Source organism: Octadecabacter sp. SW4 (assembly GCF_008065155.1).
Taxonomy (GTDB): Bacteria; Pseudomonadota; Alphaproteobacteria; order Rhodobacterales; family Rhodobacteraceae; genus SW4.
The window spans coordinates 3,253,331-3,311,001 of record NZ_CP042819.1 but is presented as its reverse complement, the minus strand read 5'-3'; the positions used below and the strand labels follow the sequence as shown (position 1 = coordinate 3,311,001).

Sequence of the window (57,671 nt, the reverse complement as noted above, 5' to 3'; positions counted from 1 at the left end):
GCCCGCGCCGGACACCGACCCCGACGGCAGCGAATACGCGCGGCTGAATAACCAGTTCGTTGTGCCCGTTATCGAGGAGGGGCGCGTTGCCGCACTGGTTGTTCTTTCGCTCAGTGTCGAGGTGCCTGTGGGCGGCAAAGAGTTTGTGTTCACCCAGGAACCCAAATTGCGCGATGTATTCTTGCAGGTGCTTTTCGACCACGCCAATATCGGTGGCTTTGAGGGCGCATTTACCAGCTCGCGCAACATGGGATTGCTACGCACTGCGCTTCGGGATTCGGCGATCGGCGCTGTTGGTGATCGTGTTCTTGATGTGATGATTGTCGATATCGTTCGGCAAGACGTGCAGTAGCTAGCTGTCGCGCGACGCCTTTAGGCGGCGCAGCTCCACCTCTCGATCACATAGGGCGCTGGTCGCTTGATGTTTGCCAAAGGCGGTGGCGAGCGATGCGCGCAAACTGTCCTGCGCGGCGCGCATTTTCGCGAGTTCAAGGTTCAACGCCTTGCGCCGCTCCTCGGCCCACATCTGCCAGCGCAGATCGGCACCTGCACGTTGGGCAGGATCTGGTTCGGATTCCGTTGCCTGCGCCGCTTTGCCGGGTGCCTTCAATGCCGCAAGCTGATCTTGCAGGGCCGAAATCTCGCGATTGCATTGCGCCATTCTGGCCTGCTCGGCCCGAAGTGCAGCATCGGTCAGGCGCAAAAGATCGCGCAGCTGTCCGACGTGCCTGGCCATCACCGACGCACTTTCTGCCGGATACGTTCAGCAAACCGGATCGCTGCGGCAACAGCGCGATAGTGGTCAACTCCGATTTCATCGCCGATATTCACGCTGGCATGCAGCGCGCGTGCTGTCGGCGGATCGGAATGGATTGGCACTGCATTTTCATTTGCAACCGCGCGGATGCGGGCCGCGATCTCATCAACGCCTTTCGCCACACAAACAGGCGCGCCACCGCTGGCGCGATCCCATTTCAGCGCCACCGCAAAGTGGGTCGGGTTGACGATCACCACATCGGCACCGGGCACGTCAGCAAGCATTTGCGACATCGCGAGCTCAATGCCCTTTTGACGCCGCTGCTGTTTCATCGCCGGGTCGCCTTCTGTTCCTTTCATTTCGTCCATGAGTTCCTTGCGCGACATCCGGTGTTTGCGCGTGTGTTCAGCCTGTTGCCACACGTAATCAACGGCGCCAAGAGCCGTGGCGACGATCAAGACAATGAACAGAAGGCCGATAACAAGTCGCAACAGTTCAGTCGTCACAAGCCCTGGCGTGAGATACATGGACCCCAAAATACGCGGCATCTGATACGTGAGATAAATACCAAGGATAACGCAGTAGAGCCCCAGTTTCGCGAAGCTTTTGAAAAATTCGAAGAAACCCGCGCGTCCGAATTTGTTTTTGAACCCCGATATCAGAGAGATGCGCGACATTTTTGGTTCTACCTTGGTCGGGGCGACGACAAATGCGCGCTGCGCGAGGACCGCCAAAAGCGCCAGTGCGGCCGGGACCCCGAACCAGGGAAGAAGCTTCGTCGCAACGGCAATCATAATGCCACCGGTCATTGGTGCGCCCGAACCTGCGAAAACATCGGTCGAAAACGTGTCGGCGTTGCCGAGGAGTGCGGCCAGCGCTTCGCCGAGGCCCAGCAATGACGTTGCCCCAAAAGCCATAGCCGTGAGAAGAAAGCCGCCATAACCGGCCGCTGTGATCAGGTCGGTTGATTTGGGCACTTCGCCCTTCTTGCGCGCATCATCAAGCTTCTTTTGCGATGGATCGTGTTGCTTGTCGTCGTCGCCCTGCTCGCTCATCTAAGGCGCTCCAAACGGATTCAGCATGAAGCTGCCAAAGGCCTCGACCCAGATTGAGAGAAGAATCGGGGCCGACACAAACAAGAGGATCAAGCCACCAGCCGTAATCGCTGGCGCGCCCACGAAGGAGACCATCAGCTGTGGCATCGCCCGGTTGATGACGCCCAGCGTGACATTGTAGATAAGTGACGCAATCACAAAAGGAGCGGCAAGCGTGAAGGCCAGTGCAAAGGCGCGGCCAACCTCGGTCACGCCCGCGTCTGAAACAACCGCAGGGGATGGAAACTGGCCTGCCGGGATCAGCTCGTAGCTATAGATCATGTATTCCGCGAGCCGGACATGCAGCCCAAGCAGCGCCGCCAACGCCAGCCCCGCAACCAATAGCATGTTCCCGATCGCGGGCAGAGGATCGACGCCCGCGCTGCCCCCGAATAGCTGCGACAGCGAGGTTGACTGTGCGGCTATCGTCCCGGCAATTTGCAGCGCAAGCACAAACAACCGCAACATCAGCCCCATAAACAATCCGGTCGCCGCCTCGGGCAAAATGATCGCCATTGTTGCAGCCAGCCCTGCGGGTTGGGATGGCAAAACCGTGAGAGCGGGCGAGACAACCAGAACGAACGCGATTGTGAGGCCAAGCCGCACCCGCATCGGCACCGATTGTTCGCCAAACGCGGGCAGCAGCGCCATCATTGCGCCGACCCGCACAAACACGACAAATCCTGCCCAGAGTGCCGCCTGCCCGATGGGCGCGATGTCCGCCAGGGCTTCGATCATGCGGGGACAAGTCCGACCAACGCGGGGCGCGCATCAACGCCGATTTCTTCGAATGACAACACCGGATTTGGGATGCCCTTGGCCGTCATGACCGTGCGCAGAAACCGCCGCCGTCGCATCGACGTAACCATCGCCGGATAGGCGCCGGTTTCGCCAGCCTGCGCAATCTTTTCAGCAATCGCCGTGGCGAGGCGATTAAAATCTTCGGGCGGCAAGGCGACATCGCCCACGCCCTTTTCGGACTTGATTTGATAGGTCGCAAATGTGTCCTCCCATTCGGGAGCCAGTTGAACCAGCGGAATGGTCCCGTCTGCCCGACGCATTTCGGCGACCAGTTGAAAACCAAGCCGCTGACGCACATGTTCGGCGATCCCTTCGGCGCTGGGATAGATCTGTCGCCCCTCGGCAGCGGCCTCGATGATCAAGGGAAGATTGCGGATCGACACGCGTTCCTCAAGCAGCAGACGTAGGACCGACAACAGCACGTCAACCGGCACCTTGTCGGGCATCAGTTCACCCAGCATTTTCCGGTTCGCCTCGCTGCGCGCCGCGTCACTCAGGTTGGTCATTTCATCAAGCAGGCGCCGCAAAGCCTTGAGCGTCATCAGACGCGGAAAATTGCGTTTGATAATCTCGAGCAGATGGGTCGCCAGGACTTCGGTCGGTGAAACCGTGGTCAGACCCGAGAGCGCCGCCGTTTCCTGATCCTCGGGTGCGATCCAGCGCGCCGGGGCGCCGTAAACCGGCTCGCTTACATCTTCGCCAAGGACCGGCGGCGCGGCAGGACCAGATAAAAGCGCAAGCATTTTTTCGGGCCGCAGGCTATCGCGCACCTGTTCAACGCCAAGCACTTTGACAACGTATTGTCCGGGCGCAAGGGCCGCATTATCGGTCAGCCGGATTTCCGGAAGCAGCACGCCAAATTCCGTTGCCACGTGGTTGCGCATATTCGCGATGCGCGCGTCCAGCCCTGTGCCCGGATCAAGAACCATATCAACAAGATCTGGTGCAAATTCGAGATGGATATCATCAAGGTCCAGCATGTCACCCATCGATGCGGCGGCAGGCGTCGCAGCAGTTTCATCACCCGATTTCACGCTCGCTTCGGCTTCGCGTTTCACTTTGCGCGCCATCACATAAGCGCACGTGCCAAGTGTCAGCGCCCCAAGAACAAACGGAATGAAGGGCAAGCCGGGCACCAGCGCAAAAAGCGCCATCAACACGGCCACTGTTGTCAACGCCGCAGGATGACGCCCAAGCTGCCCGACAATCGCGAGGTCTGTCGCGCCCTTTGCCCCGCCACGCGCCAGTAGCAATGCCGAGGCGATCGAGATAATAACGGCTGGGATTTGACTGACGAGACCATCGCCGACCGTCAGGATCGCATATGTTTCGAAGGCGGTTCCAAGAGGCATGTCGTGCAGGCTCACCCCGATCACGAGACCCATAACAAGATTAAGGCCGGTAATCAGAAGGCCGGCAACCGCATCGCCTTTGACAAACTTTGAAGCGCCGTCAAGCGATCCGAAAAACGTTGTTTCCGCCTGTTCGGTTTCGCGGCGCAGCTTGGCTTCGGCGTGGTCGATTGCGCCTGCGCTCATGTCGGCGTCGATGGCCAGTTGTTTGCCCGGCATCGCATCAAGGGCAAAGCGCGCGCCGACTTCGGCCATGCGGGTCGCACCCTTGTTGATCACCACAAAGTTCACGATCAGCAAGACGCAAAAAACCACCACGCCCAATATGACGCTTCCGCTCATCACGAAGTTTGCAAACCCTTCGATGACGTCCCCGGCAGCCGAGGTGCCCGTATGCCCTTGGCCGATGATGAGTTTGGTTGACGAAACGTTGAGCGACAATCGCAGCATCAAAGAGGCAAGAAGAACGGTTGGAAAAGCGGAAAAATCCAACGGACGCTCGATGAACAAGGTGACCGTGAACATCAAAATTGCCAGTGCAAAGGACGCGGCCAGCCCGATGTCGAGAACCGCAGCCGGAACCGGCAAGATCATCATGACGATGATTGCCATCAGCGCCAGCGCGAGCAGAACGGTCGGGCGGAATATACCTCCCAATGTCAGGCCCTGCATGCGGCTGCCCAGCGAGAGATTGCGTGAATATTTCTGTTACCGTGGGCGGGTAACTGCAGGCCGAAACGGGGATTCATGGTCAAGCGCTTTCTGCAGCTTCAATGCGGTCAGCCTAATCGGCGATGGTTTACAAACCGTAACCACGCAAGCGCCCTAATTCATCGGCTGCGCCAAATCGCCCTGTTCAATTGGAAATCTGTCAAGCAAGTCCTGCACGAGCGCGCGTGTCTCGCCCGAATTCAGCAAAAGCTGTTCGCGCTGCGCCAAAGGGGAGTCGGGGACAGGCGGTTCGGTTTCGCCAAGCATGCGTCGGGATACGTCACGCAAAAGCGGGTCTGAATCATCCGAAAGGCGCGCCCAGGCCCCGGCGCGCCATGCAAGATCCGTGTCAGGCTCATCCTCTTGCGCGGCACCCTGGTGGGCGGCCAGTGCACCGCCCAGATCACCGCGTGCAATCAAGGCGTCGGCGCGCAAACGCGATGCGCGGGGGTCGGTCATACCGGCGATTTCCTGCAAGGCGTCCTCGGGTTTTTCAAGCGCTATGTAGGCCGATGCGCGCAGGTAGCGGCGCTCGCGCATCGCGTCACGGCTTGCGTCAGCCAAAAGCAACTGTGCCGCGCGGTCTGGAAACCCCAGCGCAAGCAGGCGCGCGGCGGCTGCGTTTTCAGTTTGCGCGTCAACATCGGGTATCATATCCTCGAAAGCAAACGCCAAAAAGGCGGCATCCGACATGGTCGAGACCGCGCGCATGGTTAGATCGCTTTGCAGCGCCACCTGTGTTTCGCGGTCCACGTCAGGTGATATTTCATCGATCACCGCAAGTGCTGGAAGGATCATTCCACTGTGGCCAAGTGCGCGCGCATGGGCAACCCCAAGGTCCACGGCGATGTCGCTGTTGCGAAGTTCGAAACGTAGGGCGGCGATCAACTCCAGTGTCGCTTGATCAAAACCTTGATTTTGTTCGATCGTGAGGTCGATAAGTTCCATAAGACCCTTTGGTGTAACGCGCCCGCTCGCACCTGTGGCATCGCGCAGCCGCGCAATTGCCGCATCATCGTCGCCATCGCGCTGCGCAATATCGGCTGCCACGAGGGTCGTATCCGCATCATTGCCTGTGATTGCCTGTTCAGACGCCTGCAAGATCATGGCAGCCGAGTCGGCGTCATCAATATCAAGAAACCGCGCGGCAAGTGTTGTTCCAAGGTGCCCGCGCAGCCCCTCTGGCAACGACCGATGCGCCAGCAGCACCGAATTGCGATCAATACCGACAGGTTTGTCGGCCAGGCTTTCTACGGCCAAAGCCGCCCAAAGCGCACCCGAACCATCACACCCAAGCTGTGCGCTGAGCAGCCCGTTCGGCACCGTCCCGCCATCAACGACAACGGCCATTTCCGCGAGAACCTCGCGCGACTTCGAGCGTATTCCATCAAGCGCCAATGCTTGTAACGCTTCTCGGCCAAAGCCGTAGTAAATGTAGCTGCGCGCCAGGTCTTCGGGGGCGTTGGGCGGAACGCGGTCGAATTCCTCGGTCAGTGCCGTGCGTTGCGCGCCGATATCCAGGTTGAAAACCCCGGTCGCGGACCATGCGGTGAGGTCGAATACCTCGGCCCCCAAACAGGTTTCGCCCTGATCTGACAATGGCGTGGTCGTGATATGCGGAAATGCCTGATCAAAGGAGGTGCGCATGCTGATACCGGGTTGTCCGTCGGTCGGCACGGCATCTACGTTGGAATCGGGCGTGACCACTGGTTCTGTCACCCCGACTTCATCCATTTCGGGTTCGGATGTTGGCACCGACCTCGTTTGGGGTTGTGGCGCGATTTCGATAACACCCTGGGACGAAGCCCGCGCGAGGCTTTCGAGCAAGGCGCGTTCGGTCGCGGTGATATCGACCGAGGGCGTTTCCTTGGGGGCAAGCGGCACTGCAGGTGGGCTGATTGATCCGGCAAGCAGAGGGAGAGCGACAGGCGTCGGCGCATCTTCTGACGGGCGAGGTCGTGGCGCGTCCGGCGCGACCTCAAATTCGGAATCGGCGGGCGCGATACCATCGACAACGTCGATCACCACACGGTCCGGCCGCCACAAGAACGCATCTGCGTAGCAGTTGGTGCAAGATATCACGATCGCGAGCGCAGCACCGTCTTGCATGGTTTGCAGATCGGCGATGCGGGTTCGCGGGATGCGATCAAATACCTGCGCAATATCAAACTGCTGCTGCCCATTCACGATACTGAAAACATAGCGGTCCGGTCTTCGGCGCAGCGTCCACTCCGCGTCAACGGGAATGGGCAGGACAAGCCGTGTGAATGTTTCGTGTTCACCGCTGCGCACACTGTCGTCCTGAGCGACAAGCGCACCACCCCACAGAATAAGAATGACGTAAAGCCAGTGTCGCACCATCAGGCCGCCTCTTGTTTGGTGGATTTCAGCGCATCTTCAAGGTCGGTAAAGCTGGGGCGGCAAGAAGCGGGTGTGTTCTGGCGACCGACTTCAATGCAGATGTTGGGCGCATGCTGATGGAGGTTCGCGACCAGCACCTCGCGGATGAGCTGTTGAAAATGACCGTCTTCTTCGATCACGGTCTTGACCCGCGCCGCGAAGGGGCCAACCAACCCATAGGCCAGAAACACGCCAAGGAACGTTCCAACAAGAGCGCCGCCAATCATTTTACCAAGAATTTCAGGAGGTTGATCAATCGAGCCCATCGTTTTAATCACACCCAAAACAGCCGCGACGATCCCCAGCGCGGGAAGGCCATCGGCGATTTGTTGCAAGGCATGTGTCGAGTGGAGCGAATGATGCAGCGTTGCCTCAATGCGTTTCTCCAGCACCTCTTCAACTTGATGCGGGTCGTCATAATTCATCGTGGCGGACCGCAAGGTATCGCAAATCAAAGCGACCGATTCCCGGTCACCTTGAATCTTGGGGTATTTTGAAAAGATGCTGCTGTTATCAGGCGCTTCGATGTGTTCCTCGAGCCCGACGGGATTAGCGCGCGCGAGGCGGATCAGTTCAAACAGCAAACACAGCAGATCGCGATAATCATCAGGTTTCCACTTGGGGCCTTTGAACACTTTGCCGACGTCTTTCATCGTATGTTTGATCGCGGACATATCGTTGGACAAAACAAATGCCCCGACCGCGGCACCGCCGATCATGATCATCTCGAAGGGGAGGGCTTGGAGGATGATCCCCATCTTGCCACCGGCAAGCATGTAGCCGCCAAAGACGGTCACAAAAATCACAATGATACCGATCAACCCAACCATGGTATTCCTCTCTCAAGTCTTGGTGCCACTGTGGCACGGCACTGGTTAAGGCTTTGTCATTGCCAGCTATCGAGTCGGGACTTCGGCATTGCGACCGGCTATCACAACGCTGATCGAATAAGCCGTAGCGGGTTCAAGGCCGGTCAGGATGGCGGCGGCCGCATCGGGCCGCATGCGTGATAGAAAACCCGAAGCAAATTCTGGCGCCATTTCCTCGAAGAGCGCGGCGGCATCGCGCGGCTTCATATTCTCGTAGACAGCTGTCAGGCGACCGATATCATCCTCTGCAGCAGTGGATGCCGCAGCGAGGGTTGCAGCAAGCGTTGCCTCGGCTTCTTCAAGTTCGGCAAGGCGGCTGGTGATTTCCTGCTCAGCAACAGCGAGAGCCTGAAGCCGATCGGCGAATTGCGTTTCGCGGCGGGCGACACGCTCCTCGCGGGCGGCAAGGGCCGCAATCAATGAATCACTCGCAACGCATTGATCGCCAGCGACTTGAGCGGCGTCCTGCACGATGGATTCAGGGGCAACTTGGGCATTAGCAAAGGTTTGCTCTGCTTCGCCGCCCAGCCGCAGAACACCGGACGCAATGAAAAGCCCGAACACAACATAGAGCGGGCCACGGGCGCGGCGGCGCGGGGTCTGCGGTCTTGCCATTACGCATCCTCCAGCTTGGGCTGGCGCCGTTCAAAGAAGGGGCTGATCGGGGCCTGCCTTTGCGGTTCCGGCGGGAGATCATGGAGTGACGCAACCAGCAGTTCGATCCGCTTTGCCGCATCATCAGCCTTGCCGGTTTGTGCCGCCAAAGTCTGCGCCGACTCGCCCGCGCTTTTCTGGGCCATGACCAGGGCCTTGGTCAGGTCATCCACCTGCGCAGAAAGCACAGCCACAGCACCGCCGACCCCTGTTTCAAGATCTGTAAAGCGCCGCAAACGACGTGCAAGAACATAGCAGTAAAGCGCGGCACCAAGCGCGCCGGCTGCAAGAAGAATATCAGCGATCATTGCCATCGGTAAGCCTTTCTAGCTTAAAACAAATTCCATAATGAGAAGGTCGCGCACTCGACCCTCGCCTGCGACGACCTGCACGCGGCGCAACATTTGCGCGCGCAACCGCATCAACGCGTTGGGATCATCAAAATCGGCGACTTCGACGGCGCGCAAGTAACCGTTCAACACGTCGACGATGCGCGGTTTGATCGCTTCCACATCAGCGGCATATTCCGGGGCCACTTCGATTTGCGCGACAAAGCGCAGATATTGTCGCCCCGAACGATTCGGGAGCGAAATCAGCAGCGGCTCAAGCGGAACGAAGGCCACCGGCGGCAGGGGTTCAAGTGGGTCGGGCGCTTGCGCCATGTCGGTCGTGGGACCGCCCCCGATCAACCCCATTTGCACGGCCATAAAGCCGCCACCGCCACCCAGCAAGGCAAACACCAGCCCCAAAACAAGAGGCATCTTCGATCTCTTTTTCGGTGCGTCTTCGTCGCTTTCGGGGTCGGGTGCAGTTGCGTCGCTCACAGCCGTTGCTCCTTGTTTCTGTCCACCCTGCATATCCCGATAACAGCTAACCGATTGTTAAGGCTGATCGGTCAAAGTCAGAGCAACCGGGCAGAAGTCCCGCCTTGATTTGGAGAATCCATTGGAAAACCTGCCCGCCGTCTGGACATCACTTTCACCTCGCCGCCGTATCGCGGTGATTGGTGCAACGCTTGTGGTTTTTGTTGCCGTTCTGATGCTGGGACGCGGCGCGAGCACGCGGGATATGGCGTTGCTTTATTCCGGGCTGGAAAGCAGTGCGGCGGGTGACGTGATTGCCTCGCTTGAACAATCAGGTGCCGCCTATGAGGTGCGGGGCGGGGCAATTTTCGTCGAATCAGCACGCCGTGATCAATTGCGCATGACACTTGCCAGTGAAGGGCTGCCCGCCAATAGCGCACGGGGTTATGAACTGCTCGACAACATGTCGGGCTTTGGCACGACGTCACAGATGTTTGACGCGGCCTACCTGCGTGCCAAGGAGGGAGAGCTGGCGCGCACAATCGTCGCTTCGGCCCATATCCGCACTGCGCGCGTCCACATATCCACGCCGTCAGGGCGGCCGTTCGCGCGCGATGTTTCACCAACTGCGGCGGTCACGGTCACGACCATTGCCGGTGTTCTTTCTGCACAGCAAGCGAATGCCTTGCGCTATCTGGTGGCATCGGCCGTATCGGGATTGACCCCTGATAATGTGGCCGTGATTGATGGCGACGGTGGCCTTGTGACGGGTTCGGATGATCCCGCCAGCATGGTGAGCGGCGATGAACGTGGTCAGCAGTTGCGCGAAAGTGTCGAACGGCTTTTGGCGGCGCGTGTCGGTTACGGCAATTCTGTGGTCGAGGTGAGCGTCGAAACCGTCACCGAAAGCGAATCCATTCTGGAACGCACGTTCGATCCTGACAGCCGCGTGGCAATCAGCACCGAAGTTGAGGAACGCATCACCGCCTCTGAGGACAGCCGCGGTGGTGATGTGACCGTGGCCTCAAATCTGCCCGAAGGTGACGGCGCTGGAACCGGCGGCGCATCTAAAAACGAGGACGCCGAGAACCGGACAATTACCAACTACGAAGTATCAGAAGTGCAGCGGGAAATTCTGCGCACCCCTGGTGCGATCCGCCGTATTACGGTGGCCGTTCTGGTCAATGACGAAACGGTCGAGAACGCGGCAGGCGAACCCGTCACCACCCCACGCACCGAGGAGGAAATGGCGGCCCTGCGCGATCTGGTCGCGTCAGCCGTTGGCTACGACGAGGCCCGGGGCGACGAGATTACGATCCGGTCGCTGGCCTTCCAGCCGGTTCCGGTACTTGGGACCGAAGCGCCGACCGTCGCGCCCACCACCCCATTGAACCTGATGACGTTGATTCAGGTCGGCGTTCTTGCGTTTGTTGCGCTTGTTCTTGGGCTGTTTGTCGTGCGTCCTATCCTTGCATCAGGGCGCAGCGCACCCGCAGCCTTGCCAAGCCCTGAACCGATAGCGCTTGAAACGCGTGCGCAACCCGCCCCTGAGCAGACCGCCCCCGCGATGATCGAGGGGGCCGTCGCAGATGGGGCGCCCCCCGCGATCGCCGGCCCTGTCGGCGACCAGGCCGATGGTGATCCCGTTACACGGTTACGCAAGATGATCGAAGATCGGCAGGATGAAACTCTGCAAATTCTCCAATCTTGGGTCGACGAGCCTGACGAGGCGCGCGCCTAAATGAAAATGCACGCACCACAGTTTCAGGATTTCGAAGCGGTCAATCCCGCCGCGGATCAAACCGATTTGCGTTCCGCTGACTTTGACGTCGGCTTCGAGGAAGGCGTGGTCGAAGGTCGCCGCCTTGCGGTCGAGGAGGACGCCTTGATGACAGCTGCCGCGGCACAATCACTTGTGGACATGCAATTCGGTTACGCAGAGGCGCGCGCGCATTTCGTCGCTCTCCTCGAGCCCTTGTTCAACGAAATGGTGACGAGCCTTCTGCCGGAAATCGCGCAGGAGTCACTGCCCGCGACGGTCGCCGCCGCCCTTCAATCTGTCGCGCTTCGCGATGTGTCGGCACTGGTCGAAGTCGCAGTGCACCCAGACAACGTTGCCGCGCTATCGCGTTTGATCGCGCGTGAAAGCGGCCCACCGATCCAGATAAAAGCTGCGCCGGATCTGGCGTTGACACAGGCGCAACTCTGCACGCCGACGGGCGGCGGGACACACCTGGATATCAATCATGTTGTCACCGAGATGTCGGCCGCATTGGCCGCATTGTTTGACCCCGAAAACCAAAGGATTGCCTAAATGACAAACGCGAACGCCGAAGGCCACCCACTGCACGATGTCCCGATTGAAATTACCATCTCGGTCGGGCGGGCCCGCCCGATGGTGCGGGATCTTCTCGCGTTGCAGGAAAATGCCGTTCTTGCTTTGGACAGGCGGGTCGATGATCCCGTGGAGCTTTATATCGGTGACCGGCTGATTGCACGTGGCGAATTGCAGGAGCTTGAAGGCGGCGAGGCGGGCCAGCTGGCCGTTCGCTTGACCGAAGTTGCCAATACCACCGGCGAGTCCGGCTAGATGCGTTTTCAGCACACGAGATCCGCCCTTTTTACGTCGATCTGCGCTGCATTATTGCTTGTTGCGGCACCTGCGCAGGCGCAAGAGGTCGCGATTTCCCTTGGCGGTGACGGTTCTCTGACCGCCAGGTCTCTTCAGCTAATCGCATTGATCACGATCCTGAGCATCGTGCCCGGCCTTGCCATCATGGTGACCTGCTTCCCGTTTATCGTCACCGTCTTGTCCATCCTGCGCCAGGCAATCGGCCTGCAACAAGCACCACCAAACATGCTGATTGTCAGCCTTGCCCTGTTCCTCACCTACTTCGTAATGGAGCCGGTCTTTGTTGCCGCGTGGTCGGCGGGCATCGAGCCTCTACTCAATGAAACGATCGGAGTCGAAGAAGCGTTCGCCGAAACGATGGGGCCATTTCGGTTCTTTATGGCTGGTCGCATTGCACCCGATACATTTGCTGCGCTTGCCGAATTGCGCCCCGACCTGATTTCAACCAACCTGACACCAGAGGCACCGCTTTCGGTTCTGGTTCCCTCCTTTCTTTTGAGCGAGGTCGAGCGAGCATTCCAGGTCGGGTTTCTTATCTTTTTACCTTTCCTGATCATCGACCTTGTCGTTGCCGCGATCTTGATGTCGATGGGGATGATGATGGTGCCGCCGGCGATCGTTTCGCTACCATTCAAGCTGGCGTTCTTTGTTGTCGCCGATGGCTGGGCGTTAATCGCGGGAAGTCTGGTGCGCAGCTACTACTGACAAAAACCACGGGGTCAAGCTTTCGCACCCGTTTCGTTGCAAGTATCCACCGCGCGTCGCCCAAGCAGCGGCGCCGCCTTCTCTGCCCAGGCTCATTAGCGAACGATGAATTCAGCGTGTAGCGCGCCCGCGGCCTTGATGCTTTTCAAGATGTCGATCATGTCGCGTGGTGACACGCCAAGTGCGTTCAACCCTGCTACCACCTCGGACAGCGACGTCCCCTCGCGCACTTCGGCCAGACCAATGCCCGGTTCTTCTTGGATCGCGGCATTCGTGCGCGGCACGACAACTGTTTCACCTGGCGCAAAGGGATTGGGTTGTGCAACCAACGGCGCCTCTTGAATGCGCAGCGTCAGATTTCCCTGGCTGACAGCCACGCGGCTAATGCGCACATCCTCGCCCATCACGATGGTACCGGATCGTTGATCCACAACAACCCTCGCGCGGCGTTCTGGTTCAACAAGGATATTCTCGATCCGACCAATGGCATGCGCCGGTGACGCCATGCGTGTGGCGGCGATATCCAACTGGACCGTGCCTGCATCAAGCATCACCGCGACGCCGCGGCCAAAATTACGATTGATCGCGACCTCGATCCGGCCAGCAGTCGTAAAATCCGGTGTCCGCAATGCAAGCCGGATCGTGCTGAGCCCGCTGAAATCAAATGCAACCTCGCGCTCGACTGTTGCGCCAGACGGGATCACCCCCGAGGTTGGCACGCCTTGAGTCACGGTCGCTGCATTCCCCTGCGCCGTCGCGCCCCCGGCGATGATTGTGCCTTGGGCAACGGCATAGATTTCGCCGTCAGCGGCATTCAGCGGCGTCATCACAAGCGTCCCGCCCAACAGACTGTTTGCATCCCCGATCGCGGATACCGTGATGTCAATTGGTGCGCCCGCACGCGCAAATGGCGGCAGGCTTGCCGTTACCAAAACGGCAGCAACGTTTTTGGGCCGGAACTGTTCACCAGTTACATTTACGCCCAGACGTTCAAGTATGTTGGTCATGATTTCTTCGGTAAACGGTGAATTGCGCAGCCCGTCGCCTGTCCCGTTCAAGCCCACAACAAGGCCATACCCAACAAGATCGTTGGATCGCACACCGTCAAACTCCACTAGATCCTTGATCCGGATGGGCGCCGCATGTGCCGCTCCGATAAAAAGTGAAAGGGCGAGGGTCAGAAAGGCGAGGGTTTTATTCAACGTAGATACTCCGCAAGGGACAACCGCGACAGCCGGGCCGTCACCGTGTAGTGGGTTTCAAGTTGCAGCTGGACTTCTTCCAACTGGGCAGCCGTTTCAAACGGATCTGCCGAGGTCATGTCGTTTCGGATCAGGCCAAGCGTGGTTTCGCGCGCGGCATGTCTGGTTGCCGTGTCCTGCACGCGACCTTCAATGCCCCCAAGCCGTGCCTGAAGCTGTGTCAGGCTTGTTGCGCTGGCCATCAGGCGCAGGCCGCTTTCCTGCAAAAGCTCGGTTTGGGCGGCAGCGTCACCAGGCAAGGCGCCCTCGGCGACGACAGCGGCCAATGCAACCGCTTTGAACATGTCGCGAAACGCAGGATCATCTGCCTTGGCATCAAGCGCAACCACTGTGCCTTGATCAATGCGGCGCGTTTGGGCCGGGCCGGTGTCACCCAGATATCCGACCGTCTCGAAGCCACCCGCGGGGGTATCAAACCAGGTATCAATCGCTGCAATAACATCAGCCGATGTCGTGGCCCCCGCGGTCACGGTTGCCAGTTCCGCCATGATCGTCTCTGCCGAGGCAAGTGCCGGGCCGTCAACCGCCGCGCCGGCAAACAGTGACTGGTCGGAAAAGCGCAGGTTCAAGGTTGACACGACCGTGTCCATCGCATCGCGCGCGGCGCGCGCTGCTGCTTCGTTTTGGTTAACCGCCCCTTCGGCGGTTATCGTCAGCATCTGGGCAGCAAGTTGCGATCGCGTTTCCTCGGTCCGGGCGATCGTGGTTTGCATCAATGACAGCGATTGCGCCGTCTGGGTTGTAACCCGCCCATACCCAGACAAAAGCGTAAGCTGTCGATCCACATCGGAAAGTCGCGTTTGATCAGCACCGAGACGTTTCACCAGGTCCGATGACTGGCCCGTGGACAGTTCCTGCACGAGCGTCCCAAGACGGGTCTTGAGCGCCATGTTGTTGCGCAAAGACAGGAAAACTTGCGACTTGTCGCCAACTGAATTCATCGACATATCAAAGCTCCATCAGTGTTTGGATCATCGATTCAACGGTCTGCACAACTTTGGCGTTCGCCGCGTAGGCTTGCTCGATCTGCAAAAGCATCTGCATCTCATAGTCCGAGTCGACGCCGTTGCTCAGCTCCGCTTGGCGCAGGGTATCCCATCGGCCTGATGCAAAGCTCAGCTCGCTATCGGCAGAAAGGCGGGCCGTGCCGATTTGCGACATCAAATTCGCCGCATGCCCCGAAGCCGAGGCCGTTTGTCCGCCTGCGGACGTGCTGCGGATGTCAGCCAACGCATCGCTCCAGGCGTTAATCTGCTGGCTGTTGCCTACTGGCCCCATTGCAAGGGCACCGACACCGTCACGTATCTGCGACAGCGCGCCGCCCTGCGCGGGGTCAACCGATGCGTTCAACTTTATCCGACCGGCAAGTCCGACTGTGTTTGACGGATCAAATGCGGCACCATTATCCGTGAGCAGCCCGGCATCACCGGGGCCAATCGTGGGGTCAACTGCGGGATCCTGAAACCGCTCAACCAGATCGCGCGCAATGGCATCCAGGCCGATCTGCGCATTGGTCAATGTCTGATCGCGCATCGCAAAGGTGGCGCCAAGCGACCCGCCGGCAAGTTTGCCAACGCCATCTGCGGGCGCAAAAGGTGCGCCATCAAGCGTCAACCCGGACAACCCACCTGAATCCAGCGTCATCTCGGCGGTTATGAAATTCGTCGCCGCGAACCCAAACTGCTTTGGAGGGCCGTCGATCAGGGTTTCACCGCTTGTTGTCATCAAAGCGACTTGCCCGCCTTGGCGATCAACTTCGCGGATCGGAACGATCTCGGCGATCTTGTCGATGACTTGTTGGCGCTGATCCATAAGGGCCGACGGATCATTGCCCGTATTGTAGGACATCGTGATATCGGCGTTCAGCTGCGCGACCTGCCGGAGCGATGTATTGAGCGTTTCAACCTGCTGCGAAATCGACTTGTCCGCATCCTGACGCAAGTTCTGAATGCCGTCGGATGCGGTATTCAACGATCCGGCGAGTTGGTTGAACCGGTCAACAACCGACTGAAGGTGCTGATCCGAAGACGGCGAAGCCGAAGCGTCGATCAGCGCCTGTTCCAAACCTGAAACGCGGTTGGCAAGGGAATCGGGAGCGCCCGCCGTGCCAATCAATCCTTCGAGCCGCGACATGAAATCGGTTGTTTGCGTAAGGCCAGACAGGCTTGCATCGGCAAGTCGGCGATCCGCCAGTATTCCGCGATCAACCGTGCGCGTGATGCCGTCGACATTCACGCCCGCACCACGCCCGCCAACCGTTGCCGCCGACAGGTCGAGGCTGCGGCGGCCATAGCCATCGGTCAACGCATTGGCAAGGTTGGAGGACACAACCTCGGCCATGCGTGATGCGGCGGTAAGGCCGCTCAGAGCGTTGGAAAGTGAATGCGAGATGCTCATATCACGAGCCTTTCAGGGCTGCCTTAACGTTTGATGTTGGTCGTTTCCTGCAACATTTCGTCGACGGTCTGGATCACCTTGGCGTTCGACGAATAGGCGCGTTGCGTTTGGATCAGTTGGGTCAGTTCACCGGCAACATCCGTTGCTGATTCCTCGCGGGCGAAACTGACAACATCACCGGTGGGCCCATCACCCGCGTCCCACAAAAAGAACGGGCCGCTATCTGGTGTCACGGTGTAACTTTGATGGTCCTGGGTCATCATCCCGTTTGGATTGGGCACATCGACAAGGGGAACTTGATAGATCGTGCGAGACATGCCGTTATCGAAATAGGCGTGGACAAAGCCGTTCGGATCAACCTCGACCGAGGTCATATTCCCGACAGGAGACCCGTTCTTGGAAATCGTCACCGGCGCAAAGGCATCAGACAATTGTGTCAGGCCACCCGGATCGCCCAATGTGCCAATTTCGATATTCACCGGGCCACCGGCGACATTCACCTCGATCGAGCCGGTGGTAGGATCATAGGCGCCGCCACTGACATCCGTGACCGACAAAAGCCGCCCGCCTGTCGTGCGATCATCATCAAAGGTCAGTGTATATTCTCCGACGACCGCACCGCCGCCAGCGCTGTCTGTCAGGATCATCGTCCATTCATTTGTCGCGGGGTCACCGGGCAAGGGAACGCTTGGGACAAATTCAATCGACAGGCTTTCGGATTTGCCAAGATTGTCGAAATATTCGACCGACAGGTTTTGATTGATCGCGTCAGCACCATCTTCGGTCTCGGTGGCAGGCAGGTTCACGGCAAGTTTCATTTCAGTCGTCGCGTTGCCCGAAAACTGGTTGGTATTGATGCGGATCGGTTCCAGCGCACCGACAGTATCGCGCGGATAGGTTGGGATGGCGCCATCAGAATCGGCAGGCCACCCCATCAGCACAAGTCCGCTGGCCGACGTCAAATACCCTTCGGAATCGGGGCGGAACGATCCTGTTGTCGCCAGCTTCATCGGGTACTCGCCGTTGTCGACACCGATGGCGGACCCATTGGTCACCGGTAGCATCCCGCGCCCCCGCACCGCCAGATCGGTCGGGTTCGATGTCGACACAAGGGGGCCGCGTTCATCAATCAGGCGTTGTGTCGTGACCCGCACGCCGCCCGCAGAATAGGTGCCTGTTCCGCTTTCGATCACCATCGATTGGAAATCAGCGGTCGCACGTTTATAGCCGTAGGTCGAGGAGTTCGCGATATTGTCGGAGATCGTCGCAAGCTTGCTCGCGTTCGCGGCGAGTCCTGCCACGCTGGCATTCAAGGAAGAAGAAATCGTCATATGCTTGGCCTTTCTGCATCAAGGGCTGACGGAGGTATCCCGACAGACTTAGGGCACGTCCACTTAACAGCGGCCTAACGTCTAAAATGCGAACGATATTCAGGTGGGATCGCGAAGCAGGATAATTTCAATCCGATCATTGCGCAGGGCAAACGGGTCTGAAACCACGGGCGATCTGTCACCGTGACCCGTGACGCGCGTGAAGCGATCCGCCTCAAGGCCACCTGATTCCAGCAGCGCCCGAATACCTGCGGCACGTGCCATCGACATATCCCACACCGGGTTGTCCAGCAGCACGATCGGGCGGGCTTGCAAGTATCCCTCAACGGCGATGTTGTTTTCAACAAGCGAGAATACCCGCGCAAACATTTGCGTCAGTTCGCTGGTGACCGCAGTGGGCATGGATGTTCCCGCAAGAAACAACGGTGCATCCTCCAGCGCGAATATTTCGATGACGAGACCTTCGTCCGTGAGGCGCGTTATCACGTGGCGCAACGCTTGATCTGAAATCAGACTCTCACCGCCGCGCCCGACCAGCAACTCCTCGATCTCGCGCAGGGCGGCGACTTGTGCGGCCTCTTGTGCGGCGGCTTCGGCTTCTCCCTCAGACATCATTTCGCCGGGAACGACCATCGCAGCGCCCGTGCCGTCTTGCACCAGCGTCTGATCGGTAAAAATGTTGGTGCCACCAAACATCCCTTCACCCCCGCCGGAAATCCGGTTGATCGGCAACGTCGGCGAGAAGTAGTCGGCAATGCCTTTGCGTTGCTGTTCCGTCGTCGCATTCAAGAGCCACATCAGCATGAAAAAGGCCATCATCGCGGTCACGAAATCCGCATAGGCAACCTTCCAGGCGCCGCCGTGGTGTCCATCACCGCCGACGACTTTCTTACGCTTGATGATTATCGGCGCATTGGATTTCGCACCCATCACGTCCACCACATTTATTTTCACCCATTCCTTGGCTAGCAGGGCGGGTGTAAAGGCGGACTTAACAATTCAAATGCGGTCTATTTATCGGGTTTGGCGTAGATTTCGTCAGGGCCACAAAACTCGGCCAGCTCGTACCCGGCCGCGCGCATGATCTTGGCGATCTCATGTGTGCCGGTATTGTTTTCAATCGCCCAAGCGCCAACATTGTGATCCTCGAACGGAAAGGACTCGAGGACGGAAATTTCACCGCCTTCGATGTCCAAAGACACAAAATCAGGGTGTATTAGACCCGAATCTTGCAAAATTCGGCTAAGCGTTCTGGTCTCGAGCCTGATGGTATTTTCCTTGTGGCGCTTGTCCGCCCGCACCTGATCAAGAAGGGCGGGGTCATAGCTGTCTGCAAGGCCGCTCATCTGGGTAAAGCCCTGGGCGATTTCGATGAACTCAGCCTCTCCTTCGGTCGCAGCCACCGCCACGCCAAGGCATTCACACCGGCGCACCAGGCGGGCCTTTTTCAGCTGCGCGGGAACGGGCTCGACCATCACACCGGTCCAGCCGCGCCAGACCTCGAGGAAAAAGGTGTTCGATCCGGTAGTGCCATCATAACCGCCAATGTCGACAAATGTGCCGCCACGCTTCTGGCCCATGATCCGGTCGATCACAGCATCCTGCCCCGCCTGCGAGGAATAGGCATAGAGCGGCGACAGCATTTGCTGGATTTCGTGCAGTTGACGCACCATCGGGGCGCGGCGGCGGGTCTTTTCAACCCTGAGCGCCTTCACGAGGGTCGCACGTGCCTCGGCCAACTTGGCGCGAGAGGTGGTGATCAGGTCGTCGGTCATGACGGTTCCCCTGCCCGATGGTCGACATATGATTTTTCTTCGACAAGGGCGGACCCAAGCAGCAGGTTGATCCGCTTTTTCACATCCGCGCGCCTGTCGTTCGTCACATAGACAGCGCGGGCCAAGCGGATAAAGGTGTCACCAAATTCATTGGCCGCTTCGCAGATGCGAATGTCATCCTCGATCACCCATAAGGCGGCGTTGATCTGATAAAGCTCCTCCCAACGCGCGGCCAGATCGGTGCTGGCGGGTAAATGACGGTCGGCGATGGCTTGCAGCACGTCCTTTTCGTGGCGCACATTGGCGAGTTTTCCTGCATCTGTGATTTTTTCCGATTTGAGGCGCAAGATCGTCAGCTTGTCGATCAATTCACCCGGGGCGGTGGGCACAAGGATATCATCCACGTTTCTGTTCTTTCTTCCATTTGGTCACGCGTTTGCGCAAATCGGTCTCTACCAAGGCGAAAACACTGTCCCAGTCCAAAGGTTCGGGTTGCCGATAAAGCTGCATTTCGGGGTACCAGTCGGTCGTATCACCGCTGTGTCGGAACACCCAAAACGGATCCCAATGCAACAGAACCCATGTCGGCACGCCAAGAGAACCAGCGATATGCGCCGTGGCCGTATCAGACGTAATGATCAGGTCCATCTGCTGCATCGTTGCGGCACAATCGGCAAAATCGCGATCGGTGCTGGCGGTATCCTGGATCAGCAGACTGGTGCCATCGGCGACAAAGGCCTCCAGAAACGGCCCCTTGTAAAGCGAAAACAGCTGCACGTCGGGCACGTCAACCAGCGGATGAAACTGACGGTGGCTGAACGACCGGAAACTGTTGCCCTTGTATGTCGCTGAACCGGACCAGACGACGCCGATCTTGAATTTTTCCTTATGAGGCTTGGCGATTGCCTTGGCCCGGGTCACAGAATCGGCGGGGATATTCAAACGGGTTGGCGCTGGAATTGCGCCGCTGTCGTCAGCGCCAAACACCAACAGGGGCATATCCATCAGGTTGATCCAGCAATCGACCTGTTCCGTCTTGGGGAGTTTTGTGCCGACCCAATCTGCCCCATCCAACCCGTCAAACAGACGGGCAAGGGGGCGTTCGGCCAAAAACAAAACCCGCGCACAATGTTGGCGCAAGGCTGGCAGGAAGCGGGTGAACAAGACTGCGTCACCAAACCCCTGTTCGGGCAGAACAACCACCGTTTTGCCTGTCAGATCGCCGCCATCCCATTGCGGCAAATCAAGCTGGCGCGGTGTCATTTCTTCGGATTGCCAGCGCACACCGTAGGTGCGAAAGGCCGCGCCGTAGCGCCCCTCGCCCAACTCGGCAAAGGCGCGCTGAAGCGTGATTTCGCTATCGTCGGGATGGTCGGCTTCGGCAGCTTTCAGATAGTCAATTGCGTCACTATATCGGCCCAAACCACGCAAACAGCGCCCGATCATCGCGCGCTGTGATTTGTCTTGCGGCGCGCGCTGCAATATCTCTTCACGCAGTGCGATGGACCGATCATAGAGCCCCAGGTCCGACAGGATATTCGCCAGATTGTTCCGCAGGCCCGGCGCATCTGGCATTAACGCATAGGCGCGTTCCTGCGCGCGCAGGGCAAGGGTGTGCTGTTGTTGACTGCGCAACAGCGCACCCACATTCGACCAAATGCCGCCATCACCAGGGCAAAGCGCAAGATAACGCGCGTAAAACGCGCGCGCCTCGGCGATCTTGCCCGCACGATGTGCCGCGCTCGCCTGATTGCGCAGTGCGTCAATTTCAGTCGGTTTCATCGCACTGCTAGCCCTTATTCTTGCGCGGAACCGGCTTGATCAATGTCTCGGGGCGGCGCTGTTCGGCGGCTTCGAACAGGGAAAATGTCTGATTCACATAATTCACGGCGCCCGAAATCAGCTCCATATAATCGTTCAATTCAGGTGTGACTTCGGCCTCGACCATCGCAACGCTGCGTTCCTGCGGCGTGGTTTCAAAGCCGACATAAAACAGCGGGTCACCACGATTGATTTTCAGCGGTTTGTCGTGATCGTGCCATTCAAACGCCCACATAAGCGGACGTGGCCAAACATTGATCGGAAAGCGCCCACCAAAGATCGTGCCGGGAAAAGGCTCGCGCTGGTAATGCATGAAGGGCGCGACCTGACTGGCATAAACCGGTTCATCGGCGATAAATACATATGGAAGGGACAGTTGGATCGTCGGAATACCCGGATAACGCCACTCGGTCTCGCTGGTCAGGTGCAGCTTCTCACCCAGCTTGTTGGCGCGAATCCCGCTTTTGGTGCCTGCTAGGTTCTTCAAAACGCCGCGCCCGTCCTTGTCACGTTCGAACCCGATATGCAGGTCAAACGGGCAACGCACCATGAAATAGCGGCTTTCCATATTGATCACCGCAGGGCAGCGCGACGCGGATTTCGCATGGGTGCGGTTCATATCAGCCGAGCGCACACGTTCAGGCGGATAATAGACGATGCCACCTTTCTGGGTGTTCAGGAACCAACCAACGGTCACGGGGCCAGAGCCGCCCTTGCCTTCGCGCGTGTCTTGAAACGATACTGAAAGCTGCATCTGCAAACCCTTTTTCAAATGTTGAAACAGTTGAATCGTAATTGGCGGTCCAAGTCAAAATCCCATGTGAGGAATCGCGGTATTTTCCTGGTCGGTGGCCCGATTTCGCGTGATTTGGTTTGAATGCCCCCGCGCCCTGTGGCTTTGTGACCTCGACCAAGGAGAAGATGATGACCTTCAAGCCCGCCAAATGGCCTCGCAAACTTCGTTCGCAAGAATGGTTCGGGGGCACGTCAAAGGATGCGATTTATCATCGAGGGTGGATGAAGAATCAGGGATTTCCAGCGGATCTGTTCGATGGGCGACCTGTGATCGGCATCTGCAATACCTGGTCGGAAACGACGCCGTGCAACGCCCATTTGCGCGATCTGGCGGAACGGGTGAAGAACGGTGTTTGGGAAGCGGGCGGTTTTCCGTTGGAATTTCCGGTGTTTTCCCCTTCCGAGGTCACGTTGCGCCCCACGGCGATGCTGTTTCGCAACCTTTGCGCAATGGATGTCGAAGAAGCGCTGCGCGGCAAGTGCATCGACGGTGTCGTGCTGTTGGCGGGCTGTGACAAGACAACACCGGCACTGCTGATGGGCGCGGCATCGGTCGATTTGCCCGCCATTGTGGTCAGCGGTGGGCCGATGCTGAACGGGCATTTCCGCGGCGAACGTGTCGGCTCAGGCACCCACATTCGCAAATTCAACGAGGCCGTGAAAGCCGGCGAAATGACCCCCGAGGAATTTGTCGAGGCCGAGGCATCAATGTCGCGCTCGCCCGGGTCGTGCAACACGATGGGAACCGCCAGCACGATGGCATCTATGGCCGAGGCTTTGGGTATGGCGCTGTCCGGAAACGCCGCGATTCCCGCCGTGGATAGCCGCCGCCGCGTTATGTCGCAAATCACGGGACGGCGAATTGTGCAGATGGTCAAGGACGATCTGAAACCGTCCGACATCATGACCAAGGCGGCCTTTGAAAACGCCATTCGGACAAACGCCGCGATTGGGGGCTCGACCAATGCCGTGATCCACCTTTTGGCCATTGCAGGCCGTGTTAGTGTCGATCTCTCACTTGATGATTGGGATCATTGCGGGCGCGATGTGCCGACAATCGTGAACCTTTTGCCATCCGGGAAACACCTGATGGAGGAGTTCTTTTTCGCTGGCGGCCTGCCCGTCGTGATCAGGCGGCTGGGCGAGGATGGCTTGCTGAACAAGGATGCGCTGACCGTAAGTGGCGGGTCCATCTGGGACGAGGTCAAGGACGTTCAGAACTGGAACGACGATGTGATCCTGCCGCGCGACAAGGCGCTGACGAAATCCGGCGGAATCGCGGTGCTGCGGGGCAACCTTGCGCCCAATGGCGCGGTGCTGAAACCCTCGGCTGCATCGCCCGAACTCATGGTGCATCGCGGGCGCGCCGTCGTGTTCGAGGATATCGAGGATTACAAAGCGCGCGTGGATCGTGATGATCTGAACATCGACGAAACCTGCGTGATGGTGCTAAAAAATTGCGGCCCACGCGGCTATCCCGGCATGGCCGAGGTGGGCGATATGGCCCTGCCCGCCAAGCTTCTCAGGCGCGGGATCACTGATATGGTGCGGATAAGTGACGCGCGGATGTCCGGCACGGCCTATGGCACAGTCGTTTTGCATACCTCGCCCGAGGCCGCCGCCGGTGGCCCGCTTGCGGTGGTGCAGAGCGGTGATTTCATCGAACTGGACGTCGGTGCCCGCCGCATCCATCTGGATATCAGCGACGCTGAACTTGCCGCGCGTCTGGCCAAGTGGGAACCGGCCGTGCCGCGCCCTGACGGCGGCTATGTTCAACTGTATCATGATCGCGTGACGGGCGCGGAAACAGGGGCCGACTTTGACTTTCTCGTTGGGTGCCGCGGCAACGCTGTCGCCCGGGAGTCGCACTGATGAAAATCGCACTGATTGGAATTGGCAAGATCGCGCGGGACCAGCATGTGCCCGCGATTGCAAACAGCGCTGACTGGAATCTTGCCGCAACAGTAAGCCGTACAGGCACTGTCGATGATGTGCCTGCCTACACCAACATAGACACTATGCTGGCAGAAAACCCCGAAATTCGGGCTGTCAGCCTGTGCCTGCCACCAGTCCCCCGGTTCGCCTATGCGAAGGCGGCATTGCTGGCGGGGCGCCATGTGATGCTGGAAAAACCGCCCGGTGCCACGCTGGCCGAAGTTCATGCGTTGGCGGCACTTGCCCAGACACAGGGCAGCACGTTGTTCACCACATGGCACAGTCGGATGGCGCAGGGTGTTGCGCAAGCCAAGGCCCTTTTGGCGGGCAAGAGCGTCATCAAGGGTCACATCACGTGGAAGGAAGACGTGCGCCGCTGGCATCCCGGTCAGGATTGGGTTTTTGCCGCAGGTGGGATGGGAGTCTTTGATCCGGGTATCAATGCGCTTTCGATTCTTACCGAAATTCTGCCTGCGCCCGTTCATTTGCAAGACGCCCGGCTTGATGTGCCGGAAAACTGCCAAACGCCGATAGCGGCGCAGTTGACCTTTTCGAATGGAATCACCGCCGATTTTGATTGGCGGCAGGAAGGCCCGCAAAACTGGGACATGTGGATCGAAACGGCAGAAAACCGTGTCGAATTGTCCGAAGGTGGCAGCAAGATCAACGTGGACGGCAGGGATATCACCGGTGAGGCGGCCGGCGCTTCGTTGCTGGGCGAATACCCCGCGCTTTATGCGCGCATGGCCGATCTTGTGCGCACCGGTGCCAGCGACATCGATCTGTCGCCGATGGTTCACGTCGCAGACGCGATGACCTTGGGCAAACGGGTGTCGCTACCGGCCTTTCACCTGTAGTTTCTTGGCTTGCCCGCCCGCCTCGATTTGGGCCCTATGGCGCAACACTTAGCAAAGGGCAACACATGGCCATTCTCTTGGGCGTTGACACCGGCGGCACATACACAGACGCGGTCCTGCTGGATGAAGGTAGCGATACCGTCCTTGCATCCGCCAAATCCCTGACAACCCGCCCTGACCTTGCGTTGGGCGTCGGGCGTGCAATCGACACTGTTCTTGCCCAATCCGGTGCTTTGCCAAACCAGATCGCGATGGTGTCCCTGTCGACAACACTTGCCACGAATGCGCTTGTCGAAGGGCAGGGTGGGCGCGTTGCACTGGTGTTCATCGGGTTTGATCAGGCCGAGTTGTCCCGCGCAGGGCTGACCGAGGCTTTGGTCGGCGATCCGGTGATCTTGCTTGCGGGCGGGCATAGCCATGCGGGCAACGAAGCCGCGCCGCTTGACCTTGATACGCTTACCGCAGGTCTCACTGATCTTCCCGAGGGTCTGACCGGTTTCGCCGTCGCCGCCAGTTTTGCGACGCGGAACCCCGCCCACGAAATTGCCGCGCGCGATCTGATCCGAGAGATCACCGGCAAGCCTGTGACCTGTAGCCACGAACTTTCCTCGGCCCTTGGTGGGCCCAAACGTGCGCTTACAGCTGTGTTGAATGCCCGTCTGATCGGCATGATTGATCGTTTGATTGGCGCTTGCGAGGGGCATTTGACCAAAATCGGCATCACCGCCCGCCTGATGGTTGTGCGCGGCGACGGGGCGCTTGTTTCTGCCGAGCTGGCGCGCGAGCGCCCGATTGAAACGATCCTGAGCGGGCCTGCGGCCAGCATCGCGGGCGCAAGTTGGCTAACTGGTGAAACAGATGCACTGGTCAGCGATATTGGCGGCACAACCACCGATATTTGCCTGCTGCGCGACGGCAAGCCCAAGATTGATCCACAGGGTGCGCGCGTTGGCCCCTTCCGCACAATGGTCGAGGCCGTCGCGATGCGCACCTGGGGTCTTGGCGGCGATAGCGACGTGCAGGTGCAGGACGGGCTGTCGGGCGGTTTGCGATTGGGGCCGCGCCGTCTTTGCCCTGTGTCATTGCTGGCGCAGCAGCATCCAGGGTTGGTCCATGACGCGCTTGACCGCGCCTTGACGCAAGACGCACCCCCCGAGGAAGCGGGGCGGTTTGTCATACCCCATTGGGAGGCTGCGCCCGAAGGCCTCGACAAGCGCGAATCACGCGTCATGGAACGGTTGGCGAATGGCCCGGTGCGTTTGCAAGATGCGGTGCAAACGCGCGTAGAGGGGCCGGCATTGGCGCGATTGGTGAAACGTGGTGCGGTGATGATTGCTGGCATCACCCCATCAGACGCGGCGCATGTGCTGGGCCAGCTTGACGCCTGGGACAAATTGGCAGCGCATAAGGCGCTGACGCTGTTCGCGCGCCGCCGAATGGGCGGCGGCGACCGAATTGCCAAAGGGGCCGACGACCTTGCGCGAATGATCATTGATCAACTGACACGACAAACGGCCCAATACCTGCTTGAAGCCGCCTTTGCCGAAGATGATTTTGACTGGGGTGATCAGCCTATGGGCAATCTTGCGCGCCATCCGTTGATGCAGGCGGGTCTGGCAAGGCACCAAGGCGTAGTGCGGATCAATGCCGGGTTGAATGTGCCGGTGATTGGCCTTGGTGCATCGGCGCAGAATTATTATGGCGCGGTTGGAACGGCGCTACATACGCCAACGATTCTACCGGCGCATGGCGGTGTGGCGAATGCCATCGGCGCGGTCGTCGGGCAGGTATCCATGCACGAAAGCGGCACCGTCACGAGCGCAGGCGAGGGTGTGTTTGTTGCACACCTACCCGATGGGCCCAAGCGGTTTGGCGAGGCCGAGGCGGCGATGAGCGCCTTGACCCAAGCGCTTGAGGATATCGCCTGCGACAAGGCGCGCGCAGCTGGCGTTGAGGAAATTCGCCTGACCTTTGATCGCGAGGTCAAGGCCGCCGAGATCGAAGGTAAGACGATGTTTGTCGAAGCGACAATCAAGGTTGCGGCACAGGGCCGGCCCCGTATTGCGCTGAATTAGGGTCTATTCGGCCGCATTTCGGCGCGGCAAGACCCAATCGGGCCGCACAAAGTGGCAGGTATACCCATTGGGCAGACGCTCAAGGTAATCCTGATGCTCGGGTTCGGCCTCCCAGAAATCGCGGGCGGGCTCTACTTCGGTCACAACCTTGCCGGGCCAAAGGCCGCTGGCATCCACATCGGCGATGGTGTCCAACGCTACGTCGCGCTGTGCGTCATCAACGTAATAGATCGCCGAGCGATAAGACATGCCGCGATCATTGCCTTGGCGGTTGGGCGTCGTCGGGTCGTGGATCTGGAAAAAGAACTCCAGCAACCGCCGGTATGTCATCACGTCGGGGTCAAAGATCACCTCGATCCCTTCGGCGTGGGTGCCGTGATTGCGATAGGTGGCGTTCGCGACATCGCCGCCCGTATAGCCCACACGGGTCGAAATCACACCGGGCATCTTGCGGATCAGGTCCTGCATGCCCCAGAAACATCCGCCCGCCAGAACTGCGCGTTCACTCATGCTACGTCCTCCACTTGGTCGATGAATTTGCCATAGCCTTCGGCTTCCATATCGTCACGATGGACGAAGCGCAGACTGGCGCCGTTGATGCAATAGCGCAGCCCGCCGCGATCCGTAGGGCCATCGGGAAAGACGTGGCCCAGGTGGCTGTCGCCATGCGTGCTGCGCACTTCGGTGCGGATCATCCCGTGGGTCATGTCGCGCAATTCGTTGATATGATCATCCATGATCGGCTTGGTAAAGCTGGGCCAGCCGCAGCCGCTTTCGTATTTGTCGGATGATGCAAACAGCGGCTCACCGGATACGATATCGACGTAAATCCCCGGCTCCTTGTTATCCAGATAAGGGCCAGTGCCGGCGCGTTCGGTCCCGCTTTGCTGCGTCACGCGGTATTGTTCGGGTGTCAGGGTGGCGATCACGTCAGGGTCTTTGCGATAGGTGGTCATGGCGTCCCTTTCATTGTTCTGATGCAGGATATGGGGTTAGCGCACGCAATTGCCAGTGATGTTGCAGGGCCCTCAAATCAGGGTGATCGGCTGCAACATCTTACGCCGTCTCACATTCGCGTCACCCCGATTGCGTCAAAACCTTCCATCAGCCAAAACGTTTCTACAAAGGGAGGGCATCATGCTTGACGCTGCTGCACGCAAAATCATTGACCCGCCGCTGAACACACTGGGCCGCGGTCTTGCAGCGCGAGGCGTGTCGGCTGATGCAGTGACGATTGCCGGGCTTGGCCTCGGGCTGATTGCCGCGCTTTTGATCGTGTTCGGGGCTTTTTCGGCGGCGCTGGTTTTTCTGCTCGCCTCGCGCGTGGCTGACGGGCTTGATGGTGCCGTCGCCCGCGCAACGCAAAAGACGGACTTTGGCGGTTACCTCGATATCGCTGCGGATTTTCTGTTTTACGGCGCGATTCCGCTGGCGTTCGTGTTATATGATGCGGGGGCAAATGGTGCCGCCGGGGCATTCCTGCTGACCAGTTTCTACTTTAATGGCACAAGCTTTCTTGGCTATGCGATCCTGGCCGAGAAGGCGCAGATGCAGACCTCGACGCAGGGCAAAAAATCGCTCTATTACTCCAACGGCATTCTGGAAGGGACCGAAACGATCATCTTCTTTGTGCTGCTGTGCCTCTTTCCCGCATACTTTGCCGTGATGGCCTGGATTTTCGGCGCGCTGTGCTTTGTCACTGCGGGCTTGCGTATCCATGCGGCGCGGCAACTCTTTACCACCTGAAAGGCCACCCTATGAAACATCTCGCCCTAATCGCCGCACTTGTGGCACCCCTGCCCGCGCTGGCCAATCCCGACCCCGCCGATTGGGACGCCGTGATGGCCGAAGCTGCAGGTCAAACCGTTTACTGGAACGCGTGGGGCGGGTCGACCACCACCAACGATTTCATTGCCTGGGTCGGCGAACGTGTTGCCGAAGACTATGGCGTGACCCTCGAACACGTCAAACTGACCGATACCGCCGATGCCGTGACACGAGTCCTCAGCGAAAAGCAGGCGGGCGTCGATAATGATGGCGCGATTGACATGATCTGGATCAACGGCGCGAATTTCGCTGCGATGAAAGACGCTGATCTGCTGTTTGGTCCCTTTGCTGAACAACTGCCCAACTGGGCTGTGGTCGATAGCAATGGCAAGACCGTGCAGACCGATTTTACGGTGCCCGTTGAAGGATTCGAGGCCCCCTGGGCGATGGCGCAGGTCGTGTTTATCCACGACACCGCCGATCTGGCCGATCCGCTGGGCAGCATGACGGCGATCCTGGACTGGTCCAAAGCCAACCCTGGCCGTTTTACCTATCCCCAACCGCCCGATTTTCTGGGCGCGACATTTCTGAAACAGGCGCTGGTCGATCTGATTGACGATCAGGCACCGCTGTATGCCCCCGCGACCGATGAAAACTATGCCAAAGTCACAGCCCCCTTGTGGGACTATCTTGATGCCCTCACGCCCACGCTTTGGCGTCAGGGGCGCGCCTATCCCGCGACGGGCCCAGCGCAATTGCAGCTGATCGCGGACGGCGAAATTGATCTGGCGATTTCCTTTAGCCCCGGCGAGGCGACAGCCGCGATTGCCAATCAGCAACTGCCCGACACCGTGCGCACCTTTGTGTTGGACAAGGGCACGATCGGCAATGCCAGCTTCGTGGCCATTCCATATAATTCCGGTTCGGTCGCGGGCGCGATGATCGTTGCCAACTTCCTGATGTCGCCCGAGGCACAGGCCCGTGCACAAGACCCCGCCATTCTGGGTTATGGGACGGTGCTGGACATGGCCGCGCTGACGGACACAGACCGCGCGTTGTTTGATACGCTTGACTTGGGTATCGCGACCCTTTCGCCGGCTGAATTAGGCTCTGTTGTTGCTGAACCGCACCCCAGCTGGATGACTCGGATCACCGACGACTGGATGGCGCGCTATGGCACGGCGCAATAGGGGGTAGGCGCCCGAAAGCCATGCCGCGCCTGATCGCCCTTGTTCCGATTGTGACGCTTCTGGCAATGCTTGGCCCCGTTGTGGCGGGGCTTTGGGGCACCGTGCTGCCAGCATTTGGGCACCTGCCTGTCGCCGGTTTTGATGGCCCTTCGCTTGATGCGCTCCGGATGCTTGCGACCACGCCGGGGATCGGGGCCGCCGCGCGCATTTCCGTCACGACAGGGTTGCTTGCAACCGGCATTTCGGTGCTGATCGTCGTCCTTATCACGGGCGGCTGGTCGGGCACGCCGGCGTTTCAGGTGCTGGAGCGACTCTTGTCACCGCTGCTGGCCGTGCCACATGCTGCGGCCGCCTTTGGCCTTGCGTTTCTGATCGCACCTTCGGGCTGGATCGTGCGGCTGGTGTCGCCCGGCCTGACCGGATGGGACCGCCCGCCCGATGTGTTGATCCTCAACGATCCATACGGGCTGGCAATGACGGCCGGTTTGATCATCAAAGAGGTTCCGTTTTTGCTGTTGATGACAATCGCGGCCTTGGGCCAGGTGCAACAGCGCCGCAGTCTCCTGGTTGCGCAGGCGTTGGGCTACGGGCGGCTCACAGGCTGGTTAAAAGCGGTCTTTCCGCGGGTTTATGCGCAGATCAGGTTGCCGGTCTATGTGGTGCTGGCCTATTCCATGTCGGTCGTTGATGTTGCGGTGATCCTCGGGCCGACCACACCGCCACCCTTGTCGGTGTTGATCGTTAAATGGATGGGAGACCCCGACCTGGGCATGCGACTCCTGGCGGCCGCCGGAGCCTTGCTGCAACTGGCGCTGGTCGTTGCCGCGTTAAGCGTTTGGCGGTTTGGCGAATTTATCGTGGCCCGGATTGGTCTGTCGTGGGTGATACGCGGCGGGCGCGGACGATTGGACGGCGCGATCCGCCCGTTGGGTCTGGGTGCCGGAGCGCTGACAGCGGCGTTGATCTTTGCCGGATTGGGTGGATTGCTGGTTTGGTCCTTTGCCGGATTCTGGAGCTTTCCGAACGCCTTGCCCGACAGTTTCAGCCTGCGCACATGGATGCGGCACGGCCCTGATACGGGCGGCGCATTCGGCGAGACGTTCATCGTCGCGATGACCGCGACGGGGCTGGCTCTCGCGCTTGTTCTGGGCTGCCTCGAGGCCGAACACCGCAGTGGGCGCAAGATCACTTCACGCGGGCTGTGGTTGCTGTATTTGCCATTGTTAGTGCCGCAAACCACGTTTTTGCCAGGCCTGCAGACCCTGCTATTGGGTCTGGGTGCGGACGTGGGGCGTGGTCCGGTGATCGCGGCGCATCTGGTGTTTGTGTTGCCTTATGTTTTTTTATCGCTTGGTGATCCCTATCGGGCGTGGGACGGGCGGAATGGCGTGACGGCCGCGGCGCTTGGGGCATCACCAAACCGCGTGTTCTGGCAAGTGCGCCTGCCAATGCTGACGCGTCCCGTGCTTGTGGCGATTGCCGTCGGGTTATCGGTTTCCGTGGGTCAGTATTTGCCAACGCTTCTGATCGGCGGCGGTCGGGTTTCGACGCTGACCACCGAGGCCGTCGCGCTAGCATCGGGCGGCGACCGACGTGCGATCGCCGTTTACGGTCTGGCGCAAACGGCGGCGGCGCTTGTGCCATTCGCTCTCGCGCTCATTATTCCTGCCTTGGTATGGCGCAATCGTAGGGGGCTGCATGCTTAAGGGTCTGGAACTGCGTAACGTTGTCATTTCTCATAATGACAGGCGGCTCGTGGCGATTGATATCACCGTTGCCGCAGGCGAGGTCCTCAGTGTGATGGGGCCGTCCGGTGCCGGTAAATCGACCTTGTTGGCGATGATTACGGGCAATCTGGCGCCGGAGTTTCGCGCGTCGGGCGAAGTGTGGCTGGACGGGATGAATATTACCGATTTGCCAACCCATCAGCGACGTGTCGGTATCCTGTTTCAAGACGATTTGTTGTTTCCACACCTAAGCGTGGGTGCCAACCTTGCCTTTGGGCTGCGCGCTGGCGGCAGCAAGCAAGAGCGTGCCGCGAAAATCAACGAGGCCCTGCGCGAAGTCGATTTGGAGGGCTATGCCGATCGCGATCCCGCAACACTTTCGGGTGGCCAAAAAGCCCGCGTCGCCCTGATGCGGATGCTTTTGGCCGAACCTTGTGTGCTTTTGCTCGACGAGGCATTTTCACGGCTTGATACCGCGCTGCGCACGCAGGTGCGCGACCTTGTGTTCGCGCGCGCGCGCGTCCGCAATCTGCCGGTGGTCATGGTGACGCACGACCTAGAGGACGCAAAAGCGGCAGGCGGCACAGTGTTCACAATCGCGCCGCACGAAGACTGATATAAATCTGGAAATGGTGCCGGTGATAGGACTCGAACCTACTACCCCATCATTACGAATGATGTGCTCTACCTGATGAGCTACACCGGCCTATCGGAGCGGCTGATAGCACTCTGGCCGTTTCTGGAAAAGACCTAATTTTCGTCCACTGGGTCGGCGTCGATGACCTCGGCGTCGATGGTATCTTCGGTCGTCTCATCAGATTGATCGGCAATTTGACCGACGATCAGGGGCAGCATTTCAACACCAGCAGGCATTGCGACTTCGCCGGATGATGGTGTTTTCCACGACAGCGTGTCGAATGAGCCGCAATTGCCGCACACGGGGGTCCAGGCCGCATGGATATTCTGGCATTTGTCACACACCCACTGCGGTCCGCGCGATGCAGTCAGTGCTTTGGTCAGCCAGCCACGCACGACCTGATCATCGCTGCCTTCACCACGTTCGATCGCTGCCATGAGGGTCAGGTTACGGGCCGTTGGCGCCGTTTCGACCAAATCACGCAGGGCGCGACGGGCTTCGGGAAAATTCTCGGCGGCGATCTGAAGCTCGCTGTTCAGCATGATCGTTTCAGGATCGTCGGGGTTAATGCGCGTCAAGGCGCCGAACCGTTTGATGCGCGCGGTCGGGTCTTCGTCCGGCACGATTTCGGCAAACACTGCAGCAAGATCAGGGTGCGGATGCACTTCCCAGGCCTTCTTGATGACGCGGGTCGCATAGCGCGTATTCTCTTGCTCGATGTAACTGCGGGCCGCCATGACGGCGGCAGGAATAAGATCGGGTGACAGACGGTTGGCCTCGATTGCCGCTTCGCGAGCGTTGATTGAATTTCCTTCGGCCAGCACTTCGCGGGCTTCGGACAGCGCCAGCACCGCATCGCGGCGTTTATGCACATCACGCGGCAGCGATCCGCTTTTCAACTTGGCAGTCAGTGTTTGGCGGGCGCCTTTCCAGTCTTCGGTCGAGGCCTGAAGTTGCAACAGAACATCCTGCGTTTCCACATGCTTGGGTTTGATGGCAAAGGCTTTCTCGGCCAGCCTGAGCGCTGTCGCCGTGTCCCCGTCAGCCAGCTTTTGTTTCATGATACCGCGCACACCGACAAACCGCGTGCGGTCGTCCTGAAGCAAACGCTTGTAGGTTTCTTCGGCCTTGCGCCGATCCCCGGCCAGTTCCGCGGCCTGTGCGGTCAAGAGGGTCGTCAGTTCGGGACGCTCAAGATACTTTTCAGCCTTGGCCGCCTTGGCTAATGCCAACTGCCCTTCACCGGACGCGAGCGCCATCATGCCCTCGGACAAGGCCGTAAAACCCTTGCGTTCGCGGTTGCGGCTAAAGTAGCGCGAAATCGCGGTTTCGTCGCCATTCAGGAATTTGAAAGTTGCAACCAAAAGCCCCATCAATTTCAGTAACAGCCAGACAAGCAAGATCAACAACGCGAAGCCGATCGTCAGCTCGAGCGTTGACAGATTCGCGTTATACCCCGCGATCGTGATGTCAGCACCGCCAGAGGTATTCATCAGATAGACAGCCCCAAAGGTAAGGCCGGTGACGATGGCGATGAACGCGATAATCTTAGTCAGGGACCAAAGCATCTGGGCAGCCTCAATTCTGGTTCAGGGTTTGGGACAGGGCTTCGACCCCGGCGATTGCATCAGCGCGCGCCTGCGCCTGCCCGATCCAATCAGTCAGCGCGGCACGGCTTACTTCGGGCAGCGCTTCGATTTCGGCAAGCGCATCGGTCAAGCGGCCCGATCGCAGGGCCTCCTCGGCGCGCGAAAGGATCGCATCAGGGTCATCGCCTTCGCGGGGAACGACCGAACGCACATCAAGTTGATCGCGCAGAAACGCGCCAAATCCACCGGTTTCGCCTGCAACGCCTTCGGCGCGGGCCGCCGCCATCGCCGCACGGGCGGCGGCAGGAAATTCATCTTGCAGCATAGCCATTGTCGCAACACCCCCTGCAGCCGCCGGCACCGCTTGGGGAATATCCATTTCGGTCGACGCCTGCAGATCGGCTAGTGCCCCTTCAAAGTTGGCACCCGTATCCATCGCGATCTGGATGCGCCCCAAGGCCGCCCGCGCGGTCGCGGCCTGCGCAGTTGCAATCGCGTCTTGCTCGATCGCTTGGGTTTCTGACTGGGCGGCGGCAAGCTGCGCCGCGGCCTCTTCGGCCATCTGGCGCACAGACTCCTGCTGCGCGGCCATTTCAGCACGCAACGCCTCAAGCTCGCGCTCGTAGGCGGCAAGGGCCGTATCCGACAATGTGCCATCCGCACCGGGGCGCTTCTCAACTTCGGCCAAACGCGCTTCGATTTCAGCCAAAGACCCGCCAAGCGTTGCCATATCCTGCGTAATCGCCGCTTGTGCGTCGGCCAGCGCGGTTTCAAGGGGGCCGATATCAACGGCAGCGGGCACAGCGGCGATCTGCGCCTCAAGCCTGGCGATCTGTGCGGCTTGATCGGCAATCATCGCGCCGAAATCTGGAGTTTCAGGCGCGTTGGACATGTTGAAATATGTTGCAGCGCCATAGCCCAACGCCGCAGCGACGACGCCACCTAACACCAGCGGGGCGAACACGCTGCGCGGCTTTTCAACAGGTGTAAGAGCATCCTCTGGTGTCACGTCGGGCGTTGTATCGCCGATCGGCGCTTCTGGTTCAGCACTGTCTTGTTGATCTGCTTCAGGAGGTGCTGAATCCAAGTCAGCAGTATCCGAAACCGGGTCGGCGTCCACAACAACTTCGGCTTCTTCGACAATGTCAGGTTCTTTGGCTGCGGCTTTGTTCTGCTGCGTCGTTTTCTTGGCCACGTTGACACCCTCTCCGATTCCGCTTGCGCACGCTCAACCCTATCCCGCCAGTTGAGGACCCTCAAGCGGCGTTACTTGGGGCAAACCGTCCCAGTGACAGTGGCAATCGCCGCCAACATGGCCACCCCATCAGGGTGGTCAGCGACAATCACCCTTACGGGTTCAAGGCGTGCCGCCTGATTGGCAACCGCATCGCTGATCGCGACCACTGTGATCTGGGCCGCGAACGGCCCCTGATCCGCAACTAACGCGGCGCTGCGGGGCGAATACAGGGGAAGTATCACAGGGGTTTCACCCCCAAGGGCTGCGCGCGCCTTCGCCGAAAGGGCGCGTGATCTCTGTGCGTAAACCACAAGATCATCGCAGGGGATGCCCATAGCGGTCAGGCGTTTGGCCAGATCGACACGGGCATATGTGCCGCGACAATGCAGCAGCGGGCCGGCAATTTTTGCGGTGGAGATGTCGGCAAGCAGCGTTTCTGCATCAGGGGCGCTGTGTTTCACGTCATATCCAGCGTCACGCGCGGCGCGCGCGGTTACGTCGCCAACACACCAGCACGGCAGCGGCCTGATTCCATCAGGCGCATGGATCACGCCATGCGCCGAGGTAAAGAGAACGCCGCGGTATCGGGTCTGGCCCAGTGTGGCCGATACAGGCGCGATGTCGATTACGGGTGATCGGATAAGTGCGCAATGCGATCCGATCACGTCACGCAACTGTTTCGCAAGACGTTCTCCCGCCGCTTGCGGGCGCGTTATGATAATCGATGCTCTCAAACGGCCCCCAGTCCATTGTTTGCGGCTCTGGCGAGTGTTACCTGCCTATACCAAAGGCGCAACCGGAACCCGTTATGACCCCTGACCTGACCATTCTTGGTATCGAAAGCAGTTGTGACGATACCGCTGCGGCGGTCGTCCGCGGCACCCCTGACAATGCACATATCCTTTCGTCAGTCGTATTTGGGCAGGTAGCGCTTCACGCGAATTACGGCGGAGTAGTCCCTGAAATCGCGGCGCGCGCGCATGCGGAAAAGATTGATCACTGCGTCGAGGACGCCTTGCGGCAGTCCGGCCAGACGCTTGCTGATATTGATGCTATTGCCGTCACGGCTGGCCCCGGTCTGATTGGTGGCGTGTTGTCCGGCGTGATGTGCGCGAAGGGGCTAAGCGTCACAACAGGCAAGCCGTTGATCGGCGTGAACCACCTTGCCGGGCACGCTTTGACGCCGCGCCTGACGGATAATGTGGCGTTCCCCTATCTGATGTTGCTGGTGTCGGGTGGGCACTGCCAGTTTCTGCTTGTTGAAGGGTCGGACAGCTATCGCCGCCTTGGCGGCACGATTGACGATGCTCCGGGCGAGGCATTTGACAAGACCGCGCGCCTTTTGGCCCTGCCGCAGCCCGGTGGGCCGTCGGTGGAACAGGCTGCAACCGCAGGCGACCCCCACAAATTCAAGCTCCCCCGTCCGCTGTTGGATCGGGACGGCTGCGATATGTCATTTTCGGGTCTCAAGACCGCCTTGTGTCGCGCCCGCGATGGAATCGTCGCCGAACATGGCGGTCTGCCAGCGCAAGGGCGCAGCGATCTTTGCGCCAGCTTCCAACAAGCCGTCGCTGATGTTCTTGCAGAGAAATCTCGCCGTGCGCTGGAGGTTTATCTGGCGCTGGACCCCGCGCGGCCCGTTCTGGCGGTTGCAGGCGGGGTTGCGGCAAATGCCGTCATCAGAACTGAATTACAGGGCATTTGTGCTAAGTTAGACACTGATTTTGTCGCCCCGCCCCTTGCGCTTTGCACTGATAATGCGGCGATGATCGCCTATGCGGGGCTGGCACGTTTTGCGCTGGGCGACGTTGATGATCTTACCCTCTCGGCCCGGCCACGATGGCCCTTGGACAAGACGAGTCCGGCGCTGTTAGGATCAGGCAAGAAGGGGGCAAAGGCATGAGTATCGCGGTGATTGGCGCAGGCGCATTCGGCACGGCCCTTGCGATTGCCTTGTCCACAAACGGGGATCGCGTGACGCTTTGGGCCCGCGACCCAAAAGCCGTGTTGCATATGCAGGCCGAACGGGAAAACACGCGGCGGCTGGCAGGTGTGGCATTCCCCGATAGCCTGATTGTGACAGCCAATCTGGATGATGCTTTTGCCTGTGACGTTATACTCCTCGCGATTCCGGCCCAGACCTTGCGCGGTTTTCTCGCACAGCACAACACCGCATTGCGCGGAAAGGCGTTGGTAACTTGTTGCAAGGGGATCGACATCGAAACCGGCGATGGCCCCGCCGATCTGATCGCACGCATTGTGCCGGACTCGACTCCTGCGATGCTGACTGGCCCCAGTTTTGCCGCCGATATTGCGCGTGGGCTGCCCACGGCCCTGACACTTGCCTGCGCCCATGAAGCAGCGGGCGAAATGCTGCAGGCCGTGCTTTCCACGCCAACGCTGCGGTTGTATCGCACGACGGATGTGGCAGGTGCCCAATTGGGTGGCGCGTTGAAAAACGTGATGGCAATAGCCTGCGGTGCCTGCATGGGGGCGGGATTTGGCGAAAGTGCGCGTGCGGCACTGATGACCCGCGGATTTGCCGAGATGCAGCGCTTGGCCGTTGCCTTTGATGCCCAGCCCGAAACATTCGCCGGGCTTTCGGGGTTTGGTGATCTTGCGCTGACGTGCACGTCTGACCAGTCCCGCAACTATCGCTATGGTTTTGCCCTGGGGCGGGAACGGAATTTGACACGTCAACAACCGTCGAGGGCGCCGCGACCGCAAAAGCAGTGTCTAGATTGGCCAAAAAGTTAAAAATCGACTTGCCAATCTGCGCCGTCGTCAACGGACTGGTAAACAAGGATATCACCGCAACACAGGCGATGCAGAGACTTCTGTCGCGCCCACTCAAGGAAGAATGACATGCGTTTTGCACTGATCACCAAAGACAAACCCGGCCATATCGAAGTTCGCAAGGCCAACCGCGATGCGCATCTCGCCTATATCGCCGAGATGGGCGTCGTGGAAATGGCCGGCCCGTTTGTCGACCCCGATGGCATGATGTCAGGGTCGCTGATCATTATGGACGTGGCTGATCGGGCCGCCGCGCAGGCGTGGGCCGACAATGACCCATATGCCAAGGCTGGATTGTTTGAAAAGGTCCGGCTTGAGCAGTGGAACAAGGTGGTTGGCTGATGGCTTATTGGTTGTTCAAATCCGAACCGTCGACATGGAGCTGGGAGCAGCAGGTTGCCAAGGGCGATGCGGGCGAAGAATGGGACGGTGTGCGCAACTATCAGGCGCGCAATTTCATGCGCGAGATGAAGATCGGCGATCTGGGTTTTTTCTATCACTCGCAGACTGAAAAGGCGGTTGTCGGCATCGTCGAAGTTTGCGCGACCGCCCACCCCGATAGCACAACCGATGATGATCGTTGGGAATGCGTTGATATCAAGGCTGTTCGCCCTTTCACGCAGTCAGTCGCGCTGGACCAGATCAAGGGCGATGAACGGCTGATAGACATGGTGCTTGTGAAAAACGCGCGGCTATCGGTGCAGCCTGTCACGCCGGATGAATGGCTGACCATTTGTGCATTGGGCAACACAAAGCCATAGATTGTGTGGATATTTGACGCCATAATTCCCTTCACCAATAAAAACAGGAGGGAAAGATGGGATATTTGTCAGTGATTGTCGCAGCGATCGCCGGCTTCGCCTTCGGGGCGGTCTGGTATATGACGCTGTCCAAACCTTGGATGGAAGCGAGCGGAATCAAGGTCGGAAACGATGGGCGGCCCGAAGGCGGATCGCCAGTGCCGTTCATTTTGGCCTTTGTCGCAATGCTGCTTGTCGCCGGGATGATGCGTCACGCCTTCGCTTTGGCTGACATCACGACTTTGGGTAAGGGATTGGTGTCTGGCCTTGGAATTGGGCTGTTTTTCATCAGCCCGTGGATCATGATCAACAACGCCTACGGGATGCGCCCGTTCAAGCTGACGGTAATCGACGCGGGCTATGCCACGTTTGGCTGCGCGATCATGGGCGCCGTTTTGATGCTGTTCTAGAAAACGAAAGGGTCCAGGCACCCCGCCCAGACCCTTTCTCTCACCCGCGTGCTCCCAAAGCCACCACACACGTATTTGAAATCTTGGTCCGGGCCATCCTGGCCGTAACCCTTGATAGCCCAAAGACGTGAGTCGAGGCAAAGGAATAGCCCTTAGGACTTGCCTAAAATGCGAAACGCCCACCCAACCGGGCGGGCGCTCACGCCGGTCACGGCGGATTTAGCCGTAAACAGATTCTTTGCCGAAGTGCTTGGTCAGCATGTAATAGACCACGGCGCGATACTTGTTGCGCTCGGACTGGCCGTAGGTTTGCAGCACCGAATTGATTGCTTCCATCAGCTGTGGGCTATCGGCAAGACCCAGCTTCTTGATCAGAAAGTTGTCTTTGACGGTTTCAAGTTCGCTGGGCTGGCTGCCGGCAACAGTCGATGCGTCCGCGTTATAGATCGCAGGACCACAGCCGATTGTGACTTTGGTCAGCAAAGCCATGTCAGGGGTCATACCGCATTTGTTTTTCAGATCGTCAGCATACTGCGCGATAAGGTCGTCTCTCTTGCCCATTTGAAATCTCCCACCAATGAAGCGTTTGGCCGCGAATATACGGCGCTAGGCGAATGGTAAGGCGACAAGGGGCGCACGGTAAAGGAAAAACAGGGGGAAAACGCGGGCGCTCGCGTCACTGCATATATCGCCAGACGCCGATTTTCGGCATACTGTGGCCAGCGATGATATCGGGAGCATCAAGATGACGGTCACAAGAACGGTCAGTTTCACCCAGATGAAGGACGGCACGCGCGAGGATTACGAATTGCTCGAGAAGCTCGAAAGACCCTATCTCGCAATGACGTCAGACCGGATCATGGATGAACTTCGCCGACAGGGCGAAGTGTCCCTTGAGGGGTATCCGCTGACCCGTCTGGATCACGGGCTGCAATCAGCCACCCGCGCGGAACGCGACGGCGCGGATATTGACTGGATCGTCGGTGCGTTGCTGCACGATATCGGTGACGGACTCGCCCCGCAAAACCACGATCGCTTTTCGGCCGAGGTGATCCGCCCGTTCGTCCGCTGGGATGTGGCGTGGGTCGTCGAACACCACGGGATCTTTCAGATGTTGTATTACGCCCATCACTATGGGTGGGACCGCGATGCGCGTGACCGCTTCAGGGATCATCCCTGCTTTGACAGTTGCGCCGAGTTTTGTGAACGCTGGGATCAGTCATCATTTGATCCTGACTATGACGCGCTACCAATCACGCATTTCGTCCCAATGGTCCGCGAGGTGTTCAACCGTAAAGCCTATGATCCGGCTGTCATCCGCGAAGGCTTCGTGTCGTCGCTGACAGCTTAGCGGCATCCACCGCACCCGCGATTGCAGATGGAAATGGTCTGCGTGCCGCACATCGTAATCCGGCGAAAGGGTCAAGCCAATCGAAGGCGCTGTCGCGGGCGGAAGGATGAATCCAAAGTAGCGCCACATGGCCGTGCGTAAGGTGCCGCACAGAACGCAAAACCGCCCCGTTTCGGGGCGGTGTTTTTATTCGTATCCTCGGGCATCAGGCCTGTTCAGTAGCGATAATGCTCGGGCTTGAAGGGGCCATCGGGCGACACACCAATATAGGCGGCCTGTTCAGGGTCCAGTTTTGACAGTTTCACGCCGATCCGGTCCAGATGCAAACGCGCGACCTTTTCGTCCAGGTGCTTGGGCAGGATATAGACACCGGGTTGGTATTCGTCGCCCTTAGTCCACAATTCGATCTGTGCCAACACCTGATTGGTAAAGGATGCCGACATCACAAACGATGGGTGGCCGGTCGCGTTGCCAAGGTTCAGCAGGCGCCCTTCGGACAGCAAGATCAGACGATTGCCGTTCGGCATCTCGATCATATCCACCTGTTCCTTGATATTGGTCCACTTGTGGTTCTTCAGCGCGGCAACCTGAATTTCATTATCAAAGTGACCGATGTTTCCGACGATCGCCATGTCTTTCATCTCGCGCATATGCTCGATGCGAATGACGTCCTTGTTGCCGGTGGTGGTGATGAAAATATCAGCGGAACCGACAACATCCTCAAGCAGAACAACCTCGAACCCGTCCATTGCCGCTTGCAGCGCGCAGATCGGGTCAACTTCGGTGACTTTCACGCGGGCACCTGCACCGCGCAGGCTGGCGGCTGAACCTTTGCCCACATCACCATAGCCCATGACGACGGCAACCTTACCAGCCATCATCGTGTCTGTGGCGCGGCGGATACCGTCAACCAGGCTTTCCTTGCAGCCATATTTGTTGTCGAACTTCGACTTGGTGACAGAGTCGTTCACATTGATCGCGGGGAATGGCAACTGCCCGTTCTTGTGCAGATCATAAAGGCGGTGAACGCCAGTGGTTGTTTCCTCGGATACGCCCTGAATGTCGGCCTTGGTCTTGGTGAACCAGCCTGGGGTTTGGGCCATGCGCTTTTGAATCTGCGCCTTGATCACCGCTTCCTCTTCGGATGTCGGCACGGCCAGCACATCTTCGCCAGCTTCCATGCGCGCGCCCAGCAGGATATAAAGGGTCGCATCGCCGCCATCGTCGAGGATCATGTTTGCGCCCTCGGGGAACATGAAGGATTTATCAAGATAGTCCCAATGCTCCTCAAGGCTTTGGCCCTTGATCGCGAAAACCGGCACACCGGCTTCGGCGATCGCGGCCGCGGCGTGGTCCTGTGTCGAAAAGATATTGCACGACGCCCAGCGCACATCGGCCCCCAATGCCACCAGCGTTTCGATCAGCACGGCCGTCTGGATCGTCATATGCAGCGAGCCGACGATGCGCGCGCCCTTCAAGGGTTGGCTTTTGCCAAACTCGTCACGGCAGGCCATCAGTCCGGGCATTTCCGTTTCGGCAATATCAAGTTCCTTGCGGCCAAATGCGGCAAGCGCAATGTCCTTAACAATATAGTCCTTCGCCATATCGGCTGCTCCTGCAATGATGTGTCGCGTGGCCCTTAACATTGCCTTCATCGTTAGGCAATCAAGGCTGCTCCGTTACTTTGCCCAATTAATGCCTCATTTTATTTTTAGCCTTACCCCTAACAAGCCGGAAAACCGGCAGATCAAAAGGGGCAGTGACTATGACCAAGGTACTTCGTCGTACCCGAAAGGGTGTATTGGGTTCATTTCCACTCAAGGGCCACGGTGCCGAGATTGGTGTGTTTCGCGGGCGATTCAGCACGGAAATCATCAACGAATGCCGCCCCGAAAAACTGTATCTGATTGACCCGTGGATCAACTTCGAAGATCCGCTTTATGAAAACACCTGGTATCACAAAGACAGTGATAACGACATGGAAGACGTGTTCGAGCGCGTCACGCGCCGGTTCAAGAAACGTGTTGAAAAAGGTCAGGTCGAAATCCTGCGCGGCAAATCGGTGGACGTGGCCGATGCGATCCCTGACGGGTCGCTTGATTTCGTTTATATTGACGGTGATCACAGCTATGATGGTGTAAAGGCCGATCTTGAGATTGCCTTTGCCAAGACCAAGGAAACGGCCGTCATCGCGATTGACGATTATTACATCGGCGGCTGGTGGAAAGACGGCGTGATCCGCGCGACCTCGGAATTTCTGGGTGCCCATGCTGATTGCTTGTCGATCATTGAATGCGTTGAAAAACAGATGATCATTCAGCGTCGCCCACCCGTGGATATGGCCCAAGCCGCCTGAGACTGATTGCAGATTACCGCCCATCTGCTATCCAAGGCCGATGAAACAACCACGCGCATGGCAAAGAATGCTGTCGGGTCGCCGGCTTGATCTGCTGGACCCGACCCCGTTTGACATCGAGGTCGAGGACATCGCGCATGGCCTTGCCTTTGTCGCCCGCTGGAACGGGCAGACGATTGGTGATTACGCCTATTCCGTCGCCGAACATTCGCTCTTGGTCGAGGATATCTTTGGCCAGATGAACCCAGGCGCGCCTATCAAATGGCGGCTTGCCGCGCTGCTGCACGACGCCCCTGAATATGTGATCGGCGACATGATCAGCCCCGTCAAAGCCGCCGTTGGCCCTGGTTACGGTGCGCTGGATGATCGGCTGATGGCGGCGATCCATATCCGCTATGGCCTGCCCGCACAGGTGCCTGTCGCGGTGAAAAAGCAGATCAAGAAGGCCGACAAGATCAGCGCCTGGCTTGAGGCGACCCAGATCGCCGGATTCACCAAAACCGAGGCCGACAGGTTTTTTGGCAAACCAGACCCAAAACTGGCCCAGAACTGCAAGATTCGCCTGCGTCCGCCTGTCGAGGCGCGCAACGATTATACCGCGCGCCATGCTCAGTTACTGGCCCAGATGTAACCTTGTCTGTATGGCCACCACCTGACGAATTGGCGGCCATACATCGTGAATTACCAAAGGTCGCGGTAGGGGTTGTGGCGATAGCGGTCCGGTTGGTTCGCGCGCCGCTTGGTCGGCACAAACCGATCTGCCCAATCGTTGCGTTTGTCGGGCAAGTGATCACCGCGATTGACCCGTGTCGCCGTGAACATCGCATCTGCAAGTATTGTAAACATGTCAGCCTCCTATGGCGTTGTTAATGAGCCTATGAATAAGGGACTTGCGTCTGAACGCCGAGTCAGCGAAATTGACAATATGTTAGCATGGCTTTCATATGGATTGGCGTGATATCCCGTCCCTGAACGCGCTGCGTGCCTTCGAGGCTGCGGCGCGACATGGCACGCTCTCGGCTGCCGCGCGTGAATTGAACGTCACACATGCCGCAATCGCACAGAACCTGCGCACGCTCGAGGCCCATTTCGGCTTGCCGCTGATGCTGCGCAGCGGGCGCGGTATGGCCCTGACACCGGACGGGCAAACGCTGGCGCTGAGTTTGGGCGAGGCATTCGCGCAAATCGGGTCCGCGACACGCGACTTGCTGGATCGCACCAAGGTGCGGCCCCTGCGTGTGGCTGTAACCCCGTCTTTTGCGGCCAACTGGCTGATGCCCCGGATCGGCGCATTCTGGGAAAAACACCCCGAGATCGAGGTAGAACTGATCCCCGGCATGGGGCTGGTCGATATGCGCGCCGACAATATCGACATCGCGATCCGTTACGGCAAGGGCGGCTGGCCCGGTGTCACATCGACGAAGCTCATGCCCGCCGGCCATGTCGCCGTTGCCGCCCCCAGCTATCTGAAAGGGCGCAAAATCACCTGCCTTGCCGATCTCAAGGGCGCGCATTGGCTGATGGATGGCGCGCGGTCCGAAGAGCGGTTCTGGATGGCGGAAAACGGGATTGATCTGGCGGACGAGAAGGTCACCGTTTTCCCAACCGGACAGCTATCGCGAGAGGCGGCGCGCGCAGGTTTGGGTGTTACTGTCTTGCCCGCCCCGATTGCTGCACCACACATCACGTCGGGCGTGTTTATTACCCTATGCACCGAGGAAAACAGCGCCACCGCCTATCACATCCTGACCCGTGCCGAGGTGGTTTCCGCCGCGCGCGACCAGTTTGTGAAGTGGTTGAAATCCGAGGCCGCGGCTTAGACCAATAGCCCGATGCGACCCATATGGTTTCCATACGGTTTCCATATGCATTCCATACGCTGTTTCTGAGCCCTACCGCGGGCTGCGTTTCGCCAGAATCCGCTGCAACGTGCGGCGGTGCATGTTCAAACGGCGCGCAGTTTCGCTGACATTGCGGTCGCACAATTCATACACCCGCTGAATATGCTCCCAGCGCACGCGATCCGCGCTCATCGGGTTCTCAGGCGGTGGCGGAAGGTCATCCCCCGTCGCCAAAAGCGCGTTCATCACATCGGTCGCATCCGCTGGTTTGGACAGATAATCAATCGCGCCGATCTTGACGGCGGCCACAGCCGTGGCAATCGCGCCGTATCCCGTAAGCACGACAATCCGGCTGTCGGGGCGGCGTTCGCGCAGCACTTCGACAACATCAAGCCCGTTACCATCCAGCAAGCGCAGATCAACCACCGCATAAGCAGGCGGGCGGGCCGTGGCGATGGCCTTGCCAGCGGCAACACAATCCGCGGTCTCAACAGAAAAACCGCGCTTTTCCATCGCTTTGGCAAGGCGGCGCAGGAACGGTTCGTCGTCATCCACAAGCAGCAATGTTTTATCCGGGCCGATCGCGTCCAGTTCAGTGTCCAAAATCGTCACTCCTGCAAGGTCCCCCTAGAGGTAGCCCGCCATCTGGTGCGGGTCAATTCTAAGAGGCCGCTTCGACGAAACACTGAAGGCTGTCGGCCATATCTTCGGGGGTGACATCGCGACGGTAAAATTCGACGAAACCGTAATCTGGGAACATGAGATAGGACATCGTCGAGTGATCCATCAGGTAATACTCCGGATCGTCACTGTCCCGCTTTGCATAGTATGTGCGATACTCGCGCGAAGCGGCGGCGATCTGTTCATCCGACCCGCTTAACCCGATCATTCGCTCGTGGAAATTTTCGGTAAAGTCTTTCAGGCGCTCCGGTGTGTCGCGGGCCGGATCAATGGAAATGAAAACTGGCGTCACTTGAATACCGCGCGCATCCAGCTCGTGGATCGCAAGTGCGTTGCGCATATTATCAAGCGGGCAGACGTCGGGACAAAAAGTATAGCCAAAATAAACCAGCGTTGGTCCGGTGATAACGTCTTGATCGGTGACGGTTGCGCCGTTTTCATCGACAAGCGTGAACGGCCCGCCAATATCGCCACCCGCGACCTGGCTTGCGCGGCACGCGGCGAAAGGATCATCTGGCGCGAAAATCTTTGTCATCGCTACGGCGCCGGTCACCAGGGTAAAGGCCGCGACTGCGGCGGAAATGACGACTGCTTTGCGCATGTGATCGACTCCGTCTTGGGTTTCGCGCATTGATCGACCGCTACAAGCCAAATAACAATGGTCCAGCTTGACGCACGTAGGGGCAAAACCACTGGCACAGATCGACATAGATATGTTCGCGGCACAGCGTCGAGGCAACTGGGTCCGGCTTCGCACGCTCGTGATATTACGATGGTTCGCGGTGGCGGGCCAGATCACTGCGTTATTTGTGGCCACGCAAGTGTTCGGACTGGTGCTTGAGGTCGGACTGGCGGCCATGACCATTGGCGCTTCGGTGATTGGCAATCTGTTCGCGATGTTCGTTTTCGCCGAGAACAAAAGACTGTCCGCCCTCGAGGCGACACTGATGCTTGTCTTCGATATCTTGCAGCTTGGTGTGTTGTTGTATCTGACCGGTGGCCTCAATAACCCCTTTGCCTTGCTATTGCTGGCGCCCGTGACGATTGGTGCAACGGTTCTACCGTTTCGTCATTCGGCGCTGCTGGGTGGGCTGACAATGCTGGTCATGACTCTGCTTGTGCGCTTTCATGTCGACATCCTTGCGCCAGGCGGCACGCCGCTTGCACTGCCTGATTTGTTCCTGTTCGGGTCGTGGGCGGCGCTGATGATCGGCGTGTTGTTTCAGGGGCTATATGCCCGCCAGATCACAACCGAGACCAATTCCATGCGCGAGGCACTGGTTGCCACGCAGATGGCCCTCGCGCGGGAACAAAAGCTGACCGATCTTGGTGGGGTCGTTGCCGCAGCGGCCCATGAATTGGGCACGCCACTTGCAACCATAAAACTGGTGAGCGGCGAGCTGATGGACGAACTCTCGGACCGGCCCGAGCTGCTTGAGGATGTGACGTTGATCCGCGAACAGGCCGACCGGTGCCGCGATATCATGCGATCGATGGGGCGCGCGGGAAAGGATGATTTGCACCTGCGGCAGGCCCCGCTGGAAACCGTTGTTCAAGAAGCAGCAGAACCACATATCAACCGCGGCAAGGAGGTGCGTTTCGCACTGGTTCCAATGGGCAGCAGTGACACGTCCCAGCCCCAGATCTATCGCCGTCCCGAAATTGTGCACGGGCTGCGCAACCTTGTTCAGAATGCAGTGGATTTTGCGCAAACGACTGTGCGGATTGAAATGTCGTGGTCGCAAAGCAGTATCGTGGTGCGCATTTCCGACGATGGCGAGGGTTTTCCCTCGTCGGTCATCGGCCGGATTGGCGATCCGTTCGTGCGGGCAAGACGGCGCGATGATGTCCGCACGTCGCGGCCCGGCTATGACGGGATGGGCCTTGGGCTGTTCATCGCAAAAACGCTGCTGGAACGGTCCGGCGCGACCCTTCGTTTTGCCAATGGTGGCGGACGCAGCCTGTCGGGTAAGACGGGCGGCGCGATCGTTGCGGTTGAATGGCCGCGCGCGGCCTTGGATGCGCGCTTGTCTGGTGACGGTGCTGGCCTTGGCGAAAACGAGCAGATCACCGAATAGCAACCGCTTAACACGGAATTAACCTATCTCTCTCACCTTGGCCGGGTGAACAAGGAGATCGCAGCAGAATGGTTTTTTCCGAATCAATCCAGATTGTGTTTGCAACCTTTGCCGGTATCGCCGCCGCGACGCTTATTTTTGGCGTATGGGCCTATCTGGGCCGACGCGAGCGTCAAACCGCCCGCGCCCTGCTGCGCGAGGCTGAAAGCACGGTCGTTTTCCTGTTCGACGATGACACGCTGGTAAATGCCACCCCCGAGGCGCGCAAATTGTTGCGACGCAGCGATAGCCGACTTTCGGATTGGGACGCGCTGATAACGCTGCTGCGCCCCCGCTTCCCACACATCCGTTCGCAGCTTTCCAACCTGGCCAAGAACGGCAAGGATCGGATTGCTGCCACCGATCAGGGTGCCGGTTTCATCGAGGCTGAGTTATGGGAAGGGCTTGCCCGTATCACCCTTTCCGAAGGGTTCATGACAGACGCCGACAAGACGGTCGATCCAATCACTCTTGAAGCGATCGAGGACGAGCTTGATAACCTGCGCGGACTGGGAGAGGCCGCACCGCAACTGATCTGGAAACAGGACGCCGAGGGTGTCGTGACATGGGCCAATCGCGCCTATTTGGACGTCATCGAAAAGATCGAACCGACACTTGACGATGAAACGCCCCCTTGGCCGCCAGCAACCCTGTTTCATGATATTGGTCGCGCCGAAGGCGATGCGCCCCTGGTTGAACGGCTTGTCGTCAAGGGACCATATGATGACAAGGAATCCTGGTTTGACGTGACGAGCCTGCGCCGCGGGCATGGATCGATCCATTTTGGTGTAGACGCCAACGCCGCCGTCAAGGCCGAGGTGGCGCAAAAGAATTTTGTTCAAACCCTTGCCAAGACATTTGCCCAGCTTTCAATTGGTTTGGCCGTTTTTGACCGCAGCCGCCGATTGGTGATGTTCAATCCCTCCCTGCTGGACCTGACCCAGCTTCCTGTCGAATTCTTGTCGTCACGCCCTACGCTGAGCGCAATTCTGGACCGGATGCGCGAGATTCAGCGCCTGCCCGAGCCACGCAACTATGCCACATGGCGCGAGGAACTGTCCGCTTTTGAATCGCAAGCCGCCAACGGCACCTATTGCGAAAACTGGAGCCTTTTGGGTGGGGAAACCCTCCGCGTGACGGGTCGTCCGCATCCCGACGGGGCCATCGCGTTCCTGTTCGAGGACATCAGCGCCGAGATTTCACTGACCCGCCGGTTTCGCTCGCAGGTCGAACTTGGTCAGCATGCTCTCGACACCATCGACGAAGCTGTTGCCGTCTTTGCGCCCTCTGGCCAGATGACGCTTTCGAACCGGCCTTATGATGATCTGTGGTATGGCGCGGGCGGTGGGACGGGCCTGACCGACAAGCGCATCTCTCAAGAGGTCGCAGTCTGGCAGGAGCAATGCGCCCCGACCGGCACATGGGCAAGGATCACCGATTTTGTGAGCGCCTATGGTGAACGCGAACCCGCGCAGGCTCGCGCGCAACTGCAAGACGGGCGCATGTTGAACTGCCGCATGACACCGCTGCCGGGTGGGTCTGCCTTGATCGGGTTCTCCATTACCAAGACACAAGGAGCGGCCGAGTCCGAAGACCGTTATTCCGAACCCTTTGTTGCCGCGCGCTCGTGATTTGACTTGCGGGTGGCGACCAAGAACATAGTCTTGGAGAATGAAATTCCACGCTGGCCCGATTGCTCTCAGATCCGAAGATGAAACCGCTGCGCTTGCCCGCCGTTTGGCCGGGATATGTGTTGCCGGTGACACGATCCTGCTTGAAGGCCCGATTGGGGCGGGCAAATCCGCATTGGCGCGGGCAATCATTCGCGCGCGTATCGGCGAAGGCGAGGACATTCCATCACCGACATATACCCTTGTGCAGACCTACACTGATGCCGACGTCGAAATCTGGCATTGCGACCTCTATCGCCTGACCCAGATCGACGACCTGATCGAGCTTGGCCTTGATCAGGCATTTGAGAACGCGATCTGCCTGATCGAATGGCCTGACCGGCTTGGCTCCCTCGCGCCAGAGAATGCGCTTTGGCTGACAATGGCCGCTCCAAAAGACGCCAACGATACGACGCACAGCCTCTCGGCCAAGGGTGGTCGTGACTGGGCAAAGCGGTTGGAGGGTGTTTTTGACTGACCGCGCGACACGGATCACAAGGTTGCTGGCGGAAACCCGTTGGGCCACTTGGGGGCGTCTGCCGCTTGCCGGGGATGCGTCGGCACGGCGATACGAAAGGCTGGTGAACCCGGATACCGGCGAGAGTGTGATACTCATGGATGCCCCGCCCGAAAACGGCGAGGACACCGCACCGTTCCTGCGGATTGCCAAACATCTTGACGCCTGCGGACTTCACGCACCCGCCATTCATTTCGCAGACGCGGGCGCTGGCATTTTGATTCTCGAGGACCTGGGCGACAATGTTTTTGCGCGCTGGGGTGAAAGCCATCCACCAGACACGACCAAGCTTTACCGTGCTGCGATCGACGTTCTTGTTACGCTGCACCGGCATAAGCCCCCGGCAGGATTGCAACGCCTTGATCCCAAGGCTGGACCGCAAATGGTCGGGCTGGTCGCAGACTGGTATGCGCCCGGGATGGATATGTCAGCCATCCAGACCTGTCTTGCAACGACCCTGCGTCAGTTCGCCAACGGACCCTACGTTTTGGCGCTGCGCGACTATCACGCCGAAAATCTGATTTGGTGCCCTGACCTTCATGGCGATGCCCGTGTGGGCCTCCTCGATTTTCAAGACGCGCTGCTTGCGCATCCCGTGTATGATCTGGTTTCGCTTTTGCGCGATGCCCGACGCGATGTCGACCCAAGGTTGCGCGCAGAGATGATTGCCTATTTCACGCGTGAATCTGCACTGAATGACGGCGCCGTTTCGAGTGCCTTTGCCGCCATCGGTGTGCAGCGCAATCTACGGATTCTTGGTATTTTTGCACGCTTGTCCCTGCGCGACGGAAAGGCGCGGTATCTAGACTATATGCCACGGGTCTGGGCACATCTGCTTGATGATCTGCGGCACCCTGGGCTGGGTGAACTACAGGATATCGTCTTGCGGCAACTGCCTGAACCAAACGTTGCGACACTCGCAAGACTGCGCGGCGCGGATGCCTGATGCGGTGCTTTTCTTTGCGGCCGGGCTGGGGACGCGTATGGCGCCCCTGACTGCTGATCGGCCCAAACCGCTGATCACAGTCGCGGGTAAGACATTGCTTGATCATGTGCTGGGTTTTGCTGTCGATATCCCGCGCAAAGTGGTGAATGTGCATTACAAGGCCGCAATGCTGCGCGCCCATCTAGCCGGGCGCGATATGGCGATATCAGACGAGTCCGACCTGCTGCGCGAAACCGGTGGCGGGCTGCGCCATGCCTTGCCGCTTTTGGGCGAAGGTCCGGTGTTCACGATGAACACTGACGCCGTGTGGCGCGGGCCCAACCCGTTTGAAACCCTCGCGGGCGCGTGGAACCCGGACAACATGGATGGTCTCTTGCTGCTTGTGGACCACGACCGTGCGCATGGCCACGCGGGCAAAGGTGACTTTGAGATAGCCGCCGATGGCCGGATCGACTGGGGGCCGGGGCCTATTTATACAGGCGCACAAATCATGCGCACCGACGCCCTGTTGCAGGTGCCCGAGGATGCATTTTCCATGCATGTTTTTTGGAACGATATGCTTGCGCGGCGGCGTCTTTATGGTGTCGTCTATGATGGTAACTGGTGCGATGTCGGACGGCCCGAGAGCATTCCTGTTGCCGAAGCAATGTTAATAGGGGCTCTGTGATTTTTAAGACCGCAAAGACACCGCGCGTTTTTGGCCTCCCGCCCGGAGTCGATTTTGCGCGCGCCCTCGTTGATGGCCTGCTTGATCGTGGCGGCGCGCTGCCACCTCAGGATTTCGCCAAAATCGAAGTTTACGTCAACACGCGCAGGATGCAGCGCCGCCTTGTATCGATGTTTGATACTGGTCCGGCCCGCCTCTTGCCGCGCATACGGCTGGTGACCGATCTGGCGCTTGATCCGCTCGCGGCAGACTTGCCGCCACCCATCGCACCGCTGCGGCGGCGGCTTGAGTTGTCGGTGCTTGTCTCTGATCTGCTTGAACGACAGCCCGACCTTGCCCCGCGCACGGCTTTGTTTGACCTGTCCGATAGCCTCGCCGCCTTGATGGACGAAATGCAGGGCGAGGGTGTGTCGCCCGAAAAAATCGCTGGTCTTGATGTCTCGGATCAATCCGGCCATTGGGCGCGGGCGCTGCAGTTCGTGGACATCGTGCAGCGCTATTTCGACGTTTCGCAGGAACCACCGGATCAAGAGGCGCGCCAGCGATATGTGATTGAGCGCATGATTGCGCGTTGGCAGGAAACACCGCCACAACATCCGATTATCGTTGCCGGCTCGACAGGATCACGCGGGGCGACCGCCCTGTTCATGCAGGCTGTCGCTGGGCTTCCGCAGGGCGCGGTTGTTCTTCCAGGGTATGATTTTGAAATGCCTGATGCAGTCTGGGATCGTTTCGAAGACGCGCTGACCAGCGAGGATCATCCCCAGTTCCGGTTCGTGCGCCTGCTGCGCGATTTGGCACTGACACATCGCAACGTGCAGTCGTGGCACGGACCTGCCAAGGGAAACCCTCGCAATGCGTTAGTGTCTTTGGCATTGCGGCCCGCCCCCGTCACCGATCAATGGCAATCCGAGGGCGCAGATCTGAAGGATCTGACCGAAGCCACAAAAGATGTCACGCTCGTCGTCGCAAGCTCTCCACGCGCCGAGGCCGAAGCGATTGCGCTGCGCCTGCGCCAAGCTGTCGATGATGGCATAACGGCGGCCTTGATCACGCCTGACCGGATGCTGACACGCCAGGTCGCGGCCGCACTGGAACGTTGGGATATCACGCCGGACGATAGTGCCGGCCTGCCCTTGCCGCTTAGCCCGCCGGGGCGATTCTTGCGCCACGTTGCCGATCTTTTTGGCGAACGATTGACTGGCGAGGCCTTGCTGACACTTCTCAAACATCCGCTGACCCATTCCGGCAGCGCCGGGCGCGGTGCGCATCTTTTGCGGTCGCGCGAACTGGAGTTGCAGCTGCGCCGCTTCGGGCCGCCCTATCCTGATGCGGACAGTCTGCGGGCCTGGGCTGGCCATGGCAAAAACCCCGATCCGGCGCGTATGGCCTGGGTCGAATGGTTGGTCATAGCGCTTGACGGCATTGGCGATGCCGGCCCGCGCAGTCTGTCGGAACACCTTGGCGATCATTTACGGCTGGCCGCCCTTTTGGCCGCTGGCCCAGACGCCGCTGGATCAGGCGGGCTCTGGGACGAGGCGGCGGGCCGTGAGGCTAGGCGCATTTGCGACACCCTTGTCCAGAACGCGGATGCCGGCGGGGTTCTTGGCCCCCGCGACTACGCAAAACTGTTCGGCGCCGTTCTGAACACCGGTGAAGTGCGTGACCGCGACAAGGGCCATCCGCAGGTGCTGTTTTGGGGCACGCTCGAGGCGCGCGTGCAAAGCGCCGATCTTGTGATCCTTGGGGGCATGAACGAAGGGTCGTGGCCCGAAGCCGCCAAGCCCGATCCTTGGCTCAATCGCAAAATGCGCCTTAATGCAGGGCTGCTGCTACCAGAGCGCCGGATCGGCCTTGCAGCCCATGATTTTCAGCAGGCCGTCGCCGGAAAAGAGGTTTGGATTACCCGCGCCCAGCGCTCGGAGGAGGCGGAAACCGTGCCGTCCCGCTGGGTGAATCGCTTAACCAACCTTCTTGGTGGGCTGCATGAGGGGGGCGGGCCCGAACTGCTTGCCAGGATGCAGGCGCGTGGCGACCGCTGGCTTGCAATGGCGACACAGTTAAGCACACCGGATCAGCGCACCGCGCCCGCATTGCGACCATCGCCGCGCCCACCGGTAAGTGCGCGCCCCAAAGGGCTTTCCGTCACCCAGATCAAAACGCTGATCCGCGATCCCTATGCAATTTACGCGCGCAGTATTCTGGGTTTGAAACCGCTTGATCCATTGACACCAGAAGCTGATGCGCCGCTGCGCGGTATCATTGTGCACAAAATTCTCGAACGCTTTGTGCGGTCTGGCCCTGCGCCCGACGATCCAGATGCGCGCAGCGCGCTGTTGCAGGTTGCAAGGGACACGATCGATGAAATGTGCCCCTGGCCTGCCTACCGGGTGTTGTGGCTGGCGCGGTTCACGCGGGTGATCGACATCTTTCTGACGGAGGATACCGCACGACGCGCAATCGCCACCCCCGAAGGTTTCGAAGCCGAGGGTGCGCTTCGCTTAACGGGGCTGGACTTTGAAATCAAAGGGCGGGCCGACCGGATTGATCGTTGCGCAAATGGCGGCGTCATTCTTTACGACTACAAGACCGGTGCGCCGCCCAGCCAAAAGGAACAGGGGCGGTTCGATCTGCAACTTTTGCTTTTGGCCGCAATGGCGGACCGCGCAGCGTTCAAAAGTATCGGCAGGGCACGCACCGAGGCTGCGGTATATATCGGGCTGGGAAGCGATCCGAAATGTATCGCTGCACCGTTTGACGAACATCCACCCGATAAGGTCTGGGCGGAATTTCACGATCTGATCGGCGACTGGATGCGCCAGCCGCGTGGCTACACGGCCCGTCTTGCGCATATGAAACGCACGGATACCGGCGATTATGATCACCTGTCGCGCTTTGGCGAATGGGGTGACGGCGACGGGATCGCACCCGAGGATTTGACATGACCGCCCCGGACGAAGCCACGCAACGTCAAATCGAAGCGTCGACTCCGCAAAATTCAACCTGGCTGTCTGCGAACGCCGGTTCGGGCAAAACCCGTGTTTTGACGGATCGGGTGGCCCGGCTATTGCTCAAGGGCACCGACCCGCAGAACGTCCTGTGCCTGACCTATACCAAAGCCGCCGCGAGCGAGATGCAAAACCGCCTGTTCCAACGGTTGGGGGCATGGGCAATGATGGACGACTCGCAACTTCGCGCCGAATTGCGCGATTTAGGCGAGTTAGGGTCGATCGATACCCATCTTTTGCGCCAGGCGCGTGTTCTTTTTGCGGGCGCCATTGAGACACCAGGCGGTTTGAAAATCCAGACAATCCACTCGTTTTGTGCGGGGTTGCTGCGCCGTTTCCCGCTTGAAGCAGGGATCAGTCCACAGTTCACCGAAATGGAGGATCGCGCCGCCGAGCTGCTACGCGCCGAGGTTGTTGATGCAATGGTGCTGGGGGCTGACGCCGATGTCGTCCACGGCCTCGCCCAGCATTTTTCGGGGGAAGGCCTGAGCAAGATCACTGCTGAAATCGCCAGTCACGGCGCGCGATTTTTGGGACAGATGGATGAAGCGGCGCTTGCGGCTGCCCTTGGATTGCAGCCAGATGCCTCGCGCGATGATGCCATCGACATAGCCTTTGATGGGAGCGAGGCATCGATTGTCAGCGACCTGGCAGCGGTATTTTCCGGGCAGTCCAAAACCTATGTGAATTTTGCCGCCGATCTTGCCGCGTTGAATTTGACCAGCCCGCAATGGGACGACCTGACTGTGCTGTTCTCCAAGTTCCTTTACGCAAAGGACAAAACCAGCAAATCCATCAACTTTCCACCTAGCAATCACAGCAAGGCCGTCGAGGCGATGGCGCCAATTGCCGAGGATGTTCATGCCTGGATGGATCGCACCGCCACCGCTTTTCAGCACCTGAATGCCTGCGCTGCGCTGGAAAAAACCCGCGCGCTTTACGCGTTTGCATCAAAATTCGTGCCGCAAATGGAAGACGCCAAGCTGCGCCGCGGGATGCTGAGCTTTGACGATCAAATTCGCAAGGCCCGCGCGTTGCTGACTGATCCGGTCGTCGCACAGTGGGTCTTGTTCCGGCTTGACGGCGGGATCGACCACATATTGGTCGACGAGGCGCAGGATACCAGCCCCGATCAGTGGGCCGTGATCAGGAATCTGGCGCAGGAATTTTCAACCGGCGAAGGCGCGCGCCCCGATCGCAAGCGCACGATCTTTGTGGTCGGCGACAAAAAGCAGTCGATCTATTCATTTCAAGGTGCAGACCCCGAGGGTTTTGACCGGATGCGCGCGCATTTCAAGGCAGAACTGGCCCGCGTAGATGCCGAACTGCATGATCTGTCGCTTGAACATTCGTTCCGGTCGTCCTGGGCGATTCTGAATTTGGTTGATCACACGTTTGTGGGCGAAAGGGCCGAAGGGCTCGAGTCCGAGGTCAGCCACCTAGCGTTCAAGGAAAATATGCCCGGTCGTGTTGATCTGTGGCCCGCCATTGAACCCGAAAACAACGGCGACCCTGACCAGCCCTGGTTCAAGCCGGTCGACGCCAAGGGCGCGCGCCATCACACCGTGAGGCTTGCTGAGCAGATCGCCAATGAGATTCATCGGATGATCAAATCAGAGACTATTCCATCTGAAGTTGGTCGAACTGACAGTTATGAACGTCGCCCCATCACCGCCGGTGATTTTCTGATCCTGGTGCAGCGGCGCAGTGACCTGTTTGGCGAAATCATCACTGCCTGCAAGGCCAAGGGGCTGGACGTCGCGGGTGCGGATCGGTTGAAGCTGGCGGCAGAGTTGGCGGTCAAGGATATCACCGCGCTGTTGCAGTTTGTCGCGCTGCCCGAGGATGATTTGTCGCTTGCTGCCGCCCTACGTTCACCGCTTTTTGGCCTGTCGGAACAGCAATTGTTTACGCTGGCACACGGTCGCCCCAAGGGCCGTTATCTTTGGCAAAATCTGCGCGATTCCCCAGCTATGTCAGATGTTTACGCCGTTCTTGACGATCTTCTGTCGAACGCTGATTTCTTGCGCCCTTACGATCTGGTCGGGCGTATTCTGACACGTCACAACGGGCGCAAACTGCTGCTGGCCCGCCTTGGCCCCGAGGCCGAGGACGGCATAGACGCGCTTCTGACGCAGGCGCTCGCTTATGAGCGCGCGGCGGTGCCAAGCCTGACTGGGTTCCTGAACTGGCTGGATACCGAAGACGTGCAGGTCAAGCGCCAGATGGACTCCGCCGGGGACCGGATCAGGGTGATGACCGTGCATGGCGCAAAGGGGCTTGAGTCGCCGATTGTGATCCTGCCTGACACCGCCAAGAACACCAAGGCCAACGAAATCCGCAGTGAAATCTATCGCGCTGACCCGAATGTGCTTTGGAAGGTCCGCAAGGAAGACATGCCCCCGCCGATGACGCAGATCCACGATGCGATGGTCGCCGCCCAAAGTCGCGAACGTCGACGACTGCTATATGTGGCGATGACCCGCGCCGAAAAATGGCTGATCGTGTGCGCGGCCGGTGACACCGGTGACCTTGACGATAGCTGGTATAGCACTGTTGCGGACGGCATGGCGCATGCGGGCGCGGTCACGCACCCTTTGCCGGGCGGCGACGGGTTGCGGCTTGGGCATCTTGACTGGGAGGGTTTGCCGATCGTGACGTCAAAACCGGTCACCATGGCCAGCCCAGCGCCGCCAGATTTCGGCTCTGTTCCTGCGCCAAATCACGATCTGGGCACATTTTCGCCTTCCAGTCTTGGTGGCGCCAAAGTCATGCCAGAAGACCCCTCAAGCTTTGATCTCGACGTTGCAATGTTACGTGGCTCCTTGATTCACATGCTGCTGGAACACCTACCGCTTTATCCTGTAGCGGATCGCCCGAGTATCGGCCGCGCCTTGATGCTGTCACAGCCTAACCCAATTGATCCGGCCGAAGCCGAAACGCTGATCACGCAAACCTGCGCCCTGATCATCGCACCACATCTGGCACATGTCTTTGCTGATACGACGCTGTCCGAGGTGGACATTACCGCCGACATCACCGCCCTTGACGGGCGACGCATGCACGGAACGATTGACCGGCTGATCATCACTGACGACAGCGTGCTGATCGTCGATTTCAAGTCCAACCGTCTTGTCCCCGATCACCCGGACAAAACGCCACTTGGCCTTGTGCGGCAGCTGGCCGTTTACCGTGACGCAGTTGCGCAAATCTATCCCGATCACCGGATTTCAGCGGCCATTTTGTGGACCGCAACGGCAGAACTCATGACGCTTTCCGATGCTTTGCTCGATACTTCTCTCGAAGGTGTGACCGTGGCTTGACGCCCTGCTGGTGCC

55 protein-coding genes, 1 tRNA gene and 1 pseudogene (1 of these 57 cut by a window edge) are annotated in these 57,671 nt (G+C 59.0%); 28 read left to right on the top strand and 29 right to left on the bottom strand.

The window, feature by feature from the left end:
• On the top strand, positions 1-352 hold the 3' portion of the coding sequence (locus FTO60_RS16420; RefSeq protein WP_148056965.1) for a flagellar basal body-associated protein FliL. It extends 158 nt beyond the left edge of the window; only the last 352 of its 510 coding nucleotides appear in the window; its start codon lies off the left edge, out of view; the stop codon is at positions 350-352.
• On the opposite strand, the gene FTO60_RS16415 is transcribed toward FTO60_RS16420, so the two are convergent.
• From FTO60_RS16415 to fliL, 9 genes are all read right to left on the bottom strand, one after another.
• On the bottom strand, positions 353-736 hold the full coding sequence (locus FTO60_RS16415; RefSeq protein WP_148056964.1) for a hypothetical protein: 384 nt from the start codon (positions 734-736) through the stop codon (positions 353-355).
• Complete coding sequence (locus FTO60_RS16410; RefSeq protein WP_148056963.1) at positions 736-1,812, bottom strand: flagellar biosynthesis protein FlhB; 1,077 nt, start codon at positions 1,810-1,812, stop codon at positions 736-738. Before FTO60_RS16410 ends, FTO60_RS16415 begins: the two co-directional genes overlap by 1 nt.
• The gene (locus FTO60_RS16405; RefSeq protein WP_148056962.1) at positions 1,813-2,589 is read right to left on the bottom strand and encodes a flagellar biosynthetic protein FliR; all 777 of its coding nucleotides are present in this window, start codon (positions 2,587-2,589) and stop codon (positions 1,813-1,815) included.
• A complete protein-coding gene (gene flhA / locus FTO60_RS16400; RefSeq protein WP_148056961.1) occupies positions 2,586-4,676 on the bottom strand; it encodes a flagellar biosynthesis protein FlhA in 2,091 nt (696 codons plus the stop codon). Before flhA ends, FTO60_RS16405 begins: the two co-directional genes overlap by 4 nt.
• 153 nt (positions 4,677-4,829) lie before the next feature.
• A complete protein-coding gene (locus FTO60_RS16395) occupies positions 4,830-7,076 on the bottom strand; it encodes a hypothetical protein (protein ID WP_148056960.1) in 2,247 nt (748 codons plus the stop codon).
• Entirely contained in the window at positions 7,076-7,945 is an 870-nt protein-coding gene (motA, locus tag FTO60_RS16390; RefSeq protein ID WP_148056959.1) for a flagellar motor stator protein MotA, read from the bottom strand. Before motA ends, FTO60_RS16395 begins: the two co-directional genes overlap by 1 nt.
• A gap of 66 nt (positions 7,946-8,011) precedes the next feature.
• Positions 8,012-8,599: a MotE family protein gene (locus FTO60_RS16385; protein WP_148056958.1), complete on the bottom strand. Its 588-nt coding sequence runs from the start codon at positions 8,597-8,599 to the stop codon at positions 8,012-8,014.
• Positions 8,599-8,952: a hypothetical protein gene (locus FTO60_RS16380; RefSeq protein ID WP_148056957.1), complete on the bottom strand. Its 354-nt coding sequence runs from the start codon at positions 8,950-8,952 to the stop codon at positions 8,599-8,601. The genes FTO60_RS16385 and FTO60_RS16380 overlap by 1 nt, the downstream gene beginning before the upstream one ends.
• A 12-nt stretch (positions 8,953-8,964) precedes the next feature.
• On the bottom strand, positions 8,965-9,462 hold the full coding sequence (fliL, locus tag FTO60_RS16375; protein ID WP_254696836.1) for a flagellar basal body-associated protein FliL: 498 nt from the start codon (positions 9,460-9,462) through the stop codon (positions 8,965-8,967).
• A gap of 121 nt (positions 9,463-9,583) precedes the next feature.
• On the opposite strand from fliL, the gene fliF reads away from it, so the two are divergent.
• From fliF to fliP, 4 genes are read left to right on the top strand one after another with little or no spacing between them, the layout of a single operon-like run.
• Complete coding sequence (gene fliF / locus FTO60_RS16370) at positions 9,584-11,182, top strand: flagellar basal-body MS-ring/collar protein FliF (protein WP_148056955.1); 1,599 nt, start codon at positions 9,584-9,586, stop codon at positions 11,180-11,182.
• Complete coding sequence (locus FTO60_RS16365) at positions 11,183-11,755, top strand: hypothetical protein (RefSeq protein WP_148056954.1); 573 nt, start codon at positions 11,183-11,185, stop codon at positions 11,753-11,755.
• Entirely contained in the window at positions 11,756-12,031 is a 276-nt protein-coding gene (locus tag FTO60_RS16360) for a FliM/FliN family flagellar motor switch protein (RefSeq protein WP_148056953.1), read from the top strand. It abuts the gene before it with no gap.
• Entirely contained in the window at positions 12,032-12,778 is a 747-nt protein-coding gene (fliP, locus tag FTO60_RS16355; RefSeq protein WP_148056952.1) for a flagellar type III secretion system pore protein FliP, read from the top strand.
• Between the two features lie 95 nt (positions 12,779-12,873).
• Here fliP and FTO60_RS16350 read toward each other — a convergent pair whose 3' ends face one another.
• The 9 genes from FTO60_RS16350 to FTO60_RS16310 all read right to left on the bottom strand — a co-directional run bounded on the left by FTO60_RS16350 (position 12,874) and on the right by FTO60_RS16310 (position 22,118).
• Positions 12,874-13,959 carry a flagellar basal body P-ring protein FlgI gene (locus FTO60_RS16350; protein ID WP_254696960.1) on the bottom strand — a complete coding sequence of 362 codons (1,086 nt, stop codon included), beginning with the start codon at positions 13,957-13,959 and terminating at the stop codon, positions 12,874-12,876.
• 17 nt (positions 13,960-13,976) lie between these two features.
• Complete coding sequence (locus FTO60_RS16345; protein WP_148056950.1) at positions 13,977-14,987, bottom strand: flagellin; 1,011 nt, start codon at positions 14,985-14,987, stop codon at positions 13,977-13,979.
• 1 nt (position 14,988) lies between these two features.
• The gene (flgK, locus tag FTO60_RS16340; RefSeq protein ID WP_148056949.1) at positions 14,989-16,437 is read right to left on the bottom strand and encodes a flagellar hook-associated protein FlgK; all 1,449 of its coding nucleotides are present in this window, start codon (positions 16,435-16,437) and stop codon (positions 14,989-14,991) included.
• Between the two features lie 23 nt (positions 16,438-16,460).
• The gene (locus FTO60_RS16335; RefSeq protein ID WP_148056948.1) at positions 16,461-17,768 is read right to left on the bottom strand and encodes a flagellar hook protein FlgE; all 1,308 of its coding nucleotides are present in this window, start codon (positions 17,766-17,768) and stop codon (positions 16,461-16,463) included.
• Between the two features lie 99 nt (positions 17,769-17,867).
• Positions 17,868-18,698 (bottom strand): flagellar motor protein MotB, encoded by an 831-nt coding sequence (locus FTO60_RS16330; protein WP_148057193.1) that lies wholly within the window; start codon positions 18,696-18,698, stop codon positions 17,868-17,870.
• Positions 18,699-18,778: 80 nt separating this feature from the next.
• Positions 18,779-19,543, bottom strand: coding sequence for an FkbM family methyltransferase (locus FTO60_RS16325; RefSeq protein ID WP_148056947.1), 765 nt, complete (start codon positions 19,541-19,543; stop codon positions 18,779-18,781).
• A complete protein-coding gene (locus tag FTO60_RS16320; RefSeq protein ID WP_148056946.1) occupies positions 19,540-19,947 on the bottom strand; it encodes a DUF6165 family protein in 408 nt (135 codons plus the stop codon). Before FTO60_RS16320 ends, FTO60_RS16325 begins: the two co-directional genes overlap by 4 nt.
• Positions 19,940-21,325 carry a tetratricopeptide repeat protein gene (locus tag FTO60_RS16315; protein ID WP_148056945.1) on the bottom strand — a complete coding sequence of 462 codons (1,386 nt, stop codon included), beginning with the start codon at positions 21,323-21,325 and terminating at the stop codon, positions 19,940-19,942. The genes FTO60_RS16320 and FTO60_RS16315 overlap by 8 nt, the downstream gene beginning before the upstream one ends.
• Before the next feature lie 7 nt (positions 21,326-21,332).
• Entirely contained in the window at positions 21,333-22,118 is a 786-nt protein-coding gene (locus FTO60_RS16310) for a hypothetical protein (RefSeq protein WP_148056944.1), read from the bottom strand.
• Positions 22,119-22,288: 170 nt separating this feature from the next.
• Here FTO60_RS16310 and araD point away from each other — a divergent pair, with 170 nt between their 5' ends.
• From araD to FTO60_RS16295, 3 genes are all read left to right on the top strand, one after another.
• Entirely contained in the window at positions 22,289-24,031 is a 1,743-nt protein-coding gene (araD, locus tag FTO60_RS16305) for an L-arabinonate dehydratase (protein WP_148057192.1), read from the top strand.
• Positions 24,031-24,951 carry a Gfo/Idh/MocA family protein gene (locus FTO60_RS16300; RefSeq protein WP_148056943.1) on the top strand — a complete coding sequence of 307 codons (921 nt, stop codon included), beginning with the start codon at positions 24,031-24,033 and terminating at the stop codon, positions 24,949-24,951. Before araD ends, FTO60_RS16300 begins: the two co-directional genes overlap by 1 nt.
• Before the next feature lie 65 nt (positions 24,952-25,016).
• Positions 25,017-27,026 carry a hydantoinase/oxoprolinase N-terminal domain-containing protein gene (locus FTO60_RS16295; RefSeq protein WP_148056942.1) on the top strand — a complete coding sequence of 670 codons (2,010 nt, stop codon included), beginning with the start codon at positions 25,017-25,019 and terminating at the stop codon, positions 27,024-27,026.
• 3 nt (positions 27,027-27,029) lie between these two features.
• Here the strand turns inward: FTO60_RS16295 and msrA are convergent, their stop codons facing one another.
• Complete coding sequence (gene msrA / locus FTO60_RS16290) at positions 27,030-27,536, bottom strand: peptide-methionine (S)-S-oxide reductase MsrA (RefSeq protein WP_148056941.1); 507 nt, start codon at positions 27,534-27,536, stop codon at positions 27,030-27,032.
• On the bottom strand, positions 27,533-27,982 hold the full coding sequence (gene msrB, locus FTO60_RS16285) for a peptide-methionine (R)-S-oxide reductase MsrB (protein WP_148056940.1): 450 nt from the start codon (positions 27,980-27,982) through the stop codon (positions 27,533-27,535). The genes msrA and msrB overlap by 4 nt, the downstream gene beginning before the upstream one ends.
• 181 nt (positions 27,983-28,163) lie before the next feature.
• Here msrB and FTO60_RS16280 point away from each other — a divergent pair, with 181 nt between their 5' ends.
• Genes FTO60_RS16280 through FTO60_RS16265 form a run of 4 tightly spaced genes read left to right on the top strand, consistent with a single transcriptional unit; the run spans position 28,164 to position 32,326 of the window.
• Positions 28,164-28,772 carry a CDP-alcohol phosphatidyltransferase family protein gene (locus FTO60_RS16280; protein WP_148056939.1) on the top strand — a complete coding sequence of 203 codons (609 nt, stop codon included), beginning with the start codon at positions 28,164-28,166 and terminating at the stop codon, positions 28,770-28,772.
• 11 nt (positions 28,773-28,783) lie between these two features.
• Positions 28,784-29,983, top strand: a complete 1,200-nt coding sequence (locus FTO60_RS16275) for an ABC transporter substrate-binding protein (RefSeq protein ID WP_148056938.1) — start codon at positions 28,784-28,786, stop codon at positions 29,981-29,983.
• A 20-nt stretch (positions 29,984-30,003) separates the two neighbouring features.
• Positions 30,004-31,689 carry an ABC transporter permease gene (locus tag FTO60_RS16270; RefSeq protein WP_148056937.1) on the top strand — a complete coding sequence of 562 codons (1,686 nt, stop codon included), beginning with the start codon at positions 30,004-30,006 and terminating at the stop codon, positions 31,687-31,689.
• Positions 31,682-32,326 (top strand): ATP-binding cassette domain-containing protein, encoded by a 645-nt coding sequence (locus tag FTO60_RS16265; RefSeq protein WP_148056936.1) that lies wholly within the window; start codon positions 31,682-31,684, stop codon positions 32,324-32,326. Before FTO60_RS16270 ends, FTO60_RS16265 begins: the two co-directional genes overlap by 8 nt.
• A gap of 14 nt (positions 32,327-32,340) precedes the next feature.
• Here the strand turns inward: FTO60_RS16265 and FTO60_RS16260 are convergent.
• From FTO60_RS16260 to FTO60_RS16245, 4 genes are all read right to left on the bottom strand, one after another.
• Positions 32,341-32,416: transfer RNA gene (locus FTO60_RS16260), tRNA-Thr, on the bottom strand.
• 44 nt (positions 32,417-32,460) lie between these two features.
• Complete coding sequence (locus tag FTO60_RS16255; RefSeq protein WP_148056935.1) at positions 32,461-33,915, bottom strand: heme biosynthesis protein HemY; 1,455 nt, start codon at positions 33,913-33,915, stop codon at positions 32,461-32,463.
• Between the two features lie 10 nt (positions 33,916-33,925).
• Positions 33,926-35,131: a COG4223 family protein gene (locus FTO60_RS16250; protein ID WP_148056934.1), complete on the bottom strand. Its 1,206-nt coding sequence runs from the start codon at positions 35,129-35,131 to the stop codon at positions 33,926-33,928.
• 71 nt (positions 35,132-35,202) lie between these two features.
• Positions 35,203-35,838, bottom strand: a complete 636-nt coding sequence (locus FTO60_RS16245; RefSeq protein ID WP_172623917.1) for a uroporphyrinogen-III synthase — start codon at positions 35,836-35,838, stop codon at positions 35,203-35,205.
• A 143-nt stretch (positions 35,839-35,981) separates the two neighbouring features.
• On the opposite strand from FTO60_RS16245, the gene tsaD reads away from it, so the two are divergent.
• The 5 genes and pseudogenes from tsaD (at position 35,982) to FTO60_RS16220 (ending at position 39,179) form a co-directional block, all read left to right on the top strand.
• Positions 35,982-37,076 carry a tRNA (adenosine(37)-N6)-threonylcarbamoyltransferase complex transferase subunit TsaD gene (gene tsaD / locus FTO60_RS16240; protein ID WP_148056932.1) on the top strand — a complete coding sequence of 365 codons (1,095 nt, stop codon included), beginning with the start codon at positions 35,982-35,984 and terminating at the stop codon, positions 37,074-37,076.
• Positions 37,073-38,037: pseudogene (locus FTO60_RS16235) on the top strand (NAD(P)H-dependent glycerol-3-phosphate dehydrogenase). The gene tsaD and the pseudogene FTO60_RS16235 overlap by 4 nt, the downstream one beginning before the upstream one ends.
• Position 38,038: 1 nt before the next feature.
• Complete coding sequence (locus tag FTO60_RS16230) at positions 38,039-38,311, top strand: YciI family protein (RefSeq protein ID WP_148056931.1); 273 nt, start codon at positions 38,039-38,041, stop codon at positions 38,309-38,311.
• Entirely contained in the window at positions 38,311-38,730 is a 420-nt protein-coding gene (locus tag FTO60_RS16225; protein ID WP_148056930.1) for an EVE domain-containing protein, read from the top strand. Before FTO60_RS16230 ends, FTO60_RS16225 begins: the two co-directional genes overlap by 1 nt.
• A 56-nt stretch (positions 38,731-38,786) precedes the next feature.
• Positions 38,787-39,179 (top strand): DUF1761 domain-containing protein, encoded by a 393-nt coding sequence (locus FTO60_RS16220; protein ID WP_148056929.1) that lies wholly within the window; start codon positions 38,787-38,789, stop codon positions 39,177-39,179.
• A gap of 219 nt (positions 39,180-39,398) precedes the next feature.
• Here FTO60_RS16220 and FTO60_RS16215 read toward each other — a convergent pair whose 3' ends face one another.
• Positions 39,399-39,740, bottom strand: a complete 342-nt coding sequence (locus tag FTO60_RS16215; protein ID WP_148056928.1) for a DUF2853 family protein — start codon at positions 39,738-39,740, stop codon at positions 39,399-39,401.
• Positions 39,741-39,957: 217 nt separating this feature from the next.
• Between FTO60_RS16215 and FTO60_RS16210 the strand changes: the two genes are divergently transcribed.
• On the top strand, positions 39,958-40,530 hold the full coding sequence (locus tag FTO60_RS16210; protein ID WP_148057191.1) for an HD domain-containing protein: 573 nt from the start codon (positions 39,958-39,960) through the stop codon (positions 40,528-40,530).
• Positions 40,531-40,745: 215 nt separating this feature from the next.
• On the opposite strand, the gene ahcY is transcribed toward FTO60_RS16210, so the two are convergent.
• Complete coding sequence (gene ahcY / locus FTO60_RS16205) at positions 40,746-42,134, bottom strand: adenosylhomocysteinase (protein ID WP_148056927.1); 1,389 nt, start codon at positions 42,132-42,134, stop codon at positions 40,746-40,748.
• Between the two features lie 161 nt (positions 42,135-42,295).
• Here ahcY and FTO60_RS16200 point away from each other — a divergent pair, with 161 nt between their 5' ends.
• Together FTO60_RS16200 and FTO60_RS16195 are read left to right on the top strand one after the other, a co-directional pair.
• The gene (locus FTO60_RS16200; protein ID WP_148056926.1) at positions 42,296-42,886 is read left to right on the top strand and encodes a class I SAM-dependent methyltransferase; all 591 of its coding nucleotides are present in this window, start codon (positions 42,296-42,298) and stop codon (positions 42,884-42,886) included.
• A gap of 40 nt (positions 42,887-42,926) precedes the next feature.
• The gene (locus tag FTO60_RS16195; RefSeq protein WP_148056925.1) at positions 42,927-43,517 is read left to right on the top strand and encodes an HD domain-containing protein; all 591 of its coding nucleotides are present in this window, start codon (positions 42,927-42,929) and stop codon (positions 43,515-43,517) included.
• Between the two features lie 50 nt (positions 43,518-43,567).
• Here the strand turns inward: FTO60_RS16195 and FTO60_RS17775 are convergent, their stop codons facing one another.
• The gene (locus FTO60_RS17775) at positions 43,568-43,732 is read right to left on the bottom strand and encodes a hypothetical protein (RefSeq protein WP_172623916.1); all 165 of its coding nucleotides are present in this window, start codon (positions 43,730-43,732) and stop codon (positions 43,568-43,570) included.
• A 98-nt stretch (positions 43,733-43,830) separates the two neighbouring features.
• On the opposite strand from FTO60_RS17775, the gene FTO60_RS16190 reads away from it, so the two are divergent.
• Entirely contained in the window at positions 43,831-44,706 is an 876-nt protein-coding gene (locus FTO60_RS16190) for a LysR family transcriptional regulator (protein WP_148056924.1), read from the top strand.
• 72 nt (positions 44,707-44,778) lie between these two features.
• Here FTO60_RS16190 and FTO60_RS16185 read toward each other — a convergent pair whose 3' ends face one another.
• Positions 44,779-45,333, bottom strand: a complete 555-nt coding sequence (locus FTO60_RS16185) for an ActR/PrrA/RegA family redox response regulator transcription factor (protein WP_148057190.1) — start codon at positions 45,331-45,333, stop codon at positions 44,779-44,781.
• A 55-nt stretch (positions 45,334-45,388) separates the two neighbouring features.
• Entirely contained in the window at positions 45,389-46,009 is a 621-nt protein-coding gene (locus FTO60_RS16180) for an SCO family protein (protein WP_148057189.1), read from the bottom strand.
• A gap of 91 nt (positions 46,010-46,100) precedes the next feature.
• On the opposite strand from FTO60_RS16180, the gene regB reads away from it, so the two are divergent.
• The 7 genes from regB to addA all read left to right on the top strand — a co-directional run bounded on the left by regB (position 46,101) and on the right by addA (position 57,656).
• Positions 46,101-47,486, top strand: coding sequence for a sensor histidine kinase RegB (gene regB, locus FTO60_RS16175; RefSeq protein WP_148057188.1), 1,386 nt, complete (start codon positions 46,101-46,103; stop codon positions 47,484-47,486).
• 68 nt (positions 47,487-47,554) lie between these two features.
• Complete coding sequence (locus FTO60_RS16170) at positions 47,555-49,156, top strand: PAS-domain containing protein (RefSeq protein WP_148056923.1); 1,602 nt, start codon at positions 47,555-47,557, stop codon at positions 49,154-49,156.
• 40 nt (positions 49,157-49,196) lie between these two features.
• A complete protein-coding gene (tsaE, locus tag FTO60_RS16165; RefSeq protein ID WP_148056922.1) occupies positions 49,197-49,673 on the top strand; it encodes a tRNA (adenosine(37)-N6)-threonylcarbamoyltransferase complex ATPase subunit type 1 TsaE in 477 nt (158 codons plus the stop codon).
• Positions 49,666-50,658, top strand: coding sequence for an aminoglycoside phosphotransferase family protein (locus FTO60_RS16160; protein ID WP_148056921.1), 993 nt, complete (start codon positions 49,666-49,668; stop codon positions 50,656-50,658). Before tsaE ends, FTO60_RS16160 begins: the two co-directional genes overlap by 8 nt.
• Positions 50,651-51,325, top strand: coding sequence for a nucleotidyltransferase family protein (locus FTO60_RS16155; protein WP_148056920.1), 675 nt, complete (start codon positions 50,651-50,653; stop codon positions 51,323-51,325). The genes FTO60_RS16160 and FTO60_RS16155 overlap by 8 nt, the downstream gene beginning before the upstream one ends.
• A complete protein-coding gene (gene addB, locus FTO60_RS16150) occupies positions 51,322-54,270 on the top strand; it encodes a double-strand break repair protein AddB (RefSeq protein ID WP_148056919.1) in 2,949 nt (982 codons plus the stop codon). The genes FTO60_RS16155 and addB overlap by 4 nt, the downstream gene beginning before the upstream one ends.
• Positions 54,267-57,656 carry a double-strand break repair helicase AddA gene (addA, locus tag FTO60_RS16145; RefSeq protein ID WP_148056918.1) on the top strand — a complete coding sequence of 1,130 codons (3,390 nt, stop codon included), beginning with the start codon at positions 54,267-54,269 and terminating at the stop codon, positions 57,654-57,656. The genes addB and addA overlap by 4 nt, the downstream gene beginning before the upstream one ends.
• Positions 57,657-57,671 lie beyond the last annotated feature (15 nt).

Coding starts and splice junctions, on each gene's coding strand:
- FTO60_RS16415 (WP_148056964.1), bottom strand. CDS start 736: ATGGCCAGGCACGTCGGACAGCTGCGCGATCTTTTGCGCCTGACCGAT.
- FTO60_RS16410 (WP_148056963.1), bottom strand. CDS start 1,812: ATGAGCGAGCAGGGCGACGACGACAAGCAACACGATCCATCGCAAAAG.
- FTO60_RS16405 (WP_148056962.1), bottom strand. CDS start 2,589: ATGATCGAAGCCCTGGCGGACATCGCGCCCATCGGGCAGGCGGCACTC.
- flhA (WP_148056961.1), bottom strand. CDS start 4,676: ATGCAGGGCCTGACATTGGGAGGTATATTCCGCCCGACCGTTCTGCTC.
- FTO60_RS16395 (WP_148056960.1), bottom strand. CDS start 7,076: ATGGTGCGACACTGGCTTTACGTCATTCTTATTCTGTGGGGTGGTGCG.
- motA (WP_148056959.1), bottom strand. CDS start 7,945: ATGGTTGGGTTGATCGGTATCATTGTGATTTTTGTGACCGTCTTTGGC.
- FTO60_RS16385 (WP_148056958.1), bottom strand. CDS start 8,599: ATGGCAAGACCGCAGACCCCGCGCCGCCGCGCCCGTGGCCCGCTCTAT.
- FTO60_RS16380 (WP_148056957.1), bottom strand. CDS start 8,952: ATGGCAATGATCGCTGATATTCTTCTTGCAGCCGGCGCGCTTGGTGCC.
- FTO60_RS16365 (WP_148056954.1), top strand. CDS start 11,183: ATGAAAATGCACGCACCACAGTTTCAGGATTTCGAAGCGGTCAATCCC.
- FTO60_RS16360 (WP_148056953.1), top strand. CDS start 11,756: ATGACAAACGCGAACGCCGAAGGCCACCCACTGCACGATGTCCCGATT.
- fliP (WP_148056952.1), top strand. CDS start 12,032: ATGCGTTTTCAGCACACGAGATCCGCCCTTTTTACGTCGATCTGCGCT.
- FTO60_RS16345 (WP_148056950.1), bottom strand. CDS start 14,987: ATGTCGATGAATTCAGTTGGCGACAAGTCGCAAGTTTTCCTGTCTTTG.
- flgK (WP_148056949.1), bottom strand. CDS start 16,437: ATGAGCATCTCGCATTCACTTTCCAACGCTCTGAGCGGCCTTACCGCC.
- FTO60_RS16335 (WP_148056948.1), bottom strand. CDS start 17,768: ATGACGATTTCTTCTTCCTTGAATGCCAGCGTGGCAGGACTCGCCGCG.
- FTO60_RS16330 (WP_148057193.1), bottom strand. CDS start 18,698: ATGGGTGCGAAATCCAATGCGCCGATAATCATCAAGCGTAAGAAAGTC.
- FTO60_RS16325 (WP_148056947.1), bottom strand. CDS start 19,543: ATGACCGACGACCTGATCACCACCTCTCGCGCCAAGTTGGCCGAGGCA.
- FTO60_RS16315 (WP_148056945.1), bottom strand. CDS start 21,325: ATGAAACCGACTGAAATTGACGCACTGCGCAATCAGGCGAGCGCGGCA.
- FTO60_RS16310 (WP_148056944.1), bottom strand. CDS start 22,118: ATGCAGCTTTCAGTATCGTTTCAAGACACGCGCGAAGGCAAGGGCGGC.
- araD (WP_148057192.1), top strand. CDS start 22,289: ATGACCTTCAAGCCCGCCAAATGGCCTCGCAAACTTCGTTCGCAAGAA.
- FTO60_RS16300 (WP_148056943.1), top strand. CDS start 24,031: ATGAAAATCGCACTGATTGGAATTGGCAAGATCGCGCGGGACCAGCAT.
- FTO60_RS16295 (WP_148056942.1), top strand. CDS start 25,017: ATGGCCATTCTCTTGGGCGTTGACACCGGCGGCACATACACAGACGCG.
- msrA (WP_148056941.1), bottom strand. CDS start 27,536: ATGAGTGAACGCGCAGTTCTGGCGGGCGGATGTTTCTGGGGCATGCAG.
- msrB (WP_148056940.1), bottom strand. CDS start 27,982: ATGACCACCTATCGCAAAGACCCTGACGTGATCGCCACCCTGACACCC.
- FTO60_RS16280 (WP_148056939.1), top strand. CDS start 28,164: ATGCTTGACGCTGCTGCACGCAAAATCATTGACCCGCCGCTGAACACA.
- FTO60_RS16275 (WP_148056938.1), top strand. CDS start 28,784: ATGAAACATCTCGCCCTAATCGCCGCACTTGTGGCACCCCTGCCCGCG.
- FTO60_RS16270 (WP_148056937.1), top strand. CDS start 30,004: ATGCCGCGCCTGATCGCCCTTGTTCCGATTGTGACGCTTCTGGCAATG.
- FTO60_RS16265 (WP_148056936.1), top strand. CDS start 31,682: ATGCTTAAGGGTCTGGAACTGCGTAACGTTGTCATTTCTCATAATGAC.
- FTO60_RS16255 (WP_148056935.1), bottom strand. CDS start 33,915: ATGCTTTGGTCCCTGACTAAGATTATCGCGTTCATCGCCATCGTCACC.
- tsaD (WP_148056932.1), top strand. CDS start 35,982: ATGACCCCTGACCTGACCATTCTTGGTATCGAAAGCAGTTGTGACGAT.
- FTO60_RS16230 (WP_148056931.1), top strand. CDS start 38,039: ATGCGTTTTGCACTGATCACCAAAGACAAACCCGGCCATATCGAAGTT.
- FTO60_RS16225 (WP_148056930.1), top strand. CDS start 38,311: ATGGCTTATTGGTTGTTCAAATCCGAACCGTCGACATGGAGCTGGGAG.
- FTO60_RS16220 (WP_148056929.1), top strand. CDS start 38,787: ATGGGATATTTGTCAGTGATTGTCGCAGCGATCGCCGGCTTCGCCTTC.
- FTO60_RS16215 (WP_148056928.1), bottom strand. CDS start 39,740: ATGGGCAAGAGAGACGACCTTATCGCGCAGTATGCTGACGATCTGAAA.
- FTO60_RS16210 (WP_148057191.1), top strand. CDS start 39,958: ATGAAGGACGGCACGCGCGAGGATTACGAATTGCTCGAGAAGCTCGAA.
- ahcY (WP_148056927.1), bottom strand. CDS start 42,134: ATGGCGAAGGACTATATTGTTAAGGACATTGCGCTTGCCGCATTTGGC.
- FTO60_RS16200 (WP_148056926.1), top strand. CDS start 42,296: ATGACCAAGGTACTTCGTCGTACCCGAAAGGGTGTATTGGGTTCATTT.
- FTO60_RS16195 (WP_148056925.1), top strand. CDS start 42,927: ATGAAACAACCACGCGCATGGCAAAGAATGCTGTCGGGTCGCCGGCTT.
- FTO60_RS17775 (WP_172623916.1), bottom strand. CDS start 43,732: ATGTTTACAATACTTGCAGATGCGATGTTCACGGCGACACGGGTCAAT.
- FTO60_RS16190 (WP_148056924.1), top strand. CDS start 43,831: ATGGATTGGCGTGATATCCCGTCCCTGAACGCGCTGCGTGCCTTCGAG.
- FTO60_RS16180 (WP_148057189.1), bottom strand. CDS start 46,009: ATGCGCAAAGCAGTCGTCATTTCCGCCGCAGTCGCGGCCTTTACCCTG.
- FTO60_RS16170 (WP_148056923.1), top strand. CDS start 47,555: ATGGTTTTTTCCGAATCAATCCAGATTGTGTTTGCAACCTTTGCCGGT.
- tsaE (WP_148056922.1), top strand. CDS start 49,197: ATGAAATTCCACGCTGGCCCGATTGCTCTCAGATCCGAAGATGAAACC.
- FTO60_RS16155 (WP_148056920.1), top strand. CDS start 50,651: ATGCCTGATGCGGTGCTTTTCTTTGCGGCCGGGCTGGGGACGCGTATG.
- addA (WP_148056918.1), top strand. CDS start 54,267: ATGACCGCCCCGGACGAAGCCACGCAACGTCAAATCGAAGCGTCGACT.